Origin of the sequence: Saccharopolyspora halophila (assembly GCF_039531955.1) — a bacterium.
Taxonomy (GTDB): Bacteria; Actinomycetota; Actinomycetes; order Mycobacteriales; family Pseudonocardiaceae; genus Saccharopolyspora; species Saccharopolyspora halophila.
Genome location: NZ_BAAARA010000008.1, coordinates 113,904 through 170,948 on the forward strand (window position 1 = coordinate 113,904; position 57,045 = coordinate 170,948).

Consider the following 57,045-nt stretch of genomic DNA (forward strand, 5'->3'; position numbering starts at 1 on the left):
CGACCTCGGAGAAGGCGGCGGCGAAGTCCCGGGTGATCAGCGTCCGCACCTTCTGCGCCTGGCCGTAGTAGGCGTCGTAGTAGCCGGAGGAAAGCGCGTAGGTGCCGAGCATGATGCGGCGCTTGACCTCCGGGCCGAAACCGGCCTCGCGGGTCATCGACATGACCTCTTCGGCGCTGCGCTCGCCGTCGTCGCCGACGCGCAGGCCGTAGCGCATGGCGTCGAAGCGGGCCAGGTTCGAGGAGGCCTCGCTCGGCGCGATCAGGTAGTAGGCGGGCATCGCGTAGTCGAAGTTCGGGCAGGAGACCTCGACGACTTCCGCGCCCAGCTTGGACAGCTGCTCGACGGCCGCGTCGAAGGAGCGCTGCACGCCCGGCTGGTAGCCGTCACCGGAGAGCTCGCGGACCACGCCGACCTTCACACCGGTGAGGTCGCCGTTGGCGCCCTGCTTGGCGGCCTCGATGACCTGCGGGATCGGCTGGTCGATCGAGGTGGAGTCCATCGGGTCGTGGCCGGCGATGACCTCGTGCAGCATCGCCGCGTCCAGCACCGTGCGGGCGCACGGTCCCGGCTGGTCCAGCGACGAGGAGAACGCGACCAGGCCGTAGCGGGACACCCCGCCGTAGGTGGGCTTGACGCCGACCGTGCCGGTCACCGCACCGGGCTGACGGATCGAGCCGCCGGTGTCGGTGCCGATGGCCAGCGGCGCCTCGAACGCGGCCAGCGCGGCCGAGGAGCCACCGCCGGAGCCGCCCGGGATCCGCTCGATGTCCCACGGGTTGCGGGTCGGACCGTAGGCGGAGTTCTCGGTCGACGAGCCCATCGCGAACTCGTCCATGTTCGTCTTGCCCAGCACGACCACCCCGGCGTCGCGCAAGCGCTGCGTCACCGTGGAGTCGTACGGCGGGACCCAGCCCTCGAGCATCTTGGACCCGACGGTGGTGGGCATGTCGGAGGTTGCCAGCACGTCCTTGAGGGCCAGCGGCACACCGGCAAGCGGCGAGGCGGGCGTGCCCGCGGCCCGGTCGGCGTCGGCCTGGCGCGCCGCCTCCAGCGCGCCCTCGGCGTCGACGTGCAGGAACGCGTTGATCCGGGGGTCGACGTCGGCGATGCGGTCCAGGTGGGCCTGGGTCGCCTCGACCGACGTGACCTCGCCCGCCGCCAGCTTGGCGGCGAGTTCGGAGGCGGTCAGCCCGGTCAGGCCACCGCTGTTCTCGGTCGAGCTCATCAGGCCTCCTCGCTCAGGATCCGCGGCACGCGGAACCGGTCTTCTTCGGCCGCAGGCGCGCCAGCGAGCGCCTGCTCGCGCGTGAGGCCCTGGCGGACCTCGTCGTCACGGAAAACGTTGGTCACCGGAACGGCGTGCGATGTCGGGGGAATGTCGTCCGCAGCGACCTGCCCCACCTTCGCCACCGCATCGAGGATCTGGTCGAGCTGGCCTGCGAAGGTGTCGAGCTCGGCCTCGGTGACGGCCAGCCGCGCCAGGCCGGCGAGGTGTGCGACCTCGTCGCGGGAGATCTTGGACACTGCGAAGGCTCCCTGGTCATGTCCGGTTTCAGGTACGTCTCAGTCTATGGCGGCCGCCTGACCGGCCGGTCGGGGGGCAGGCCTGCGACCAGGACCGCAGTCGGGCGCGTCGCCGGTGAGCGACGCCACGATCGGTAACCCGGCGGATCCGCTGGTCGTTCCACTGCGCGGACGGCTGTAGCAGAGCGACTACGAAGCGTCTGACACAATTTCGACGGTTGGTTCCTCGCCCGAGCCGCCGCCTGGAGCGCGGCCGGTGCGCCTGGGAAACGCGTGGCCGGCAAGGTGTCGCGCACGAAACTGGAGGCGTTGAGTCCGGTGTCCTTCCTCGTCCGGGTGCAGATACCGGATCGACCCGGCAATCTCGGGTCGGTGGCGAGCGCGCTCGGTGAGATCGGCGCCGACATCCTCAGCGTGGTCGTGATCGAACGGGTCGGCAACATGGCCATCGACGACCTGGTCGTGGAGCTGCCTTCGGGACGCCCGCCGGATGTGCTGATCACCGCTGCCGAGTCGATCGACGGCGTCGAGGTCGACGCCGTGCGCCCGTACGCGGGCGTGCTGGACACCCACCGCGAGCTGGAGCTGGTCGAGGAGATCGCCGCCGAACCGGGTCGCGGGCAGCAGATCTTCGCCGAAGGCGTCCCGAAGATCATCCGATCGGGGTGGGCGATCGTGTTCGGACACCGCTCCGGCGGTGCCGAGCAGTTGGCCGCCAGCACCTCGGCCCCGCAGGAGGGCTACCTGGAGCTGCCGTGGCTGCCGCTGCCGCGCGCGGCGATCCTGGACGGCGACGAGGAGTGGGTGCCCGACACCTGGAAGGAACTGGGCACCGAACTGGCCGCCACCCCCATCGGCAAGCCCGACCGGGTACTGCTCGCCGGACGCCCCGGCGGCCCCAAGTTCCGCACCGCCGAGCTCGCCCGCCTCGCTCACCTCGCGGGCATCGTCGCGGTCGTCCTGGACGGCTGACGACCGCTCACAGCTCGAGGTAGTAGGCCAGCAACCGGATGTCGGCCTTCGGCGACCAGTCCCGCTCCGGAAGCCGCTGGAATCCCAGGCGGTGGTAGAGCTGCCGCGGCACCTCGGCGCTGTCCTGCACGCACAGCACGACCCGCCCGCGTTCTTCGGCGCGGGCGCGGTCGAACACGGCCTCGACGAGCCGCCGCCCGACACCTCCGCCCGCGGCCTGCGGAGCCACCGCGAGCATCCGGAACTCCAGCTCGCCCGGCCGGCAGATCTCCGCGTAGGGCTCGTCCGGGCGCACCACGGTCACGGTGCCGACCGGCTTGTCGCCGTCGAGGGCCACCAGAAGTTCGGCCTTGTCGGCGCGATCGGCGGCATCGCGCAGCACGGGGCCGTAGGAGCCGTCCGCGGGCAGGTTGCCCGCTTCCGCGTAGGCGTTGGCCGCGATCTCCCCGATGACCGGGTACTCAGCCGGGCGGGCCGGACGAATCGTTGTCATGACGGCGATCCTGCCAGCCCGCACCGACGGTACGAAGCGTCATTCCTCCGCGGGCAGCGCGTGCTCGACGGCCGTCTCCGGACCGTCGGACAGCAGCACCCGGAAACCGTCCTCGTCCAGCACCGGGACGTTCAGCTGCATCGCCTTGTCGTACTTGGATCCCGGAGCATCGCCGACGACCACGAACGAGGTCTTCTTCGACACCGAACCCGCGGCCCTGCCACCGCGGGCCATGATCGATTCCTTGGCCTCGTCCCGGGAGAACTGCTGCAGCGAACCGGTGACCACGATGGACATGCCCTCTAGGGTGCGCGGGATGGACTCGTCGCGTTCGTCGGCCATCCGCACCCCGGCCTCGCGCCACTTGCGCACGATCTCGCGGTGCCAGTCCACCGCGAACCACTCGCGCACCGCGGTGGCGATGGTCGGCCCCACCCCGTCGGCGGCGGCGATCTCCTCCTCGGAAGCCTCCTCGATGCGCTCCAGCGAGCCGAACTCGCGAGCCAGCGCCTGCGCGGCCGTCGGCCCGACGTGCCGGATGGACAACCCGACCAGCACCCGCCACAACGGCTTGTCCTTGGCGGCCTCCAAGTTGGTCAGCAGCTTGGAACCGTTGACCGAGAGGTTTCCCTCCTTGGTGGTGTAGAGGGAGGTCTGGAGCAGCTTCGCCTCGTCGAGGTCGAACAGGTCGCCCTCGTCGCCGACCACCCCGGCCTCGAGCAGCGCCGCCACGCCCTCGGCACCGAGCGCGTCGATGTCCAGCACCTTGCGGCTGGCCAGGTAGAACAGGCGCTCGCGCCGCTGGCCCGGGCAGCCCTGGGCGTTGGGGCAGCGCAGATCGACGTCGCCCTCCTTCTGCTGCGCCAGGACCGCCCCGCACTCCGGGCACGTGGCGGGCATGACGAACTCGCGCTCCTCACCGGTGCGCACGTCGACCACCGGGCCGAGGACCTCGGGAATGATCTCGCCCGCCTTGCGGATCACGACCCGATCGCCGATGAGCACGCCCTTGCGCCGAACCTCGTCGGCGTTGTGCAGGGTGGCCATCTCCACCGTGGTGCCGGCGACCTTGACCGGCTCCATCACGGCGTAGGGGGTGACCCGGCCGGTGCGGCCCACGTTGACCTCGATGCTGAGCAACCGCGTGGTGGCCTGCTCCGGCGGGTACTTGTAGGCGATGGCCCACCGCGGCGCGCGGGAGGTCGCGCCGAGGCGTCGCTGCATCGACACGTCGTCGACCTTGATCACGATGCCGTCGATCTCGTGCTCGGCGGACTCGCGGTTCTTGCCCCAGTACTCGATGTGCCCGACCAGCTCATCGACCGTGGACAACACCCGGGTGTGGCCGGAGACCGGCAGTCCCCAGGCCTTGAGCGCGGCGTAGGACTCCGACTGGCGCGCGGGCTCGAACCCCTCCCGGCGGCCCAGCCCGTGGCAGATCAGCCGCAGTGGCCGGGTCCGGCTGATGCGCGGGTCCTTCTGCCGCAGCGAACCGGCCGCGGCGTTGCGGGGGTTGGCGAACGGCTCCTTGCCCGCGTCGACCAGGCCCGCGTTGAGCTCGGCGAACTCGTCGACGCGGAAGAACACCTCGCCGCGGACCTCCACCAGTCCGGGAACCGGGTACTCGTCGGTGCCGGTGAGCCGTTCCGGCACGTCGCGCATCGTGCGCACGTTGAACGTGACGTCCTCACCCGTGCGGCCGTCGCCGCGGGTCAGCGCGCGCTCGAGGTGACCGTCCCGGTAGAGCAGGTTGATCGCCAGCCCGTCGATCTTGAGCTCGCACAGGTAGTCGGCACCGCCGCCGACCTCCTTCTCGACGCGATCGGCCCAGGCCTGCAGCTCCTCGGTGTCGAAAGCGTTGTCCAGGCTCAGCATCCGCTCGAGATGAGCCACCGGCTCGAACGCGGTGGAGAACGTGCCGCCGACCACCTGCGTCGGCGAGTCGGGCGCCCGCAGCGCGGGGTGTTCGTCCTCCATCCGCTGCAGGCTGGTGAACAGCTCGTCGAACTCGCCGTCGGAGATCGTCGGCGAGTCGAGCACGTAGTAGCGGAACTGGTGGCCGCGGACTTCCTCGGCCAGCTCCGCATAGCGCTCGCGCACCTCGGCGGGCACGTCCTCGATGCCCTCCGCGCTGCCGCCCGCAGCGGCATCGGCGGGCACGCCTTCGGTCTCGGAGTCGGCGGTGTTGAACTCGTCGGCGTCGCGGCCGGCTACGTCGCTGCTGGTCACACCCCGAGACTAGCGAGCGGGTCGGACAACGGCGCGCAGCGGCTCACCGCGCGTCGAGCTCGCGGACCAGCTCGCGCAGTTCCAGCAGGCCGATGGAGCTCTCGGGCTCCCGCTCGGCGGTCTCCACCCGGCCGATCCGATCGGCGGCGAGCCGCTCGCCGAGGGTGGCGTCCAGCGGCAGGAAGGTCAGCGCCCGGCGGGCGTTCTCGTCGAGCGCGGCGAAACCCGGGTGGTAGACGGCCACGTCGACCAGCCCCTCGTCCTCGGCCACCTGGGCGACGACCCGAACCTGTTCCAGCGGGTACTTCTCACCGCGGAGGTTCACGGTGACCTCGGTCGGATCCGGCACCGGCGGCACCGAGTCGTGGTACTCCCACAAAGTATCGGCCGGTGGCGCGGCAGCCATCCAGGCGTCGGTGTAGGGCCGCAGCTCTGGATCGGCCTGGCTGCTGATCACCAGCGCGTAGACGGCCTGCTCCCCGTGCTCGATGGCGAAGGTCAGGTCCGGGTGCACCTCGGCCAGCGCGTCGGCGACGAGGCTCTCGATGCGTTCCGGAGCGCTGTCGCCGAGCGCACCGGCGATCTCCGGCAGCAGGTCGTCCCAGCGCCGCCAGAACACCTCGGCACGGGCCTTCGCCTCGGCCTGCACATCGACGGGTTCGGCCGGGGCTTCCCGGCGGCGGAGGAACTTGAACATGCCGCCCATTGTGCCCGGTCCGCACCGCGCACGGGCCGATGTGCGGAATTCTCAGGCGAGCAGCTCGCCCCGGACGAGCTCGGTGATCTCCGGCGCTCGCACACCGCGCACGCGCGGCGCCTCGGCCAGGATCCCGGTCACGGCGACTCGGCTGTCGGCGTGCATCGCGTGGCGCAACACCTGGATCGCCCGCACCCGGTTGCGGTCGCTGCTGGCCGGTGCTTTCCAAATGCCGTGCCAGACGAGCTCGCGCACGGTCTGATCGACCTCGCCGCAGGCCGGTTTGACCCCGGTGACCAGGCGCTGGACGACGGGCAGGTCGAGGCAGTCCCCGGCCGCGGCCACGTGCCGGGCCAACATGCGCACCAGCGACCGCCGGTCGTGCTCGGCGCTGCTGTGCACCGCGCGCAGCAGCTCGGCCGGATAGCCCTCCACGTCGTCCAGGGCGACCGGCACCAGGTCGTCGGGCCACGGGGCGACCGGGAAGGTCACGAACTCGCCGGACAACCAGTCCGGGCCGGAGGCCAGGCCGGTGAGCCGCCCCGCCAGCGCGGTCATCACCGAGACCGGGTCGGCCTCGCACCAGGGCAGGCCCGCGCGCAGCCCTTCGAGCCCGTCGGGATCGGTGCCCTCCCGGAAGTCGGGCAGCGCCGCTGCGAACGTGGTCCGCACGACCCCGCCGGTGGTGTGCGCGAAGCGGGTCTGCGCGTACTCGTTCCAGTACAGCGTCACGGCCTCGGGATCCCCGGCGCGGCGCAGCACCTCCGGCCGGATGCCCTGATCGCCGGAGTCCTCGACGACCAGCACCCAGTCCCCGATCTGCCGCAACGCGATCATCGGGTGCTTCTCCTGGTAAGCGAAGGCCTCCTCGCAGAACTCGTCGATGTCCAGCGGACGACCGTGGGTGGTCACGGCCCCGAACGCCTCGGCGACGCCGCCGAGATCGGTTCCCCGAACGAGGCTCAGGCACGCCGCGTCGCGGAGGGTGCTTTCGCGGACCCACCCGGCGCGCTCGAGCTCAGCAATGCAGTAACTCCCCACAGCAGCCTTCCTACCAACGCGTTACGCCGGACACCGCCGTTTCGGCGAAATACACCCGAGTGATATCGCGAGGCACTCTAAATCCGCCGGGTCGCAGCGGATTCCACCACACCTCCGGCGAACGGGTCGATCACCGGAGGTGCGCGTCCGGCTACACCTCGGCCGCGTCGGCGAAGAGCTCCGCCAGGTCGTTGGACAGCGAGATGGCTCGGCGCGCCCAGCCGGGACTTGCCCCGGCGAGACCGCAGGTGGGAGTCGGAACCGCCTGCTGGGCGAGGGTCCGCTTGCCGAATCCCAGCCGGGAGGCGAGATCGAAGGCGGGCTGCGCCAGGCCCTTGAGCTCGGCTTCGGTCTTGGTGCTGGGCACGAGCCCGAGGAACAGCGACAGGCCTTCCTCCCAGGCTTCCCCGAGTTCGTCGGCGAACTGGCCGGTGATCTCGCCGAGCCCGGTGGCATCCAGCGAGAACGCACCGAAACCCGCCTTGCGCAGCAGCTCGACCGGCGGGCGGAGGTCGCAGCAGTGCGCGATGACCGGCGATCCGACGGCCCCGGAGAGCCGCTCGACGACCTCGCCGAGCAGCCGCTGCGCGTCGGGTTCCGGCACGGCCGGAACAGCGCCGTAACCGGACGGCGTGGGAAGCGACCCCCGCAGGACGGCGGGCAGGGTCGGCTCGTCGAGCTGCACCACGACCCGAGCTCCGGAGCGCTCGGCGACGTGCTCGGCGTGCGCGATGAGCCCTTCGGTCAGCGATTCCGTGAAATCGCGCAGCGCGCCGCTATCGGTGAGCACCCGGTGGCCGCGCGCGAGCTCGACGCCCGCGGCGAGCGTCCACGGCCCGGCCGCCTGGACCTTCACCACGTCGGGCGGACCCGCTTCGCTCGCGGCCTGCTCCAGCGCGTCGAGATCCCACCGCAGCAGGTCCACGGCTCGCCGGTGATCCATCCCGGGGTGCCCGGCCACCCGGTAGCCGGACGGCACGACCTCCACGGCGAGATCGACCAGCATCCCCGCCGTGCGACCCAGGATGTCGGCCCCCACCCCGCGCGCGGGCAGTTCCGGAACCGGCATCAATCTCGGCAGTTCGCCGACGACCGTGCGCGCTGCCTCCACCGGGTCGGTGCCCGGCATGGACCCGATGGCGGTGGCGATCCTGGGACCCCAAGGTGTGTCACTCATCGCGACCATTATCGATGGCCGCCACCACGCGCGCTCAGGTGGTGAGCTGATCGCGGAGGACTCGTTTGAGCAGCTTGCCGGAGCTGTTGCGCGGCAGGTCGTCGACGAAGTGGATCTCCTTGGGCGTCTTGAACCCGGCCAGGCCCGCGCGAGCGTGCTCGAGCAGCTCGGCCTCGGTAACCTCGTCCCTGGCGACCACGACCGCGGCGATGCGCTCGATCCACCTCTCGTCCGGCACCGCGATCACCGCGACCTCGGCGACGCCGGGGTGGGTGTAGAGGGCGTCCTCGACCTCGCGGGAGGCCACCAGCACCCCGCCGGTGTTGATGACGTCCTTGATCCGGTCGACGACGTGGACGTACCCGGCCTCGTCGCGGCGCACCAGATCGCCGGAGTGGAACCAGCCGTCCCGGAAGACCTCCTCGGTCTCCTCCGGCTTGTCCCAGTAGCCGGTGCACAACTGCGGTGAGCGGTAGACGATCTCGCCCAGCTCGCCGGGTTCGACGTCCGCACCGGTCTCATCGACGACCCTGGCCTCCACGAACAGCACCGGCCTGCCCGCCGACTCGGGCCGGTCGTCGTGCTCCTCCGGGCGCAGCACGGTGGCCAGCGGGGCGATCTCGGACTGGCCGAAGCAGTTGTAGAAGCCCAGTCGCGGCAGTCGCTCGCGCAGCCGTCGCAGCACAGGACCGGGCATGATCGAAGCGCCGTAGTAGGCCTTGCGCAACGCGTCGAGATCGCGGGTGGCGAAGTCGGCGTGGTTGGCCAGCGCGACCCAGACCGTCGGTGCGGCGAAGAAGGACGTGATCCGCTCGGTTTCGATGCGGCGCAGGACGTCGGCCGGCTCGGGCACTTCCACGAGCCGGTTGGACGCACCGATCATCAAGTGCGGCAGCAGAAAGACGTGCATCTGCGCCGAGTGGTAGAGCGGCATCACGTGCAGCGGCAGGTCGTGCTCGGTGAAGTCGAGGGCCTGCAGGCACGAGACGTACTCGTGCAGCAGCGCGCGGTGGGTCATCATCGCGCCCTTGGGCAACGACGTGGTGCCCGAGGTGTAGAGCAGCTGCACCAGATCGTCGTCGGCGACGGACACATCGAGATCGCCGACCTCGCCGTCGATGCTTCGTGACAGCAAGGAGTCCTTCTCGTCGCGCAGCGAGAGCACCTGCTGAAGGGAAGTTTCGACCCGCACCGCGTCGAGGTTTCCCATCAGCGCCGGATCGACCAGTGCGAGACGGCTTCCCGACTGCGACAGCAGATAGGAAAGTTCCCCTCCTGTCAGGTTGTAGTTGATCGGCACGTGCACCAAACCGGCCCGCGCGCACGCGAGGAACCCGATCAGATAGGCGTCGGAGTTCTTGCCGTAGGCCGCGACGCGGTCGCCCTTGACCGCACCCGCGGCCAGCAGCGCCGCCGCCGCACGAGTGACGGCGGCGTCGAGTTCGGCATAGCTCCAGGCGCGTTCCCGCCCGGCGGCATCGGTGAACCGCAGTGCCTCCCGCTCGGGCACGCGCGCGGCACTGCGCCGCACCACATCGGCGACCGTGCTCCCCCGCAGATCAGGCATCGGGACCTCCACTCCGCTGTGTGAGGCCAGACACTAACCCGGTGGATCCCGGCGCACTACCCGCACCGGAACCACGCCGCGCGCCGGGCGCACCCCACGCGTATCGATGCTTCGAAATCAGCTGTCGAGGGCGGCCCGGGCCGCGGCGAGGGCCGCTTCGCGGAACTCCTCCGCCGGAGATTCCGACATGGCGCAGTCCTGGAGCCCACCGATGGCGACCGTGGCGCGGGCGATCCGCGCGGGGTTCGCATCAGCTCCGACGAGCAGCGCGTAGACGCGCTGCCGCCAGGCCAGCAGCTGCTCGATGATGTTGAGCTGCACCAGGGCACCCGCATCGCGGATGATCAGCTCGAATACCCCGCGGTGGTTCAGCACGATGTCGAAGTAGTCAGCGAGGAACCGCGCGGGGTCTAGGGGCTCGGCTTCGCGTTCGGCCAGCAGCACCTCGATGTCGTCGATGAACGGTTGCACGATCCCGCGCATCAGGTCCGATTTCGACGGGAAGTGGTAGTACAGCGCGGCTTTCGTGATGCCTAGCTGCTCTGCCACCTCGCGCAGGCTGGTCTTCTCATATCCCTGGCGAGCGAACAGCTCCGCGGCGACCTGGCGGATCTCCGACCTGGTGTCGACCCGTGTCCTAGGCATCAGCCACCTCCTCAGCGCAGAGCCTAATGCTTACCGACCGGTAAGTTACTTGTCGACCGGTAAATTGTCGGATAGCGTCAAAGCATGACGAAGACGGTGTTGATCTCCGGCGCGAGCATCGCGGGGCCCGTGCTCGCGTTCTGGCTGCGCACCTACGGCTTCCGCCCGACCGTGGTCGAGCGGGCCCCGAGCATCCGCGAAGGCGGCTACGCCATCGATGTCCGCGGAGCGGCCGTCGAGGTGGCCGATCGGATGGGCATCCTCGACGAGCTCCACCGAGCCGTCACCGAGATGCGCGGGCTGTCCGCTGTCGACGCCGCAGGCCGCACGATCGCCGATGTCGACATGTCCGCGCTGGGCAGCGCCGAAGGCGACATCGAGGTCATGCGCGGCACCCTGACCAAGCTGATCTACGAACGAACCGCGGGCACGGAGTACCTGTTCGGCGACTCCATCACCGGCATCAACGAACAACCCTCCGGCGTGCGGGTGAGTTTCGAACACCACCCGCCGCGCGAGTTCGACCTGGTCGTGGGTGCCGACGGGCTGCATTCCAACGTCCGCCGACTGGCATTCGGCCCCGAAGAGGACTTCCGGCGGCACCTGGGCTTCCACCTGTCGATCTTCAGCACGCCGAATTTCTTGGACCTGGACCGCTGGACGGTCTTGCACAACACACCGGGCAGGCTCGCCGGGCAGTATCGAGCCCGCACCGACGACGGCGCGAAAGGGATCCTTTCGTTCAGTTCCCCGCCGCTGGAGATCCCACGGGAATCTTCCGCGCAGATCGCGTTGCTGGACGAGGCCTTCGCCGGAACCGGTTGGATCGTTCCCGAGCTGCTCGACGCCGCCCGGCGGGCACCGGACTTCTACTTCGACTCGGCATCGCAGATCCACATGCCGCACTGGTCGCGCGGGCGCGTCGTGCTGCTCGGCGACGCCGGGTACTGCCCATCACCGCTGTCCGGCCAGGGGTCGAGTCTCGCGATGGTCGGCGCCCACGTGCTGGCCGCCGAACTGCACGCAGCCGACGGCGACCATCGCACCGCCTTCGCCCGCTACGAGACGACCATGCGCGACTACGTGACGCGCAACCAGCGGATCGCACCCGACGGCGCGAAGATCCTGGTTCCGAAGACCCGCAGCGGACTCCGCGTCCGCAACAGCCTCCTGCGGCTGTTGCCCCACCTGCCGAAAGCCGCCACCTTCTCCAAGAAGGTCGCGACCGCGGCCAACGCGATCGAGCTGCCGAGAAAGTGACTCAGGCGGTCCCGGAGATGATGCCGCTGCCCAGCACCAGATCGCCGTCGGCTTCCGGGCGGTACATCACGACGGCCTGGCCCGGGGCCACGCCCTGGAGGGGCTGGCGGAGCTGGATCTTGATTCCCTCGCCCTCGCACTCGGCCACCGCGTCGGCGGTGCCGCCGTGGGCGCGGACCTGGACGACGCACTCGGTCGGGCCGTCGAGAGGCTGTTCGGAAGGCCAGATCGGGCGCTTGGCGTCGATCTCGGTCACCGACAGCCGATCCCTGGAGCCGACCTTGACGGTGCCCGAGACCGGTTCGAGGGACAGCACGTAGCGCGGGTTGCCGTCCGGGGCGGGCGCGTCGATACCCAGACCCTTGCGCTGCCCGACGGTGAACCCGTGCACGCCGGTGTGCTCGCCGAGCACCTCGCCGGTCTCGTCGTCGACCAGCTGACCCGGCGTCTGCCCGAGCTTGTTGTCCAGGAACTTCTTGGTGTCGCCGTCCGGGATGAAGCAGATGTCGTGGCTGTCGGGCTTCTGCGCCACGGCGAGGTCCTGCTGCTCGGCCTCGGCACGCACCTCGGACTTCAGCGAGCCACCCAGCGGGAAGTACGAGTGGCGCAGCTGCTCGGAGGTCAGCGAGGCCAGCACGTAGGACTGGTCCTTGCCCGCGTCGCGGCTGCGTCGCAGCTCCGGAACGCCGTCCACGACGGACAGCTGGGCGTAGTGGCCGGTGCAGACCGCGTCGAAGCCCAGCGCCATCGCCTTCTCCAGCAGGGCCTCGAACTTGATCTTCTCGTTGCAGGTCAGGCACGGGTTCGGGGTTCTGCCCGCGGCGTACTCACCGACGAAGTTCTCGATGACCTCCTCGGTGAACCGCTCGGCGAAGTCCCACACGTAGAACGGGATGCCCAGCAGGTCGGCGGCGCGGCGCGCGTCCCGGGAGTCCTCGATCGTGCAGCATCCCCGGGCGCCCGTGCGCAGCGTGCCGGGCTTGGCCGACAGCGCCAGGTGCACGCCCGTCACATCGTGTCCGGCCGCCACCGCTCGGGCAGCGGCCACCGCGGAGTCCACTCCCCCGCTCATGGCTGCCAGTACTCGCACGCCTCACACCTCCGTGGCGGACGTCGTCTCCGCCGAAGATCGGCGCAACCCGGCCAGACCGGCGCTACGCGCTCGTTGAACGACCGGGCCGATCGCCTCGGTCAATGCCTGTACATCACCCGCGGTCGAGGAATGCCCCAGCGAGAACCGCAGGGCTCCCCGCGCGGCCTTCGGATCCGCCCCCATCGCCAGCAGCACGTGGCTGGGTTCGGAGACCCCGGCCGTGCAGGCGGACCCGGTGGAGCATTCGATGCCCTTGGCATCCAGCAGCATCAGCAGGCTGTCGCCCTCGCAGCCGGGGAACGTGAAGTGCGCGTTTCCCGGCAGGCGCGAAGCACCCCCCGCGATGAGCGAGTCACCGGGATCACCGTTGAGCACCACGTCGGGCACCGCAGCGCGCACCCCGCTGATCAGCTCGTCGCGAAGCTCGGCCAGCTGCTTCGAGTGCGTGTCGCGCTCGTCGACAGCCTCCCGCACCGCCGCGGCCAACCCCAGCACGGCGGGCGTGTCCAGGGTTCCGGAGCGGACCTCGCGCTCCTGACCGCCGCCGTGCAGCACCGGGGTGCACTTGACGTCGCGGGACAGCAGCAGCACCCCGATCCCGTAGGGACCACCGACCTTGTGCCCGGTCATGGTCAGCGCGGACGCACCGCTGGCGCCGAAGTCCACCGGGACCGTCTCGATCGCCTGCACCGCGTCGGTGTGCAGCGGAATGCCGCGCTCCTCGGCGATCGCGGCGAGCTCGGCGATCGGGTTGACGGTGCCGATCTCGTTGTTGGCCCACATCACCGTGGCCAGCGCGACGTCGTCGGCGTCACCCGCCAAGGCCGCTTCGAGCGCCTCCGGCCGGACCCGCCCCTGCGAATCCGCCTCCAGCCAGGTGATGTCGGCGCCCTCGTGCTCGACCAGCCACTCGACGGCGTCGAGCACGGCGTGGTGCTCGACCGTGGAGGCCAGGATGCGACGGCGGGCCGGATCCGCGGCGCGGCGTGCCCAGAAGATGCCCTTGACCGCGAGGTTGTCGCTCTCGGTGCCGCCCGCGGTGAACAGCACCTCGGAGGGCCGGGCGCCCAGCGCGTCGGCGATGTCCTCACGGGCCTCCTCGACCAGCCTGCGCGCCCGACGACCCGAGGTGTGCAGGGACGAGGCGTTGCCCACGCGGGTCAACGCCTCGCTCATCGCGGTCACCGCTGCGGGCCGCATCGGGGTCGTGGCGGCGTGGTCGAGGTAAGTCATCGCGCATCCAGGGTACTGGAAGCCGCCCGGCGCCCACCCCGCGCCTCCGCGGGAACCCGCAGGTCAGCGCGGCTGCGCGCGACCGCTCCGAAGAACCAGCGCAGCCGCCGCAGGGGCCGCGATCAGCAGCACCAGATCCAGCACCAGAACACCGGCCGCCGGATCGGTGCTGGTCGCCAGGGTCGCGACCAGCACACCGCCGGCACCGACGAGCACCGCCTGGCCGAGCATGTCCGAGATCTGCAGCGCGGCCGAGTTGAACCCGCGATCGGCTTCCGGGGAGCGATCCAGCACCGAGACCGCCGTGCTGGAGATCCCGATGCCCATGCCCGTCCCGGCGACGAACCAGCAGACGAACACCAGCCAGGCCACACCCCACCCCGGCAAAGCGACCACCAGACCGGCACACCCCAGCCCGACCAGGGCGAACCCACCCGCGACGAGTTGCTCGCGGCGCCATCGACGCTGCCTGCCCTGCCACAGCGCGCCCACCGTCCAGCCCAGCGACCCCACGGTCAGCGGCACGCCCGCGGTCGCCGCGCTGTAGTGGTGGGCGACGGTCAGGCTCAGCGGCACGAACGCCTGCGCGGTGAAGAACAGGCCGGCCAGCAGACCGCGCGCCAGCACCATGCCCGGCAGCCCGGGACGTGCGCGCAAGGTTCCCTTCGGGAACAACCGCAGCAACGAAGGGATCAGCACGACCAATCCGGCGGCCCCCAGCAGCCACGCCGGAACGGTCTCGCGCTGCGCCGCCCAGTTCACCGCCACCACCCCGGCACTGGCTCCGAGCGCGGCGAGCACCGTCCCGCGACGCGGACTCGAGATCGTTTCGGGCGCCCCGCCGTAGCGACGCACCGCGGGCACCAGCAGCACCGCGCCCAGCAGCACGAGCGGAGCGAGGCCACCGAAGACCCACCGCCAGCTGGCGTGCTCGGTGAGCAGCCCGGCGACGAGCGGACCCAACAGCGCGGGCACCACCCACGCCGACGACAACGCGCCGAACGCGGCGGGCCGGTGACGTTCGGGATAGACCTGCGCGATCAGCACGTAGAGCGAGACGATCAAGATGCCGCCGCTGATGCCCTGCACCACCCGACCCAGCAACAGCACCGTCATGTCCGGCGCCAACGCCGCGATGACCAGCCCGACGGCGAACGTCGGCAGCGCGATCAGCAGCGGCAGCGCGGCACCGCGGGTGTCCGCCTGCCTGCCACCGAGGACGGTGCCCAGCGCGCTGGCGGCCAGGAAGATGGTCAGCGGCCAGGAGTACCACCGCTGCGCGTCCAACTCGGCGACGATCGTGGGCAGCGCGGTGCCCAGCCCCATCGCCTCGAACGCCACGAGCGTGATGACCAGGACCAGTCCCGCGGTGAAAGCGCGCCTGCTCGGGTGCCACAGCGCGCTGTCGGGGTTCGAGGAATCCGCCACAGCAGCCACCCCACCACCCTGCAACCTCCACCGCGGTCGGAGTCCAGGGAATGTACGAGAACCCACCCGTTAGGCGGCGACCGCCGTGCTGAACTCGTCGTGCCCGATGGAGGCTCCGGTCGCCGAGGTGACCGCCTCCTGCGCCTTCCTGGCGAGCTGCTTGCGGTCGGTGCCCTCGAGTTCCGGCAGGATGACGACCTCGACGGCCAGATCGCGCATCCGGGCCACCGACAGCACCGACGCGGCCAGCGAGTCCTCGCCGAGAAAGGCCGCGGCCGTGGTCAACCTGCCGGAGCCGTCGCGGAAGCGCACCGCGATCGGCTGCATCCGCGCACCCGCGTCGAGCGCGGCCTGAAACACCGCGGGACGGAACCGGCCCGCAGCCGAGCCGCACCAAGTGGTGCCCTCCGGGAAAGCACCGATCACCGCACCCGCGCGCAGCTCGTCGGCGATGGTGCGCACCGCCGACGGCAACGCCGACAGCCGGTCGCGGTCGATGTAGACCGTGCCGATGCGACCGGCCAGCACGCCCAGCAGCGGCCAGGACCGCACCTCGACCTTGGCCAGCAACCGCATCGGGGCCAGCACCTGCATCGCCACGACGTCCAGCCAGGACACGTGGTTGCACACCACCAGCGCGCCACCGGAAGCAATCCGCCCCTCAACGATCAGGCGAACACCCAAGGCCCACAACAACATCCGGAACCACTGCGGCACGGCCTGCCGCCGCCACGACACGGGCAGCGCAGGCACCAGCAGGCACCCGATCACCAGCAACCCGACCGTGGAGCCCAGGCGCAGCACCAACCGCAGCCGTCCCACCTCGGAGCCGGAATCGCGCGGCGGCAGACATCCCGGCCCGCACGGTGATTCCGGCATCCAGGCGTGGTTCATTGATTTTCGCCGAGGAAGTACCGCAGGTACCGCTTGTCGGCCCGATCGAGGTCGAGCAGGACGAAGAAGTCCGCCACCCCGAAGTCCGGGTCGTGCGCGGGACGGCCGCACACCTGCGCGCCCAGGCGCAGGTAACCGCGCAGCAGCGGCGGAATGGTGGCCTTGCCGGTGATCTCGCCCGGTTCCCACGGCTGACGCGGGTGCACCCGCAACTCGTCCGGGGCGTAGTTCTTGGCCGACACGGTCCGCCACACGTGAGCGGCCTGCACCCCGCCATCGGCCAGCGGCACCGACGCGCACCCTGCGAGCATGGTGTGACCGTGCAGCAGCATGTAGCGGGCGATACCGGTCCACACCAGACTCACCACGGCACCGTTGCGGTGATCCGGGTGCACGCAGGAACGGCCGGTCTCCACCAGCTGCGGCCGCAGCGGGTTCAGCGCGGTGAGATCGAACTCGGTTTCCGAGTAGAGCATTCCGGCGGTCTCGGCGTGCGAGGGCGGCAACATCCGGTAGGTGCCGACCACCTCACCGCTGTGCTCGTCCCGGACGATCAGGTGGTCGCAGTACCCGTCGAAAGCATCCTGGTCGAGGCCGAGCTCACCGCCCTTGACCGCGGCTCCCATCTCCTCGGCGAAAACCCGGTGCCGCAGGCGCTGCGCGGCCTGCACTTCGTCGGAGTCTCGGGCAACCAGCAGCGAGTAGTGTGCATCGGCCGCCGCGTTCGGCGCGGCGCTGGCCAGCAGCTGCGTCTCGGACATGTTCAAGGTGTATCGCCGCGCGTCGAACACCCAACACACCAGCGGATGACACGGAGCCGGAACTTTCGGTGAATGCCGGGTGCGACCTGCTGCAAATGGCCCCGCGACACCGCCCGTTGCAGCACAGCGCGGGGATGCGAGGCGAGGAAGGGAACCTCTCCACCACTTCTACCGTAGCCGCGAGGATGGGAACCTTCCTGTCACTTTCCCGGGCGGGTGAGCGAGGGAACCTTTCTCGCACGCCGCTGCCCGGCCCGGCGCGGTCCACCCGCTAGATTCACCACCATGCAGACCGAGCGCGTAGACCTGTTCACCGATGGCGCATGCAGCGGAAACCCCGGCCCGGGCGGTTGGGGCGTGGTGCTGCGCTACGGCGAGCACGAACGGGAGCTCTACGGCAAGGACTCCAGCACCACGAACAACAAGATGGAGCTCATGGCCGTCATCGAGGGCCTGGCCGCGCTGACCCGCCCGATGCCCCAGGTGCGCGTCTACACCGACAGCACCTACGTGCTCAAGGGCATCACCGAGTGGATGCGGGGCTGGAAGCGCAACGGCTGGATGACCTCGGCGAAGAAGCCGGTGAAGAACGCCGAGCTGTGGCAGCGGCTGGACGCCGAGTGCGACCGGCACGACGAGGTGCTCTGGGAGTGGGTCAAGGGCCACGCGGGCCATCCCGAGAACGAGCGGGCCGACAAGCTCGCCTGCCGCGGCCGCGACGAAGCCCGGTAGTCGGGAACGCGAAAGAGGGGCGGGCCGCCGACCGGCGACCCGCCCCTCTTCACGTGCTGCGGCAATCAGCCCTTGCGCTTGCTGACTTCCTCGGTGAGCTGCGGAGCGACCTGGAACAGGTCACCCACGACGCCGTAGTCGGCGATCTCGAAGATCGGCGCCTCGGCGTCCTTGTTCACCGCGACGATCGTCTTGGAGGTCTGCATGCCCGCCCGGTGCTGGATCGCGCCGGAGATACCCAGCGCGATGTACAGCTGCGGCGAGACCGTCTTACCGGTCTGGCCGACCTGGAACTGGTGCGGGTAGAAACCGGAGTCCACCGCCGCGCGCGAGGCACCGACGGCCGCACCCAGGGTGTCGGCCAGCTTCTCCACGACCTCGAACGACTCGGCGGAGCCGACGCCGCGGCCACCGGAGACGACCACCGAGGCCTCGGTGAGCTCCGGGCGGTCACCGGCCTCGGTCGGCTGCTTGCCGGTGATCTTGGCACCGGAAGCGGCCGGGACCTCGACCGACTCGACCGCGGCGGCACCGGAGGACTGCTCGGCCTCGACCGAACCCGGCAGCACGGTGACCACCGGGGTGCCCTTGGCGTTCTTCGCCTTGGCGTCGTAGGTGCCGCCGAACAGCGAGTGCGACGCGACGCCCTCGGCGTCGATGTCGACGACCTCGGACAGCAGACCGGAGCCCAGGCGGATCGCCAGGCGACCGGCGATCTCCTTGCCATCGACCGACGCGGGTACCAGCACCGCGGCAGGGCTCGCCGAGCCCGCCAGGTTGGCCAGCACGTCGACCTGCGGGGTCACCAGGTACTCGGTGGCCTCAGCGGACTCCGCGGCGTAGACCTTCGCCGCGCCGTAGGCGGACAGCTGCTCGGTGAGCTTGCCCGCGGTGCCCGGCTCGCCGACGACGACCGCGGACGGCTCGCCGAGCCGAGCGGCTGCCGTGAGCAGCTCGTAGGTGACCTTTTTGACCTCGCCGTCCACGTGATCGACGAGGACCAGAACCTCAGCCATGAATCAATTCCTCCTCGAAAACCGCGAACGACTCAGAGCAGCTTCTCGCCGACAAGGAACTCGGCGACCTGCGAACCGCCCTCGCCCTCGTCGGTGACCTTCACACCACCGGACTTCGGCGGCTTCGGAGCCGACTCGACGACCTGCGAAGCGGCGTTGGCCAGGCCGACCTCGGAAGCGTCGATACCGGCGTCGGCCAGCGTCAGGGCGCTCACCGGCTTCTTCTTGGCGGCCATGATGCCCTTGAACGACGGGTACCGCGGCTCGTTGATCTTCTCGGTCACGCTCACCACGGCGGGCAGCGCGGACTCGACGTTGAAGATGCCCGCGTCGGTCTCCCGCTCGATCTGCACGTTCGAGCCATCGGTGGTGACCTTGCGCGCGTAGGTCAGCTGCGACCAACCCAGCACCTCGGCGACCATGGCCGGCACGGCACCGCTGCGACCATCGGTCGCCTCGTTGCCGGCGATGACCAGGTCCACGCCCTCGACGGTGCCGATGACCTTGGCCAGCGCCTTGGCGGTGGCCGGGGCATCCGTACCGTGCAGCGCCTCATCGGACAGGTGCACGGCCTTGTCGGCACCCATCGACAGCGCCTTGCGGATGGCATCGGTGGCGCGGTCCGGGCCCATGCAGACGACGGTGACTTCGCCGCCCTGGGCCTCCTTGATCAACAGCGCCTCTTCGACGGCGCGCTCATTGATCTCATCCAACACGGCGTCCGCCGCCTCGCGGTCCAACGTGTGATCCGCAGCAGACAGCTTCCGTTCGGAATACGTGTCGGGCACCTGCTTAACCAGGACGACGATGTTCATGGGCCCTCTTCGACCTCCTGCGGACTCAACCGACGCTCGCTGGTCCTCCAGCGGCTTTGCTTGCGGACCCGGCGCTAGTAAGTAGTCCGGGCGGGCCGACTGCGCCACGTCCTCGCCGGGCGAGGCCGGGCGCGTCAACCACCAAGAATGTTACTTGTCAGTAGCCGGGGTGCAACCGGGTCCTACCCGTGACAGTACTCACCCCGCCCACCGGAGCGCGCACCCACCTGAGCCGAGGTCGTGCGCACGCCCAGGCCACGAAGGCCATCGAGCGCGAGATCCGCTATCGAGAACGGCTCCGAGAATAAGTGGAAGCGTTGCCGCCACACGTGTATGAGGATTCCTCACGTATTAGTAGCCTCCTCGGCATGAGGAAACGCGTCGCGATCGTGACCGATTCGACGGCATCCGTACCGCTCGAGGTCGCCGACCAGCTGGGCATCAACATCATTCAGCTGGAACTCCGAGTCGGCGACCACTACAACGACGAGCGGCGGGTACCGCACGCCACGTTGGCTGAGGCCATGCGCAACGGCGTCTCGGTCGAGACCGGTGAGCCGCCGCCCCCGGCGTTCTACTGGAATTACTCCGACGCGGCCGCTTCCGGAGTGGAAGCGATCATTTCGGTGCACATTTCCGAGGGGATGTCCAAGACCTGCCAGTCGGCCCGCACCGCGGCGGCCGAAATCGGGGTGCCCGTTTATGTCGTGGATTCCCGATTAGTCGGTCTCTCGATGGGGTACGCGGTCATCGCGGCCGCCGAAGCGGCCGCATCCGGGGCCAGCCCGCACAACGTGATGAGCGTGCTCGACCGCAGGCTGCGCAGCACGAACCAGATGGTCTACGTCGACACCCTGGAGTACCTGGCGCGCAGCGGCCGCATCGGGCGCGCGCAGGCGATGCTCGGGCAGGCGCTGTCGATCAAGCCGGTGCTGACGCTGCAGGGCGGAACACTGGACCAGCTGGCCAAGGGCATGGGCCCGGACCGCGCGCTGAAGAAGGCGGTCGCCGCCGCGGTCAAGCAGGCGGGCAACGGCCCCGTCGACGTCGGCGTGGAGCACTTCCAGTTCGAAGACCGCGCCAAGCAGACCCTCGAGGAGATCTGCTCGAAGCTACCGCAGGTGCGGCAGGCGACCGTGCAGGAGACCAGCGCCATCATCGGCGCGCACACCGGACCGGGTGCACTGGGGATTGCGATCTCGCCCGCTTCGTGAGCGCTCCGGGCGCCCGCGGATCGCGGGCGCCCGGACTGATGAGAGATGTTCAGTGCGCAGCACGAGCTGAGTCCCACACCGCACGCGGCGACCGCCGCACGCGGAAAGGACGCGCGAGGCCCTAATCGGTCAGCTTGTCCAGCGCCTTGTGGATGCGCTTGAGCGAGATGGGACGCGCGGTGCCGAGCGTCTGCGCGAACAGGCTCACCCGCAGCTCCTCGATCATCCAGCCGACCTCCAGCAGCTCCTCGCTGGGAGACCGGCCACTGGGGACCTGATCGAGCTGACCGAGGTAGCGGTCCCGGACCTCGTCGACCTGGTCCATCCACTCCCGGTCGCGCTGCGGGTGGTGCTGCGCCTTGTCGAGACGCTGCTCGATGCCCCGCAGGTAGCGGACCACGTCGCGAAGGCGGTCGAACCCGGTCTCGGTGATGAAACCCGGGTGCAGCAGCCCGTTCAGCTGCGCGCGGATATCGGCGAGGGAATCGGCGGCCATGCCCTTGGGCCTGTCGGCCAGCACGGAGTCCACGTGCTGCGCCGCCTCGAGGATGCGTTCCACGGCCTCGACCACGGCGGCGGTGTACTGGCCGATCCCGGCCCGCACCTTCTCCTGCAGCCGGTCGAAACCGGTCGCGTCCCAGACCGGCCCCCCGCTGTCGGCGATGAGCTTGTCGACCGCGCAGCTCACGCAGTCGTCCATGATCTCGTTGAGATCGCCGTACTGGCTGCCGCCGAGCACCAGCCTGCTGCGCGCCGTCAGGCCACGCTGGATGGACTTGGCGGGCGAAGGCACGTTGAGCAACAACAACCTGCGGGTGCCCGTCCACAGCGCGCGCCGCTGCTCCCGCTCGGAGTCGAACACGCGAACCGCGACCGTTTCGCCCTCGTCGACCAGCGCCGGGTAGGCCTTGACGACGTTGCCGCCGCGTTGCTGGCTGAAGGTCCGGGGAAGTTCGCCGAAGCTCCAGGAGCGCAGCCCGCCCTGCTCGACGTCGTCGGCCGCCGCGGAGATCTCCTCGCGGACCTCGGGCTTGAGCTCGCGCTGCAGCTCGTCGAGGTCCTTGGACTCGGCGAGCTTGCGCTTCTTCTTCCCGAGCACGCGGAAGGTCATCTTCAGGTGGTCCGGGACCTTGTCCAGGTCCCAGTCGCCCGAGCGCACGTCGACTCCGGTCATCTGCCGCAACGTCCGCTGCAGGGTCTCCAGCAGCGGCCCGTCCTCCGGGCCGACCCGCGAGAGCACCGCCTTGGCGAAGTCCGGCGCGGGAACGAAGTTGCGCCGCAGCGACTTCGGCAACGACTTGAGCAGGGCGGTGACCAGCTCCTCGCGCAGACCCGGGATCTGCCAGTCGAAACCGGTGTCCTCGATCTGGTTGAGCACCTGCAGCGGGATGTGCACCGTGACGCCGTCGGCGTCGGCACCGGGCTCGAACTGGTAGGTGAGCTCGAGTCGGTGCTCGCCGTGGGTCCAGTGGTCCGGGTAGTCGCTGTCGCTGACCTCCTCGGAAGAGGCGTTGATCAGCATCGACTTCTCGAAGTTGAGCAGATCGGGCTGCTCGCGGCGGACCTTCTTCCACCAGGTGTCGAAATGCCTGCCGGAGACGACCTCCTCGCCGATGCGCTGATCGTAGAAGTCGAACAGGGTCTCGTCGTCGACCAGGATGTCGCGCCGCCGGGCTCGTTCCTCCAGGTCCTCGACCTCGGCGAGCAGGGCGCGGTTCTGGTGGAAGAACTCGTGCCGGGTCTCCCAATCGCCCTCGACCAGAGCGTGCCGGATGAAGAGTTCTCTGCTGGTCTCCGGGTCGATGCGCCCGTAGTTGACCTTGCGGTCGACCACCAGCGGCACGCCGTAGAGGGTCACGCGCTCGGTCGCCACGACCGCGGCCCGGTCCTTGGACCAGCGCGGTTCGCTGTAGTTGCGCTTGACCAGGTGCTCGGCCAGTCGCTCGATCCACTCCGGTTCGACGCGCGCGTTGATGCGCGCCCACAGCTTCGAGGTCTCCACCAGCTCGGCGGCCATCAGCCACTGCGGCGTCTTCTTGAACAACGACGAGCCCGGGAACACCGAGAACCGCGTGTTGCGCGCGCCCTGGAACTCGACAGGGCCGCGGCGCTGCTGACCGGGCTTCTTGTCGACGTCCTTGAGACCGATGTGCGAGAGCAGCCCCGCCAGCAGCGACTGGTGGATGCGATCGGCGTCGGCCTCCTGCTCGCCGATGGTGATGCCCATCTGCTTGACCATGGTGCGCAGCTGGCCGTAGAGGTCCTGCCACTCGCGCACGCGCAGGTAGTTGAGGTAGTCGTTGCGGCACAGCTTGCGGAACTGGTTGGACGACAGTTCCTTCTGCTGGGTGCGCAGGAACTTCCACAGGCTCAGGTACGACAGGAAGTCCGACTGGGCATCGGCGTCGACGAACCGCGCGTGCTTCTGGTCGGCGGCCTGCTGGTCTTCGGCCGGACGCTCCCGCGGGTCCTGGATGGACAGCGCGGAGACGATCACCAGCACCTCGCGCACGCAGCCGTTGCGCTCGGCTTCCAGGATCATTCGCGCCAGCCGCGGGTCGAGCGGCAGCTGCGCCAGGTTGCGGCCGATCTTGGTCAGCCTGCGGTCGGTGCGCGACTTCTGGTTCTCCAGCGCGCCGAGCTCGTGCAGCAGGCTCACACCGTCGGTGATCTGCCTGCGATCCGGCGGCTCCAGGAACGGGAATCCCTCGATGTCACCGAGCCCCAGCGAGGTCATCTGCAGGATGACCGAGGCGAGGTGGGTGCGCAGGATCTCCGGGTCGGTGAACTCCGGCCGGGACAGGAAGTCGTCCTCGGAGTACAGCCGGACGCAGATGCCCTCGGAAACGCGCCCGCAGCGCCCCTTGCGCTGATTGGCCGAGGCCTGCGAGATCGGCTCGATCGGCAGTCGCTGCACCTTGGTGCGGAAGCTGTAGCGGGAGATGCGCGCGGTACCGGGATCGATGACGTACTTGATGCCCGGCACCGTCAACGAGGTCTCGGCGACGTTGGTGGCCAGCACGACCCGCCTGCCGGAGTGCGGCTGGAACACCCGGTGCTGCTCGGCCGCGCTCAACCTCGCGTACAGCGGCAGGACCTCGGTGCCGCGCAGGTTCATCTGCCCGAGCGCGTCAGCGGTGTCGCGGATCTCCCGCTCGCCGGAGAGGAACACCAGAATGTCGCCGGGACCTTCAGCGGACAGTTCGCGGACCGCGTCGCAGATCGCCTGCGGCTGATCGCGCACCACGTCCTCGAGCTCGTCGGAATCGTCGACGAGCGGCCGGTAGCGCACCTCCACCGGGTAGGTGCGACCGGAGACCTCCACGATCGGCGCGTTCTCGAAGTGCCGGGAGAAGCGCTCCGGGTCGATCGTCGCCGAAGTGATGATGATCTTCAGGTCGGGGCGCTTGGGCAGCAGCTGCTTGAGGTAGCCGAGGATGAAATCGATGTTGAGGCTGCGCTCGTGCGCCTCGTCGATGATCAGCGTGTCGTAGCGGCGCAGCAGCCGATCGTGCTGGATCTCGGCGAGCAGGATCCCATCGGTCATCAGCTTGACCAGGGTGTCCTCGCCGGTGCGCTCGGTGAAGCGCACCTGGTAGCCGATCGCGCCGCCGAGGTCGGTGTCCAGCTCCTCGGCGACCCGCTCGGCGACCGTGCGCGCGGCGAGCCTGCGCGGCTGCGTGTGGCCGATGACGCCCTGGATGCCGCGGCCCAGCTCCATGCACATCTTGGGCAGCTGGGTGGTCTTACCGGACCCGGTCTCACCGGCGACGATGACGACCTGGTTGTCCCGGATCACCTCCAGGAGGTCATCGCGCCGCTGGCTGACCGGCAAAGCCTCCGGGTAGCCGATGGTGGGGACGTTGTCGCGACGCCGTCGCACCCGCTGCTCGGCCTGGTCCACATCGCAGGCGATCTCGTCGGCGACCGACTGCAGCGCCTGCGGATCGCGGATCTTGCGCGCCCCCTCGATGCGACGCCGCAGCCGACGCTGGTCGGACAGCATCAGCTCGGGCAAACGTTCCCGCAGATCAGCGAGCGGAGATTTCACAGACGACGTACCCATACGTCGGTCAAGCATAGAGGGCGGACCCGGCCGGCTGCCGCCCCTTTTCGCCCTGCTCACAGTTGCCCGGGCGGCGCAGCGCCCGCTGCGCGCCGCGATCCGGCCCCCGCTCAGGTCCGCTCAGCGCGGCACAGGAAGGCTCTTGCCTGGTCACCGACCCGGGTGATGACCACCGTGGCGTCCTGATCCCCCTTGAGCTTCAGACGGCGGCGCAACGCGTCCGGGTCGACATCGACACCGCGCACCAGGATCTCCAGGCGGCCCACCTGATGTTGCCGAAGCAGCGTGCGCAACGACTTCTCGTTGAAGCGCCCGTGCTCGACGACGCGGAAGGCCCGCACGCCCGGAGGCGGGACATCGCCGGTGAGATAGGCGATGCGCGGGTCGAGCTGCGCCAAGCCGTGGCGGGCCGCGTAGTGGCGCACCAGACCGGCCCGCACGACCGCCCCGTCCGGATCGACGATCCACTCCCGGACCTCCTCGGCCGGGCAGTCATCGGACTCGGCATCGGTGATGGTCGTCCGGATCGCACCGCCGGCGTCCAGCACGCTGGCCTTGCGGCGCACACCCGGTTGTGCCAGCGCGCCGAACCACAAGGCCGCCTCGCGGACCTGCCCCTGCAGGGAGACGACCTCGGCTTCGGCCTCGTCCGGAACGGCGTCGAAGTCCAGGCCGGGCGCGCACTTGACCACCAGGTCACGGCCCGCGTAGACGTCCAGGAGCTCGTCCAGCGGTGGCACGAGATCCGCCGGGTTCCAGCGACGCCTGCCCGCGCCATCGCGCCGCGCGGGGTCGGCGATGACCGTGGTGCCCAGGGTGACCGGACGCAACGCGTCGGCCGCGACGAGAGCTGCCGGACATCCGGCTTGGTCGAGGTTGTGCCGGGCCATCAGCAACCGGACGCGGTCGAGGTCGGAGCCCACGCAGCGGTTCGCGACCGCGGCCACCGCGACCAGGTCGGCGCCGATGGAGCAGGTCACGTCGTGCACGTCACGCCCGGCCAGGCGCTGCGCGCGATGCCGCGCCACGACGCTCGCGGTGGCCTGCTGCAGCGCATCGTCGGTGAACAGCCACTGCTGGCCGTCGTCCAGTTTGGACTGAGCCTTGCGGCGCAGCATCGCAGTCTCCAGCGCGGCCGCCGCGTGACGCTCGCCCGCGAGCTTGCGCGCGGCCGCGACGTCAGCCATCCGCGAGGAGCTGCTCAGCGAACGCTTCGCGAGCTCGGTGACGGCCTCGAAACCGGCCGCCGAACGCAGGAAAGCGACATCCTCGATGTCGAACGAGTACCCCACCGTTCCCCCTAGCGCTGCCCGCGCGTGCTGCTCGGGCGGGAAAGCCGGGCACGGTGGGGGCCACTCGTCACTACCACTTCCGCAGCCGATCAGTTCCCGGTGAACTCGGCCTTGCCGGGGCCGTTCTCGATGAACGACCGCATGCCGATCTTCTGGTCCTCGGTGGCGAAGGTGCCCGCGAACAGGTGGGACTCCAGCTTCAGCCCGTTGGCCAAGTCCTGCTCCAGGCCACCGTCGATGGCGGACTTGGCCGCGGCCAGGGCGCGCGCTGCCGCGCCGCTGAACTGCTCCGCCCAGCGCTTGGCAGCGGCATACACGTCGTCAGCGGGCACGAGCTCGTCGACCATGCCGATCTGCAGGGCCTCGTCGGCCTTCACGAAACGGCCGGAGTAGATGATGTCCTTCGCCTTGCTCGGGCCCACCAGGCGAGCCAGCCGCTGCGTACCGCCCGCACCCGGAATGGTGCCGAGCAGGATCTCCGGCTGACCGACCTTGATGTTGTCCGAGGCGATGCGCCGATCGCAGGCCAGTGCCAGCTCGAAACCGCCACCGAGGGCGTAGCCGGTCAAAGCGGCCACCGTGGGCTTCGGGATGGCCGCGACCCGGCTCATCGCGTCGGAAAGCCCGCGCTGCTCCTTGGCGGCCATGTCGGTGTAGGACAGCTCGGCCATTTCCTTGATGTCCGCGCCCGCGGCGAAGACCTTCTCGCCGCCGTAGACGATCACCGCGCGGACGTCGTCGCGCTCGGACGCCTCGATCGCGACCTCGCGCAGCTCGTTCTCGATCTGCCGGTTCAGCGCGTTCATCGGCGGCCGATCCAACCGGATCGTGCCGATCGCACCGTCCACCTCGAGCCTGACGAACTCACCCACGCGACAACCTCCTCGTCGAACCGCAATGCCGCGGCAGAGGCTATCGCGCTGCACAACGGCAATGCTGTGTCACCGCTCTCAGCCGCGGCGCTGCGCGAAGTAGCGCTCCCCGTTCTTGCGCAGCTCGAGATCCTGATCGAACGTCTTCGACAGGTTGTCCTCGGTGAGCACGTCATCGAGCAACCCCTGGGCGACGATCTTGCCCTCGCGCAGCAGCATGCCGTGGGTAAAGCCCGGCGGGATCTCCTCGACGTGATGGGTGACCAGCACCGATGCCGGCGCATCGGGGTCCACGGCCAGGGTGGACAGCCGGGCCACGAGGTCTTCGCGCCCGCCCAGGTCGAGCCCGGCCGCGGGCTCGTCGAACAACAGCAGCTCCGGATCGGTCATCAGCGCACGCGAGATCATGGTGCGCTTGCGCTCCCCCTCGGACAGGGTGCCGAACTCGCGGTCGGCCAAGTGCGCCACACCGAGCAGGTCGAGGAGTTCGTGCGCGCGGTCGGTGTCCATCCGGTCGTATTCCTCGCGCCAGCGGCCGAACACCGAATAACCGGCGCTGACCACCACGTCGCGCACCAACTCGCCGCCGGGAATCCGGTTGAGCAGCGCACCCGAGCACAGCCCGATGCGCGGGCGGATGTCGAACACGTTGGCCTTGCCGAGCCGTTCGCCCAGCACGTCGACGGTGCCTTCGGTCGGGTGCATCTCGGTGCTGGCCATCTTCAACAGGGTCGTCTTGCCGGCCCCGTTTGGGCCCAGCACGACCCAGCGCTCGTCGAGCTCGACCGACCAGTTCACGTCCGCCAACAGCGACGTCTCGCCCCTACGGACTCCGACGCCATCCAGTCGGATGACCAGGTCGTCCACGTCTACCTCCCAGCCGTCTGACCGGCATCACGCACCCGGTTGACCTCCAGGACCGCCCCAGCCTCCGGCCGGTCCCCTCTCCCGTCCATTCTTCCCGCCCCGGCGGCACCACTCGCGCCCGGGAGGGCAACGACATCGCTGCACGAGCAAAACGCTCGATCGGTTCCCGCACCGGCGATGTCGATCCGACGCTGCCAGGTGAACCGCACCGCCGCGGGCTCACGTGCTCCGAGGAAGGGAATCTTGCTGTCACCCACCGCGCCGAGATATGGCAGCAAGATTCCCTTCCACAGACCAGGCGTGGAAGTGGCAGCAAGGTTCCCCTGCTCACAGTCGCCAGGGGCTTTCGCCGAACAGGGCTCCCACGCGGCCCGGCTGACGTAAGGTCCATGCCTTGTGAGTGCGCAGAGGCTCTTGTTCCGTCCCTGGGTGTTGATCACCGCCGCGAGTGCGGCGGTGATTGCCGTGGTGGAGCTGGTCGTGGGCGGCGATCCCACCGGGATCGTCATGGCCTGGACCGGTGCTCTGGCCGGGGCGGTGCTGCTGCCAGTGGTCACTCAACTCGGCCTTCTGGCCGGTTCGGTGCTGTTCGGGTTGCAGGTTCGGCACGTGGTGCTCGGCGCGATGCGGGAGATCGGCTCGATCAAGCTCGGCGAGGTGACGTTCACCTTCCGCGCGTTGCCGGTGACCCTGCGATCCCAGATCGGCCCGTGGCGGTCACCGGTGATCCTGCGTTGCTGGCTGGCGGGCCTGCTCTCGGCCTTGGCCGGGTTCTCGCTGGTGACGGGTTCGTGGCTGCTGGTCTCCGATGGTTTCAGCCGCGGGTTCGCGCTGGCCGTCAGCGGGTTCATGCTCTACAAGCTCCGGCCGCAGCGAGTCCCGCTGGCCACGTCAACGGGCTGGCTCCTGTTCTCGCTGCCGCGCATGCCCGAACCGGAGCGCTCCGACTTTCGGGCAGCACCGCTGGCCGCCCGCGCCTACGCGGCGCTTCGTCGTGGCGACATCGACGACGCGGCCGGATACGCCGATGAGATGAGCGAGCGCTACCCGGGACTCAACGCCACGATGTCCTGCCAGGTCGCGGTCCAGGAAGCACGGGGCCAGTACGCACCGGGCGTGCTGACACTGCTCAAACACCTGTCCGAGAACGATGTCCCGCCACGGAAGATGCCCTATCTGCTGGTCGGCATCGCCGGGCTCGGCTTCAAGGCCATCGAAGCCGGCCAGCTACCCGCCGACACCCTGCTGCCCACGGCGAGGAAGGCCCTGCAGGACGCCGTCAGCCTGGGATACCCGGAGTTCGAGCTCAACGGGACCAACGGCCTGCTGGCGCTGATCGAGGGCGACACCGAAGCTGCGGTTCGATTGGCCGAGGCCGGCGCGGAATACAACCACTCGCCGCTGTCCCGGGCCGATGACTTCGTCACGCTTGCCCGAGCGCACATGGCCCGCCGCGACAACCCCACCGCGCGGACCGCGCTCGCCCGAGCCGAAGAACTGGCACCTTGGTCGCCTCGGGTCACCGAGACCCGCCAGCGCCTCTCGGTGCACTGACAGCAGGTGGGAACCTTCCTGTCATTCATGTGACAGGAAGGTTCCCATCCTCACCTCAGTCGACGGTCAGGACGAGCTTGCCCTTGGTCCGGCCGGTCTCGCCCATCTCGTGGGCCTTGGCGGCCTCCGCCAGCGGGAACGTCGCGGCGATCTCGGCGCGCAGCTTGCCCGCCTCCACCAGCTCGCGAACGGCCTGCATACCGGCCTGGTCGTCCTCGACCAGCATCGTCTCGGCGCGCACACCCAGCTCTTCGGCCTCGGCGACCAGCGGTTTCCGGTCGTACGGCAGGATCGTCACCAGGATTCCGCCCTTGCGCAGGACCTGCAGGGAGCGGCTGCGGTAATCGGCGGCGATCGTGTCCAGCACCACGTCGACGTCGCTCAAGACCTTGTCGAAGTCGGCCTCGGTGTAGTCGATGAGCTCGTCCGCGCCGAGTCCGCGCAGGAACTCGTGCTTGCCCTTGGTGGCGGTGCCGATGACGTAGGCGCCCTTGGCCTTGGCGATCTGCACGGCCAGGTGCCCGACACCACCGGCGGCAGCGTGGATGAGCACCCGCTGGCCCGACTGCAGGTCGGCGGTGTCGTTCAACGCCTGCCACGCGGTCAGCGCCGCGAGCGGGATCGCACCGGCCTGCACGTGGTCCACATTGGACGGCTTCGGCGCGAATCCGCGAGCCGGGCCGACGGTGTACTCGGCGTGGGAACCGACACCGAACGGATAAGGCAGCATGCCGAAGACCTCGTCACCCGGCTTGTGCAGGGTGACGCCGACGCCGATCTCCTCGACCACGCCGGAAACGTCCCAGCCGAGGACGTACGGCGGCTGACCGAGAAATCCTTGACCGCCGCGGTGCTTCCAATCGGTGGGGTTGACGCCGGCGGCGCGCACCCGGACCAGCACCTCGCCGGGGCCGGGCTCAGGCCGCTCCAACGTGACTTCGCGCAAAACTCCGGGGTCACCGTGAACGTCCTGACGGATGGCACGCATCGATTCACTCATGCCCCCACCTTGCCTTATGCCCACAGCTCTCGAAATGGCAGGATTGCCAGCATTCGATAGGATCCTGCCATGCATCGGGTCGCAGTACTGGCTCTCGACGGGGTTTACCCCTTCGAGCTCGGCATTCCACAACGCGTGTTCGGCAGCGCCGAGAGCCGTTACGAGATCACGACCTGCACCGCGGACGGCAAGCCGGTGCGCAGCGATGCCGATTTCATGATCTCGGCCGACCACGGCCCCGAGCTGCTGAGCAGCGCCGACACCGTGGTGATCCCGCCGTTCGACCTGTCGCTGATCTCCAGCGAGCTGCCCACGGAGCTGGCGGGCGCGCTGCGTCAAATCCGCCCCGGCACGCGCATCGTGTCGATCTGCACCGGCGCGTTCGCACTGGCGGCGGCAGGCATGCTCGACGGTCGCCCCGCCACCACGCACTGGCGCCTGGCCGAGAAGTTCCGGGACATGTTCCCGGCCGTGCAACTCGACCCCGACGTGCTGTTCGTCGAAGACGGCGACCTTCTGACCTCGGCGGGCGCGGCTTCCGGACTCGACGTGTGCCTGCACTTGATCCGCTCCGACCACGGCAGCGACCTGGCCAACCGGGTGGCGCGCACCTGCGTGGTGCCACCGTTCCGCGACGGCGGGCAAGCCCAGCCATCGAGCAGCCGATTCCCGAACTCACAGGCCAGGGCACCGCAGCAACCCGAGCCTGGGCGTACGAGAACCTGAACCTGCCACTGACCATGACCGAGCTGGCCGAGCACGCGCGGATGAGCACGCGCACCTTCGCGCGCCGGTTTCGCGAAGAGGTCGGCGTCAGCCCGGGCAAGTGGCTGACCCAGCAACGGCTGGCCCGCGCGAGACAGCTGCTGGAGACCACCAATCTTTCGATCGAGCGGATCGCAACCGAAGTCGGTTTCGCCACTGCGGCGTCACTGCGCCAGCACCTGCACGCCGCGATCGGCGTTTCACCGATCACCTATCGCCGCACCTTCGGCACCGAGACGGCCGCTGGTTAAGCACGAGGGGAACCTTGCTGTCAGGTGAAGCGACAGAAAGGTTCCCCTGCTCACTCGGGCTCGGTCAGGCGGCGCGTGGCTTCTCGTGCGGCCACCTGCAGGTCCTCGACCGAGGTCTCGCCGAGCAGCATCCGGCGCAGTTGCGGTACCGCCAGCGGCCAGCTGATCATGCCGAGCGTCAGCAGCGCGAGCATGCCCGGCTCGATGGCATCGGTGACCGCGCCGCTGCGCTGGGCGCGCCGCACGCTGTCGGTCTTGTCCCGGTAGTGCTCGGCGCGTTCGGACTCGGCGGCCACGCCGGAGTCGCCGCGCTCGAGGGACTCCCACATCAGCAACCGCAGCACGTGCGGGTTGGCCGTGTGGTAGGCGGTCAGGCGGTCGACGTAGCCGGGAAGATCCGCGCCATCGATGGGAACCTCGGCGGCGAGCTCGGCCATCGCACGTTCCAGCACCGCGCCGAACAAGGCGTCCTTGCTACCGAAGTAGGCGTAGATCAGCTGCTTGTTCGCCTCGGCCTGCTTCGCGATGCGGTCGACACGAGCGCCTGCGATGCCGTGCTCGGCGAACTCAGCGGTGGCCGCCTGGAAGATCCGGGCCTTCGTCGCTTCGGCGTTGCGGGTCACAACCGCACTGTACCGCCGCCAACCAACCATCTGGTTGACACGATTCGCGGCCAGTGCAATTATGCAACCAACTAGTTGGTTAGTTCCTTCGGAGTGCTGATGACCACGGTTTCCCCCGCCAGCCGTCTTACCGGCGGGTTGTTGTTCGCCGCCGCGTTGTGCGCCGGAATCACCGTCGCCAACATCTACCTGGCGCAGCCGATCATCGGTCCGATCGCCGCGGTCTTCGGTACCTCACCGCAGGCCGCGAGCATCGTGGTCACCGCAGGAATGCTCGGATACTCGGCCGGACTCCTCCTGGTCATCCCGCTCGGCGACAGCGTGGACCGCCGCAAGATGGTCGGTGGGTTGAGCGCGCTGACCGCACTCCTGCTCCTCGGCGGCGCGGCGGCACCGTCGCTGCCGGCGCTGGCCCTGTTCGTCGGACTGGCAGCAGCGACCACAGTGGTCCCGCAGATCCTGATCCCGCTGGTCGCGCAGCTGGCCGAACCCGCCCAGCGCGGCACCGCGATGTCCTGGGTGCAAGCCGGCCTGCTCACCGGAATCATGGTTTCCCGCGTCATTTCCGGCCAGCTCGCCGGGCTGCTGGGCTGGCGCTGGGTGTTCGTCGTGGCCGCTGCGCTGACCTTGATCGTCGGCTTGTGGACCATGCGCGCCATACCCGCCGACGGCGCGCGCGGCGCGGTGAACTACGGCGCCCTGCTGCGCTCGCTGCCCGGCTACCTGCGCAGCGAGCCGGTGCTGCGCCGCGCCTGCCTGCGGCACGCGGGAATCTTCGCCGCGTTCAACGCGGTGTGGACGACCCTCGCGTTGGTCCTGACCGCGGCGCCGCACGGCCTCACCGTCGGCGAAGCCGGCCTTGTCGGCCTGCTCGGACTCCTCAGCGCAGCACTGGCACCGATGACCGGAAAGCTGGTCGACCGGCGCGGCCCCCGCGTTGTCGCCGGACTCGGCCTGCTGGTGCTGACGGTGGCGATCGTTCTGCTCGCCACCGGCGCGAACTCGCTCGTTCTGCTGCTCATCGGCATCGCCGCGGTCCCCATCGGGATGCAGACATCCCAGGCGGCCAACCAGAACGCGGCGCTGACGGTGAACCCGGCGGCCGGCGGGCGCCTGAACACCATCTACATGCTCGCCACGTTCCTCGCCGGTGCCCTCGGCTCGACCGTCGGCAGCTTCGCCTACGGCATCTACGGCTGGCTCGGCGTCTGCGCGGCGGCCTTGATCTTCCTGGCCCTGAGCGCCCTCGGCCTGCGCCGAGTGGCCCGCTGAGCGCTCCGAACTCGCCGAATCAGCCCGCCAGAACGACCTTGCCCAGTTCGGCCGCGCCGGACAGCAGCCGATGGCGAGGCAGAACCCGGACCGTGTACCCGGCGGGGCCTGCGTGCGGGAGCGTGACGGCCACCGAATAGCGCCCCTCACCCATCGGCTCCATCGAGGCCGCGACGAAGTCGTGGAGGGTGTCGGCGTCGTCGACCCGGCCCACCACGACCTCGACGTCCACATCAGACGGGTCCAGGCCCGCCAGGTCCACCCTCGCCCGCACGGTCACCTGTCCACCGAGCAACGGGGTCGCGTCGTCCACCGACATCTCGGTGTCACCGACCCGCACCCGGTTCCAGGCGGCCTGCAGCCGATCCCGGTAGTCGGCGATCTCCCGAGCGCCCCGGAAATCCTCGTCCGCCATCGCGCGCATCGAACGGGCCGCGGGCCCGTAGTGGCCGTCGACGTACTCGCGAATCATCCGCGAAGCCTGCACCTGCGGCCCCAGCGAGGCCAGCGTGTGCCGCACCATCGACATCCACTTGCCGGGCACACCATCGCTGTTGCGCTCGTAGTACATCGGAACGACGTGCTCGGAGATCAGCTCGTACAGCGCGGCCGCCTCCAGATCGTCCCGCCTGCTCGGATCGGTGACGCCTTCGGCGGTGGGGATCGCCCACCCGTTGTGGCCGTCGTACATCTCGTCCCACCAGCCGTCGCGCACCGACAGGTTCAGCACGCCGTTCAAGGCCGCCTTCATCCCGGACGTGCCGCAGGCTTCCAACTGCCGCACGGGGGTGTTCAGCCACACGTCGCAGCCCGACACCAGGTAGCGCGACAGCGCCATGTCGTAGTCGGGCAGGAACACGATGCGGTGCCGCACGTCGGCCTGATCCGCGAAGCGAACGACGCGCTGGATCATCGCCTTGCCCGCCTCGTCAGCCGGATGGGACTTGCCCGCCACCACGATCTGCACCGGACGCTCGGAATCGAGCAGCAGTTCGCGCAGGCGGTCGGTGTCCCGCAGCATCAACGTGGCGCGCTTGTAGGTGGGAACGCGGCGGGCGAAACCGATGGTGAGCACTTCGGGATCGAAAACCGAGTCGCACCAGCCGAGTTCCAGATCCGAGGCGCCGCGCTGCTGCCACGCGACGCGCAGCCTGCGGCGGACCTCGTCGACCAGGCGTTGCCGCAGCGAGCACCGCAGCTCCCAGAGCAGGGAATCGCTGACCGGTTCCATCCCGCGCAGCCCCGCCCCGCTGTCCATTTCGGACTCGCCGAGCAGCTTGCCGAGTTCCCGCGCGGACCAGGTCGGGCCGTGCACACCGTTGGTGACCGAACGGATCGGGATCTCCTCGACACCGAAGCCCGGCCACAAATTGCGGAACATCTTGCGGATGACTTCGCCGTGCAGCTCGGAAACCCCGTTGGCACGCTGCGCGAGCCGAAGCCCCATGTGGGCCATGTTGAACATGTTGGGGTTGTCTTCGGCCCCCAGCGCCACCACGCGATCGGCCGAAACGCCCGGCAGCAGCGGCTGCTCCGAGGCATCGTCGAAGTAGTGCCGCACCAGGTCGACCGGGAACCGGTCGATACCGGCCGGAACCGGGGTGTGCGTGGTGAACACCGTTCCCGCGCGCACTGCCACCATCGCCTGATCGAACTCCAGGCCCGGCTTGTCCTGCAGCTCCCGGATCCGTTCCAAGCCGAGGAAACCGGCGTGGCCTTCGTTGGTGTGGAAGACCTCGGGTTGCGGGTGGCCGGTGAGTTCGCAGTAGGCGCGCACCGCCCGCATCCCACCGATGCCGGCGAGGATGTGCTGGCGGATCTTGTGCTCGGCGTCGCCACCGTAGAGCCGATCGGTGGTGCCGCGCAGATCGTCATCGTTGTCCGGAACGTCGGTGTCCAGCAGCAACAGCGGGACCCGCCCGACCTGCGCCTTCCACACCCGGGCGTGCAGCGTGCGTCCCGCGGGCATGGCCACGCGGATCTGCACCGGACGCCCGGCGGCGTCGGCCAGCACCTCCAGCGGCAGACCGCTGGGATCCAGCACCGGATAGTGCTCGACCTGCCAGCCCTCCTCAGACAGCGCCTGCCGGAAGTAGCCGGACCGGTAGAGCAGACCGACCCCGATCAGCGGCACCCCCAGGTCGGAGGCCGACTTGAGGTGATCCCCGGCGAGCACGCCGAGCCCGCCGGAGTAGTTCGGCAATGCCTCGGTGAGCCCGAACTCCATCGAGAAGTAGGCGATGGAGGCAGGCAACCCCGCCCCTTCGTCCCGGCGCTGCTGGTACCAGCGCGGCATCGTCAGGTAACGACGCAGGTCGTCGTCGACGGCTCGGGTGCGCGCCAGGAAGTCCTGGTCCTCGGCCAGCCGCCGCAGCCGTTCCGCGGGCACCTCCGCCAGCAACCGCAGCGGGTCACCACCCACCGATGCCCAGACCTGCGGGTCGACGGCCGCGAACAGGTCCTGGGTCGGTGGGTGCCAGGCCCAGCGCAGGTTGGTCGCCAAGGTGCCCAGCGCGCTGAGCGGCTCGGGCAGGTGGGCCCGGACGGTGAAGCGGTGGACGGCTCTCACGGGAGCGGACCATATCTCGCCACGCGGGAACACGTGAGTCGGTACCGAGGCCCCGAAACCGCCGAACCAATGCGAAGCTGAGCAGCGTGCGCGCATTCGTACTAGTCGTGACGGTCATCGGACTGCTTGCCGGCGCCTGCGCGGCCCCGCCGCCGGAGCGAACAGGTGTGGCAGAGCACACCGTCGACCCCTCGTTCGTGCACGGCACCGACCACGGCGATACCGACCGGCTGGCGGCCACGGTCGTCAGCGACGCACAGGACTACTGGTCCAAGGCCTACCCCGCCACCTTCGACCGGCCGTGGAAGGACCTCGATGGCGGGTTCTTCTCGGTCGACACCGGCGATACCAGCAGCTCACCGCCCTGCGCGTCGACGGTCAGCGAAGTGGAAGGCAACGCCTACTACTGCCGAAGCGTCGACGCCATCGCCTGGGACCGCACCGCGCTGCTGCCCGTGTTGCGCGAGCACTACGGCGATGCTGCGGTCGCGGTGGTGCTCTCCCACGAAATCGGACACGCGGTGCAGCAGCGCGCAGACCTCGCCCAAGGCCAACCGCTGCGGCTGGAAGCGATGGCCGACTGCTTCGCCGGTTCGTTCCTGCGCTGGGTCTCCGATGGCCGCGCACCGCACCTGCGAGTGAGCCCGGACCAGCTCGACGAAGCACTGCGCGCGATCATGGTCTTCCGCGATCCGGTCGGCTCCACCGGCGCGCACGGCACCGCGTTCGATCGGATCTCGGCATTCCAGACCGGGTTCGCCGGTGGGCCCGGAGGGTGCCCCGACGTCCCCACGGCTGACGTGGCCGAGCCGGTGGAGCAGGACCCCAACGTCCCCCTGGACGAGGCGATCGACACCACCGCCGCCGAGCGGTATTTCGGCGAACTGGTGACCGAACGCGGTGGAAGATGGACCCCGCCGCGGCTCGGTAACTGTCCGAACGCACGTGGGCCGGTGGACTATTGCGGCGCGCCACCTCGAGTGAGCATCGACCGCGCGGCTTTGGGCACGATCCGCGACGAAACCGGCGACCAAGCCGTGACGACGTTGGTGGCGTCCCGGTACGCGACGGCAGCATTGGCACAGCTCGAAGAACCGGTCACCGGCAAAGCGATCAGCTGCTTGACCGGTGCCTATACCGCTGCGCGGCCAGCGCTCTCGCCCGGCGACCTCGACGAAGCGGTGCAGATCGTCCTGACTTCGGAGGCGCTCGCACGCGATGCACGCGGACGCGGTTCGATCAACGGGTCCGACCGAATCGCGGCCTTCCGATCCGGCGCACTCGACGGTGCCGGAGCCTGCGGCTAAACCGCGCTCAGCCGCGAGCGGGGGAACCTTCCTGTCACGAAGCTCGTCACCGAGCTGCGCAGGAATTTCCCGTCGTGCGCGCGTGGCGGGCAAGGGAACTTTCCTGCCACTGCCCCACTGCTGCCACTTCGCATGGGAACCTTTCTGTCACTGCGAGTCGAGACTGCCCATAGCCGACATCGGTCACCCGTTAGGCTGCTTCCTGCATCCGGTCGGCTGTGATGTCGACGCGTGGACATACGACTTCAGGCACCGGCAGCGAGATGGGGCGCGTCAGTGGGAGCGATAGGAAACCGACTGCGAAAGCGGAAGCTGGGCGCCGTGGTCTCGGCAGTCGCGTGCGTCGCCCTGGTCAGCGGATGCGCGCAGACCGTCAGCGGTATCCCGACGACCCTTGGCGGCTACTCGACGACCAAGGTGGCGGGACTGCCCGCCGCGAACGGCCCCAGCGGCCCGAAGACGGACGCACCGGAGCCTCGGCTCAAGGTCGACGGCACCGACAACGGGGAGATGGACGAGCTCGCCCGCAACGCGGTCGCCGACGTCGACGACTACTGGGCCGAGACCTTCCCCGAGGTCTTCTCCGGGAAGGAGTTCAAGCCCGTCAAACGTCTGATCTCGTACGACTCCAACGCACCCGGACGCCCGTTGTGCGGTAAGAACAGCTCGCACCTGGTCAACGCGTTCTACTGCCCGCCGGAAGACCTCATCGCCTGGGACCGCGGCACACTGCTGCCGGAGTTGAAGAACAACTTCGGCCCGATGGCGGTCGTGACGGTGCTCGCGCACGAGATGGGCCACGCGGTGCAGAACCGCGCGGGCACGGCCAAGCCGGACGACCCGGCGATCGTGCTCGAACAACAGGCGGACTGCTTCACCGGTTCGTACTTCCGGCACGTGGCGGAGGGCGACTCGAAGTACTTCCGGGTATCCACCGGTACCGGGCTCAACGAAGTCATGAGCGTGCTCAACTACATCCGCGATTCCCCGAGCGTCTCGAACTTCACCGGTGGCAACGCGCACGGCACCGCCTTCGACCGGGTCTCGGCGTTCCAATACGGGTTCGACCAGGGCCCGGATCGCTGCGCCGGAATGGACTTCGATGACGTCACCAAGCGCACCACGCTGTTCCAGAACTGGAAGCCGGCGCAGAACGAAACCGAACTGCCCATCAACGACAAGAGCATCGAGGCGGTGAACGAGAGCCTCCACGAGGTCTTCCGCGACACCGGTGCTCCCGAGCCGAAGGTCACCACCGATCCCACGTCGTGCGGCGACCGGCAGAAGACCTCCCCTGCCGACTACTGCGCTGCGACGAACACGATCTCGCTGGACGTCTCCGAGCTGCGCGAGATCGCTCAGCCGCCGTCGAAGGACAGCGACGCCACCGGCTACGGCGACTTCGCCGCCTACGCGCAGATCGCCTCCCGGTACGCGCTGGCTGTGCAGAAGTCAGCGGGATTCACGCTCGACGATGAAGCCGCCGGACTGCGCACGGCGTGCCTGGTAGGCGCGTGGAGCGGCTTGTTGGTGGAGGATCCGATCGGGCAGCGCAACCCGGTGGGCAAACTCCGCGTGCTTCCCGACGACATCGACGAGGGCGTGTCCGCCCTGCTCGGTGACGAGAGCTTGATCGCGGCGAACGTCAAGGGCGAACAGGTTCCGGTCGGTTTCGCTCGGGTCGAAGCCTTCCGCGTCGGCGTGCAGCGAGGCATCTCCCCCTGCACCACCAAGTACGTCGGCTGAACCGTGCGCGAAGCGGTGTCGTCGGACTCCGGCGGCACCGCTTCGTCGTTTCGCGGGCCCGCCCGGGGTGCGAGCGAGGTTCCCTTCAGCGCTGGCTTGATGCCGTGACAGAAAGGTTCCCTTCCTCGCCCCGTGCCGCCTTCCGGCGAGGCAACCGAACACGGCGCCGCGCGTCCAAAGAGGTGTGCGAACGCGACGAGTGGACTGGGACGGCACGCTCAACGCGCGGGATCTGGGCGGCTTGCAGGCCAACGGCGGGCGGATCCGCTGCGGCGCCGTGGTGCGGGCCGACCACCCCGCCAACATGCCCGCCACGGGCTGGGAACAGCTCCGCGCGCACGGCGTGCGCACCATCATCGATCTGACCGGGCTTGAAGAGAGTCAAACCGACCTGGCGGCGAGGCTGCCGAGCTGACGACCGTGCGAATGGTGCTCGACGACCCGACCGACACCGAGTTCTGGCAGCGCTGGGGCGGCGTCCATTCGTGCACGCCGCTCTACTACCCGGCGTTCCTCGACCGGTTCCCGAACGCGGTCTGCGCGGTGCTGGCAGCGATCACCAACGCCGAGCCAGGCGGCGTGTTGGTGCACTGCGCCAGCGGTCGAGACCGCACGGGGTTGATCGTGCTCGCGCTGCTGGCGGCTTTGGGCGTCAGTGCCGAGGACATCGCCGATGACTACGCGCTCAGCCACGACCGCCGTGCCGAGCAGTGCGCGGCTCTCGGCCTCGACGACGACACGCCGAAGATCAGGGCATTCCTCGCAGCGCGGGGAACTACCGAGCGGGCGCTAATCACGGAGCTGGTCAACGGCCCGGACTTCGCGGATCGTCTCCGCGCGGGCGGCCTCGATGATGCGGGACTGGCAGCGCTGCGCGCTCGCGTGCTGCACGCGGATCGAAGCGCTGCCCGGCCCCTCAGAACAGTGCGCTGGCCAGGTCGCGACGGGCCTTGATGACGCGCTCGTCGCCCTCCGGGAACACCTCGAACATCTCGATCAAGTGCTCGCGCACTCGATTGCGATCGTCACCGGAGGTGCGCTTGATCGTCTGGATCAGGCGGTTGAAGCCCTCGTCGACCTTGCCGATCGCGACCTCGGCGTCGGCGGCGGCCAGCTGCGCGTCGAGGTCATCGCTGTTGGCGTCGGCGCGCTCGATCGCCGAGGGATCGGCCTGCTCGGCACGGGCGGTGAAACGCACCTGCATGAGCGCGGCCTTGGCCTGCTCGTTGTTCGGCTCGCTGGCCAGGATCTCCTGGTAAGCGGCTTCGGCCTCGGCGAAGTCGCCGCGCTCGAGAGCATCCTCGGCCCGGGTGAACCGCGGGTCCTCGGGCTCCTCCTCCGGCTCGGTCGAGCCAGCCGCCTGCTCAGCGGCCTTGATGCCCGGGAGCTGGTCGCGCAGCTGGTCGAGCAGGGAGTCGATCCACTGGCGCAGCTGCGGCTCGGCTTGCGCCCCCGCGAAGCCGTCCACCGGCTGCCCGCCACCGATGGCGATCACCATCGGAACGGACTGCACCTGGAACAGCTGCGCGATCCGCGGGTTGGCGTCCACGTCGACCTTGGCCAGCAGGAACGCGCCGTTGTACTCGCGGGCGAGCTTCTCAAGCGCCGGCGAGAGCTGCTTGCAGGGCTCGCACCAGGTCGCCCACAGGTCGACCACGACGGGCACCTGGAGCGACTGCTCCACGACTTCCTGGAAGTTGGCCTCGGTGGCCTCGACGATCGCCGCGTGGCCCTCGGCCGCCTGACCGTTGCCACTGTCTTCACCGGGCGGCTGGTTGGCGCCCTTGGCAGCGGCATCCGCCCTGCTCTTGAGCGCCGAGAGGTCGACTGCGCCCGCCATCGAAGCGGACGGCGCTGCTGCGTTCTGGCGTGGATCCGGCCTCGTCACAGTCCCATCCTGACACGTTCCACCAGCCGGTCGACGGCTGGGCGGCCGATGCCGCTCGGTCGGTTTCCGGGCTGACGCGTCGCCTTCCACCGAGGTCGTTCGACCTCGATATCCAGCCGACACGCCGCTACCAAACTAGAACAATTCGAATCAGCGATGAATTTCCACTCGAACAGGTGGCAATTGGCATCAACCCCTCAGGTCCAGCCGTGATGATCGCCGAAAACGACCAAGAGCCCGCGAGGGACGGTTGCCTTGTCTTCTCCGGGCGGTGGGGTTCCCTAAAGGGAGCCTCGGCCAGTAGTTCAACGAGAGGTTCGAAACAGTGCGTATTGCAACCCGAGTTGCCGGTGTCGCCGGTGCCGCCGCCCTCAGCGCCATGGCCCTGGGTGGCACCGCTTTCGCGGACAGCGCCGACAACGACGGCGTCAACCTGCTGGACGACAACAACGTGAGTGCCGTCCCGGTGCAGGCCTGCGGCAACAACGTCGGTGCGGCCATCGGCGTCGTCGTCCCGGTGCTGTCCCCGCAGAGCAGCGACTGCACCAACGCCCCGGTGGTCGACCACCCGCAGGGCTGAAGTCGCTGATAGCAGCACCAGAACTGCAAGCGGGGGCGGTGTCATTGCCGACACCGCCCCCGCTTTTCGGTTCTACTGCTCGTCCAAGTGCTCTTCGACCCGCTGCACCTTGGACTGCAACTGGCCCGTGTGACCAGGGCGGATATCAGCCTTGAGCACCAGGCTGGTGCGCGGCGCCCTGGAGGACACCGCCTCGGTGGCCCGCTTGACCACCTCCATGACCTCGTCCCACTCCCCTTCGATCGTGGTGAACATCGAAGTGGTCTCGTGCGGCAGACCGGAATCCCGGACCACCTTTACGGCGGCAGCAACCGCCTCACTGACGCTGTCGCTGCCGTCCGCCCCGCTCGGGGCCACGCTGAATGCCACCAGCACGAAAAACTCCCTCCATTCGGCCCGCGACCGGGCTCGCACACCCGATCATGCGCCTACACCACCACTTCTTGCCGAATGCGCGTGTCGGTAACGCAACAGTCATCAGCGCCTATCGCATTCGCTGCTAGCGTCAAACACCATGAGCGCCCGTGGCCCACTCCCCTTCGACCCCATCGCCCGCGCGGCCGAGACCTGGGCCGAGCGGGTCGGCCCGTCCACGACAATGGCCGCGGTAACCAGCATCATGCGCGTGCAACAGATCCTTCAGTCGGCTGTCGATAGCGCGCTGCGCCCGCACAACCTCACCTTCGCCCGCTACGAGGCACTGGTACTGCTGAGCTTCTCGCGGCGCGGCAGCCTGCCGATGCGCGTCATGGGCGATCGGCTGCAGCTGCACCCGACCAGCGTGACCAACATCGTCGACCGCCTCGAACAGGACAGCTTGGTGCAGCGCATGCCGCACCCCACCGACCGGCGCACGACGCTCGTGGAGATCACCGACGATGGCTGGGACCTGATGAAACGAGCGACCGAGTCCGTCAACGAGATCGATTTCGGCCTGCAGGGCATCACCGAGCGCCAGACCCAGCAGCTCACCGATCTGCTGGGAAAGGTCCGGCACGCCGCGGGCGACTTCTAGTTCAACTCGCGCAACACGAAGCGAACGCGACCCCAGAAGGTCGGCTCGTCGGAGTCGGCGAGCTCCAAGAGGCCGCGCTTGTTCGCCCAGCGCTCGAACCACACCGTGGCCAGCGGCGGCACCGAGGCCACCAGGGCGAGGACCAACGTCCAGAACCGCCAGCGCAACGGGCTGAACACCACCAGCGTCACCAGCACGTAGGCGGTGAACACCAGCCCGTGAATCCAACCCATCACGGTCACGCCCAAGGGCATGCCCAGGCCATACTTGAACGCCATGGCCACCAGCAGGCCCGCCCAGGACATCGCCTCGGCGACCGCAACCAACCGGAACCAGCCCACAAAGCTACGCGGCACGTCGACCCCTACTTGTCGTTCCAGACCTACGGCGAGTGTGCCGGGTGTCTCCGGTCACCCCGAGGCCGGTCCGGTTTCCTCGTCCACCCACGACAGGTAATCCGGATTCCCGCCGATGATCGGCGTCACGATGATCTCCGGGACGTCGTAGTCGTGGTGAGTCTGGATATGGGAGACGAGCGCCTCGACCCGCCCGTCGGCGGTCTTGATCTGGAGCTGCCACTCCGGATCATCCTGGGCCGCGCCCTCCCACACGTAGAAACTGCGGATCGGTACCACCTGCACGCACGCGCCGAGGCGCGCCTCGACGATGCCGCGGGCGAGCTCGGCAGCGGACTCCTCCGAGTCGGTGGTGGTCACCACCTGCACGTGATCAGCCATACGGACAGCGTATCGGGGACGGCGACGCGAGGAGGGGAACCTTCCTGCCACTCCGGGTGCCGGAAGAGTTCCCCTCTCGCTTGATCAGCGCTTCGCGCCGCGCAGCAGGTTGGCCTCGGTGGTGAGGTAGTTGTCCCGGTAGTCGAAACGCGGCGAATCGGAGAACAGCAGCCAGTAGTACTTCATCTGCTCCGACCACCAGTAGCCCGGACAGGAATCCTGCTGCGTCGGCGGGTCCGCGGTCACGTCGGACAGCGAGGCGAACCCGTAGTTGGTCTTCGAAGTGGCGACCATGTTCTCGAAATGGGTACGGGCGCGCTCGCGGAACACCTCATCGCCGGTGACCAACCACAGCGACAGCGCCGAATCGGCGAACTCCGGACGCAAAGCGTTGTTCGGATAGGTAGCCGCCATGGTTTCGTAGTCGACGAAGGTCGGGATCACGCCGAAACGGTTCTGCACCGTGTTGAACGAGTCGTGATAGGCGCGCCCCGCTTCGACGTTCCCGGATTCAGCGAGCAGCCCGGCGTAGAAACCGGCCAGGACGCTCTGCTCACGGCTGAGGATTTCCCCGGTGTAGGCGTCCACCTGCGGGAACCAGAGGTTCGACGCATATCGCTCGGCCTGGGTGCTCAGGATCGCGTCGGTGAGCGTGTCGTACCACTGCTTGAGCTCGTCATCGCCGAAGAGCCGGTAACCGTCCCAGAGGTATTCGTAGTAGGAGTCACCGGGCGGGCCCACCGTGGCCTGGCGGTTGCGCCACTCCCCCGTCTCGGCATTGATGTCGTGCGGCAGCAGCCCGAGATCGGTGCGCCCGTCGAAGACGCGACGCATCGCTCGTTTCGCCAGATCGTAATAGCGGCCATCACCAGTCCACTCGGACAACTGACCGAACTCGGCGATGTAGGTGCCGCACTCGACGATGTTGGTCTCCGGATCGCTGACTTGACCCGTCGCCAGGTTCACGTACCGGTAGGGCAGACCCGTCGGTGATTCGGCGAAGGCGGGCAGCAAGCGGTCAGCGCAGTCGACCGCCAGCTCGAGCAATCTCCGCTCGCCCGTGCAGTGATACGCCGCGGCCAGCCCACCGACCATTCGAATGTTGGTCTCGAAGACCTGGAACGGAGCGTCGACGTCGAAACTCAAGTTCTCGGTGATCCACCGCAGAGCCCTGTCGACCTCATCGTCGGCTTCCATGAGCCACAACGTGTCGACCGCCTCGATCACGCTCAGCCCGACCGAATGCCCGTCGACGAAGAAGTCCTCGCGGCCACCCGAGATCGGCTTGATGTGATCGGCCCCCAGGGCGCGCTCGACATAATTGCGCCACGCCCAGAGGAATTCACGCCGCACGTGCGCCGCGAGCTTCTTCCACTCCCCGGGTGTTGAGCCCGGGGACGCGTTTGCGATCTCCGGGCTCGGCCGAGCCGCAGCCGCCGGCGTCGACATGACCGAGAGTCCACCGACAGCGGCGACCCCACCCAGCATTCGCAACGCGGAACGTCTGGACATGCCTGGAAGCATCCTCGTCTCCCTCGACTCGACAACCTTGTCAAGCAGCGCGAACTCACCGTCGCGGCGGCGGGGGCGCGGGTCAATGCGGATCGCCGTTCCTGTCCAATCCCGACATTCGGCACAACCCGATCAGCCGTACGCGATACCGCGATCCGCTGGCTTGACCGAATCTCCAGCACATCTGAGACCAAGGGAAACTTGCGCTCGCCGAGAGTCGGGGTGGAACACGGGAACCTTTCTCCCACTTCTGCGGCCACTCGGGTGAGCGAGGGAACCTTCCTGCCAACTCGCACCCGCCGCGACCAGCCGCTTCGCCTGTTGCGCGCCGGCTGTCGAGCGGACGCGGGCATTGACAACACCTCGCGGGTGCGATCCAATCCGCTTCGCCATGACAACGTTGTCTGAGTCGAATCCTCGCCGCGCCACGATGACCGATGTCGCGCGGTTGGCCGGCGTGAGCATCAAGACGGTCTCGCGCGTGGTCAACTCCGAAAGCGGCGTGCACGCAGCCACCGCGGAACGCGTCCTGGACGCGATCGACCAGCTGGGGTTCCGCCGCAACGTCAGTGCCCAGAACCTGCGGCGCGGCACCGGAACCGGAACCATCGGAGTCGTCCTCGAGGACCTGGCCAACCCCTTCTACTCGACCTTGACCCGTGCGGTCGAAGAGGTCGCACGGGTGCAGGGCAAGCACGTGCTCACCGGCTCTTCCGACGAGGACCCGACCCGCGAGCGCGAGCTGGTCCTGGAGTTCTGCGCACGACGCGTCGACGGGCTCATCGTGATTCCCGCAGGGCACCAGCACGGCTACATCGAGCACGAACGCAACGCCGGAACTCCCGTGGTGTTCGTCGACCGCCCACCGGGCGAGATCGACGCCGATTTCGTGCTGCTGGACAACGCCGGTGGCACGGCGAAAGCCGCCCGCCACTTGGCCGAGCAAGGTCATCGCAAGATCGGTTTCCTCGGCGATGCTCCCGAGATCCACACCGCCGCCGAGCGCTTGCGCGGCTTCCGGGAGGGCTGCGCGCAGGCCGATGTGCCGTTCGATTCGGGCCTGGTCGCCATGGGACCGCACACCGACGAGTCGGTGTCCGCCGCGCTCGACGGCCCGCTGCGCGACGCGACCGCGGTGATCACCGGCAACAACCGGATCACCGTGCACACCCTTCGGGCGCTGGCCGGCCGAACGTCGAGACCGGCGCTGGTCGGCTTCGACGACTTCGAACTCGCCGACCTGCTGGACCCGCCGATCACCGTGATCACCCACGACACCTGGGCGCTGGGCAAATCAGCGGCCGAATTGCTGTTCGCGCGGCTGGACGGCGACACGTCGCCGCCGGGCCGCGTTGTCGTCCCGACCAGGCTGCTGGTCCGAGGATCTGGAGAGGTTGTTCGTTGAGTTCTGTCCACAATGCTCAGGCTGTGCGGCCTACCGCGCTACCTGCCAACCAGCCCCGGCAGTTCTACCGGGGCGGCGCGTCGATCGCCGCGCTGCGCGGGGGCGGTGACGACCAGGAGTTCGGCCCCGAAGACTGGGTAGCCTCCACCACGCACCGCTTCGGCAAGCCCGATTCCGGGCTCTCGCACCTGCCCGACGGGCGGCTGCTGCGCGAGGCCGTCAGCGCCGACCCGCAGTCGTGGCTGGGCCCCGAGCACGTGTCCGCCTACGGCGACAGCACGGCACTACTGGTGAAGCTCCTGGACGCCGGCCAGCGCCTGCCGGTGCACTGCCACCCGTCCGACACCTTCGCCAAGCAACACCTGGGATCGCGGTTCGGCAAGACCGAGGCGTGGATCGTGGTGGGAACCAGCGGTGCCGATCCGGTTGTCTACCTGGGATTCCGCGAGGACGCGGCGCCGGAGAGGATCGCCGAGTGGGTGCGAACCCAGGACTCCTCGGCAATGCTGGGCGCGCTCAACGAGATCCCGGTCAAGCCCGGTGACACCGTCCACGTCCCGGCGGGAACCCCGCACGCCATCGGCGCCGGGGTGTTCATCGTGGAGCTGCAGCAGCCCACCGACTTCTCGGTCACCCTGGAATGGCAGGGATTCCTGGCCAGCGCGGAGGACGCGTTCCTCGGTCTCAACGAGAGCGCCGCGCTGGAGACCGTCAACCACTCGGGTTTCGACGACGCCGTGCTGGGCTCGTTGATCAAGCGCACCGGCGGGCTGGACTCCGCGCGCGTACCGCTGCTGGCCTCCGACGCGGAACCGTTCTTCCGAGCCGATCGCCTGCACGGCACCGTCGAACTCGACCCCTCGTTCGGGGTTCTGATCGTGCTCGACGGTGCTGGAAAGCTGCACTGCGAGGACGGTTCCGAACTGGCGCTGCAACGCGGGACCACGGCGGTCGTTCCCCACTCGGCCGGCCCATCACGACTCGACGGTGACCTCACCGCCGTGCACTGCAGACCGCCAGCCACCGGGAGACGTTGATGACCGAGCCACTGCTGCAAGCCCGCGATCTGGTTAAGCGCTACGGCAGTGTCGAGGCGCTGCGCGGAGCGTCGTTCACCGTCAACCCCGGTGAGGTCGTCGCGCTCATCGGGGACAACGGCGCGGGCAAGTCCACGCTGGTGAAGTGCTTGTCCGGAGTCGAACAGCCCGATTCGGGCCAGATCCTGGTCGAGGGCGAACCGGTCTCCCTGGACTCGCCCACCGCTGCCCGCCGCCACGGCATCGAGACCGCCTACCAGGACCTCGCGGTGGCGCCCGAACTGGACCCGGCGGCGAACCTGTTCCTGGGCAGGGAAATTCACCGCCCCGGCATCCTCGGCAAGCTCGGCATGCTGGACAAGGCCAGGATGCGCGCAGAAGCCACCGAGCAGTTCGCAAAGTTCGGGGTGCACCTGCCCGACCTGTCGGTGCCGATCGGTTCGCTGTCCGGGGGACAGCGTCAAAGCGTCGCGGTGGCTCGGTCGGTGGCCTGGGCCAGCCGCCTGGTGTTCCTCGACGAGCCCACCGCCGCGCTCGGCGTGGTCCAGCGCGAACGCGTGCTCGAGGTGGTTCGCCGGGTGCGTGACACCGGCATCGCGGTGGTGCTCATCAGCCACAACATGCCCGAGGTGTTGTCGGTGGCCGACCGGGTCGAGGTGCTGCGGCTGGGTAGCCGGGTCGCCCGGTTGAACGCGGCCGAATCCAAGCTCGAGGACCTCGTCGGGGCGATGACCGGGGCGCTGTCGCAGGAAGGCGAGAACTGATGTCGACCCAGCAGGAAACTCCCGAGAAAAGACCGGTGGAAACGCCCGGTGAGCCCACCAAGAGCCTCGGCGCACGGCTGTCGGGGTCCAACACCCTCTGGACCGGGTTGGTGCTGATCGGGCTGTGCGTGCTGTTCAGCGCCATCCGTCCGGACGCGTTCCCCACCCTGTTCAACGCCCAGAACCTGATGGTGCAGGCCGCGCCGCTGCTGATGCTCGCGCTCGGGATGACCTTCGTGATCATCACCGCGGGCATCGACTTGTCGGTCGGGTCGGTGCTGGTGTTCGCCGGCGTGTGCTCGGCGATGACCATGGAAGCGCTCAGCGGTGGCGACTCCACCGGCGCGGGTTGGGGCGTCATCGGCGTGGGGCTGGTCGTGGCGCTGCTCGCCGGCTCGGCCTGGGGGCTGCTCAACGGGCTGCTCGTGGCGGTCGCGCGGGTTCCCGCGCTGATCGTCACGCTCGGATCCTTCGGTGCGGCCCTGGGCGCGGCGCAGCTGCTGACCAACGGTGTCGACGTGCGCACCGTGCCCGCGGCGCTACGCACCACGCTGGGCACCGGCACCTCGTTCGGGATCGTGCCGAACCTGGTGATCGTCGCCGCGATCGTCACGCTGCTGGCGTGGTGGCTGCTGCACACCACCCGCTTCGGCCGCTACACCTACGCGATCGGTTCGAATGCCGAAGCCGCGCGTCGTAGCGGCATCAAGGTCACCCGCCACCTGCTCATCGTCTACACGATGACCGGTGTGCTGGCCGGGCTGGCCGGGTTCATGTCGCTGGCCTACTTCGGCACCACCACGATCAGCGGGCACAGCAACGACAACCTCAACTCGATCGCCGCGGTCGTGCTGGGCGGCACCAGCCTGTTCGGCGGCGTGGGAACGATCCTCGGCAGCGTGATCGGCATCTTCATCCCGCAGGTGCTCGACGCCGGGTTCGTGATGGCCGGAGTCAAACCGTTCTGGCAGCCGATCGCCGTCGGAGCCGTTCTGGTCGGCGCGGTCTACCTGGATCAGCGGCGGCGGCGAGCGCGCAGCAACCGCTGACACCCGTTTCGGCAAGCGCAACTAAGCACAACGTCGTGTGGAGGTTTCGATGAGACGAGCTACTGGCCTGCTGGCGCTGGGAGCGGCCGCGTTATTGCTGGCCGGGTGCGGCACCGGGCAGATCGGCGAGAGCGGCGGCGGCACCGACCCGAACAACAAGAACCTCGCGATGATCACCGGGATGCGCGGGGAACCCTTCTACGTCTCGATGGAATGCGCGGCCAAGGAAGCCGCAGCCGCCCAGGGATACCAGATCAACGTGCAGGCTCCGGAGAAGTTCGAGCAGGCCGAGCAGTCGCAGATCCTCGGCGGTGTCATCAGCAGCAAGCCGGGCGCGGTGATCATCGCGCCGACCGACGACAAAGCCCTCGCCGCTCCGCTGAAGCAGGCCAAGAGCAACGGCATCAAGGTCGTCGAGGTGGACACCGCGCTGCAGGACCGGTCCATCGCCGTGTCCTCGTTGTCCTCGGACAACTACGAGGGCGGCAAGCTCGCCGCGCAGACCCTGGTGAGGCTGCTCGACGGAAAGACCGGGTCGGTGCTGGCGCTGAACACCAAGGCGGGGACCTCCACCACCGACGCCCGCGCGAAGGGCTTCGAGGACGAGATCAAGAAGCATCCCGGCCTGACGCTGCTGCCCACCCAATACACGAAGAACGAACCCGCTACGGCCGCGCAGATCGTGTCCTCGACGCTGGCGGCCACCCCCGACCTGGTCGGGGTGTTCGGCACCAATCTCAACACCGGGGAGGGCGCCGGAACGGCGCTGGCCAACGCGGGCAAGTCCGGAGAAGTTCAGCTGGTCGGTTTCGACGCCAGCCCCAAGCAGGTCGACGACCTGCGCAACGGACGCGTGCAGGCGTTGATCGCCCAGGACCCGGCCCAGATCGGCCAGAAGGGCGTCGATCGCGCAATCGCAGCGATCAAGGGCGAGCAGGTCGAGCGGGAGACCAAGACCAAGATGATCTCGATCACCAAGGACGACATGGAGCAGAAGAAGCAGTTCTTCTACAAGTCCCAGTGCTGAGCCGACTCCCGTAGTCGGCACGCCACACCGGTCCCCCGGAGGCCCGCCTCCGGGGGACCTCGGCTTGGACGGACCCGGGCAGCGCCGGGGCGCTCCAGCCGCGGCGCGCCTGGCTGGCATCTCCTCGTCGTGGTTACCGTGAACTATGGCCGCACTAGGTGAGATGTTCCCCGGCAGCAAGCTCAAGCACGAAGGCGATGAGGAAGGGGCGGGACGCGGGCACGATCCCGGTGGTCCGCTGGACCTGGAGCAGGGCGTGGTCTATCTCGCTCCGCCACAGCAGGAGACAGGCGACGAATCGGACGAGAAGCCCGAGGAGTGACGGCGTTCGCCGACCGTGTCGCCGACGAGGCGATCACAGGTCGATAGCGGACCCACCCGATCACACGTGACGACGAAGCGTGTCCGCTAATGTGCCACGGGCAGGTGAAACAGCCCTCTTAGGAGTGCGCGTTCTTCACTGCCCGTTGCCCGTGTCGGAATGCGCTCCACCCGCGCGCGTGATTGGAAGGGGAAGCCGTGCGGCCGAACAACATGTCCGAGAGCGCCGCTCTCGAACAGACCGAAGCGGTCGAGGACGGCACCGCCCTCATCGGCAACATCGCGCCCGCCGGCGCCAGCCCGGAGCACAAGCAGGCGATCGCGCGCCGGATCGGCCAGGACTGGAACCGCATCAGTTCCGGCATCGCCGAACTCTTCGTCACCGGGATTCCCAGCAACGACCCGCGGACCCAGCAGATCGTTCACGAGCACTGCTGCTGGATCGGCAACTTCTGGAACCCCGACCGCGCCTCCTACCTGCGGCTGGCCGAGATGTACGTCAACCAGCCGAAGTTCCGCCACCGCATCGAGCGGCGCAAGCCCAAGGGCATGGCCGCTTACCTGCGCGACGCCATGACCACCTACGCCTGGGCCCGGCTGCGCTAACGGCGTGGAGTGACAGAAAGGTTCCCTTCCGCACAACTCGGCTCCGCCTGCACCACCACCGTCGGACCGGTCGAGTTAAATGGAACCCATGCGGAGGTGGGTGCTGCACATGGACATGGACGCGTTCTTCGCGTCCGTGGAGCAGCTGACCCGACCCACCGTGCGCGGACGGCCGGTGCTGGTGGGCGGGCTCGGCCCGCGCGGCACCGTCGCCGGTGCCAGCTACGAAGCCCGCGAGTACGGAGCACGCTCGGCGATGCCGATGGCCGAGGCGCGGCGCCGCTGCCCGATCGCGGTAGTCCTGCCACCGCGCTTCCGCGTCTACTCCGCCGTCAGCCACCGAGTGCTCGACATCGTTCGCGACGTGGCCGACGTCTTGCAGCAGGTGTCGGTCGACGAAGCCTTCCTGGAACCCACCGAACTCGCCGGCGCACCGGTGGAACGGGTCGAGGAGTTCTGCGCCGAGCTGCGGGAGCGGGTGCAGCGCGAAATCGGGGTGCCAGCGTCGATCGGCGCCGGTTCCGGCAAGCAGCTAGCCAAGATCGCCTCCGGGCTGGCCAAACCGGACGGGATGCTGGTGGTGCCGCCTGAGGAGCAGCTGGAGCTGCTCTGGGGCCTACCGGTGCGCAAGATGTGGGGTGTCGGCCCGGTCTCCGAATCGAAGCTGCACCGCATCGGCATCTACACCATCGGCGAGCTCGCGGCGATGCATTCGCAGGACGTCACCTCGCTGCTGGGCCAGGCGATCGGTGGCGAACTGCACCGGCTCGCGCACGGCATCGATGACCACCCGGTCGCCGAACGGGCCGAGGCCAAGCAGGTCAGCGCGGAAACGACGTTCGACACCGATATCGCCGACCACGAGACGTTGCTGAACCAGGTCCTGAACGTGGCCGAGTCCGCGCACCGGCGGTTGCTGGCCTCGGGCCGCGCGGCGCGCACCGTCACCCTCAAGGTCCGCGACTCGGATTTCACCACGATCAGCCGCGCCGAGACCTTCTCCTCGGCTACCAGCGACCTGTCCGCGCTGTCGGCAGCGACGCGCAGACTCCTGCCCGTGGCGGTGCCACCGGGAACCCCGGTGCGGCTGGTCGGCGTGTCCTTTTCCGGGCTCGCCCATTCCGAGCAGGAATCGCTGTTCGAGCACCCGAGCGATCCCTCCGATGGCTCGGCACCGGCACCGGCACCGGAGGGATCGGAGCCACCGGACTCCGATCCCGCTCCGCCCCGGCAATGGCGGGCGGGAGACGACGTGCGGCACCCCGAGCACGGGCACGGCTGGGTGCAGGGCGCCGGGCACGGCCGCGTGACGATCCGATTCGAAACCGCCGAGACCGGACGCGGCATCGTCCGGACCTTCGACGTGGAGGACCCGCTGCTCAGCGCGGCCGACCCGGTGGAAAGCCTCGGCTGGTCCGATCAGCCCTGCGGGGGACGCGGCAGCCTGCGCCGGTAGCTGCCCACCCACTTCTGCGGTGCGATCTCGCGGGTGGCGTTCTCCAGCGACTTGGGCAGCCGGGAGAACGGCGGCAGGTGGAAGCGGTAGCGGTCCGGCGGCAGCCCCGACACGGTCGGCGGCTCCTCGATCCACCAGCGCTCCAGCTCCGGGTGGCGCTCGGCGAAACCCGGGTCGGCCGGGTAGATCTCCAGCGCACGACGCCGCTCCGGGTTCGTCGGCCGCCGGTCTTGGATCCACGGCAAGGTACCGATCCCGACCGCTTTGACCTCGCTCCAGTCGACGCCGTAAACCTCACCCATGGTGCGGATGTAGAACCCGCTTCGGTCGAACAGGAAGCCGCGACCGTTGAGCATGCCGCGCGAGCCCAGCACGAACCAGATGAAGGCCATGCCGAAGAGCAGCTGCCAGATCCACATGCCTACCGAGCTGCCGTTGTTGGCCAGCGAAGCCGCGATCAGCACCGTACCGAGGCCGCTGACCCCACCACCGATGAGCAACGAGCGGAAGCTCGCAGCACTCACGTCGATGTCCCGGGCATCCGCCCCGAGCAGCGTCGGCTGCGGCCCGGGCGGCTGCGCAGCGGGAGCTCCTGCGGCCCGTCCGCGCCCCTGGCCGGTGTAGCGGGCTGTCCCGCGCGGAATCGTGCGGGTCGTTTCCGACCAGTCGGCACGCTGCCATCCCCCTGGAAGCCATCTCATGTCATCCAGGGTAGCCACCAGGCGATCCGCCGATCAGCAACGCGGGCGAATCCCCGGGTACCTCTCAGGGGTTTCCCGGGGACGGCTCGCTCACGCGGAAGGCGAGCTGATCAGCAGCGCGTCACCTTGACCGCCACCACCGCAGAGCGCGGCCGCACCCGTGCCACCGCCACGACGCTTGAGCTCCAGCGCCAGGTGCAGCGCCAACCGCGCACCGGACATACCGATCGGGTGTCCCAGGGCGATCGCGCCGCCGTTGACGTTGACCCGGTCCTCGGACACGCCCAGCTGGCTCGCCGAGACGATGCCCACGGCCGCGAAGGCCTCGTTGATCTCGACCAGGTCCAGGCTCGCCGGGTCGATACCGGCCTTGGCGCCAGCCTTGATGATCGCGTTGGAGGGCTGCTCGTGCAGGCTGGCGTCCGGACCGGCCACCACGCCATGAGCGTCGATCTCGGCCAGCCAGGTCAGGCCCAGCTCCTGCGCCTTGGTCTTGCTCATCACCACGACGGCAGCGGCGCCGTCGGAGATCTGCGAGGCGGAACCGGCCGTGATCGTGCCGTCGGCGGTGAATGCCGGGCGCAGCTTGGCGAGACCGTCGGCGGTGGTGTCCGCTCGCACGCCCTCGTCGGAATCGACGACGATCGGGTCGCCCTTGCGACGCGGCACCTCGACCGGTGCGATCTCCTCGGCGAACACGCCGTTGCTCGCGGCCGCGGCGGCGCGCTGGTGCGAGCGCGCGGCGAAGGCGTCCTGCCCCTCGCGGGTCAGGCCGTAGCGCGCGTTGTACTTCTCGGTGGCAAGACCCATCGCCACCTGGTCGAACGCGCAGAACAGACCGTCGTGGGCCATGTGGTCGAGCATCTCGACGTCGCCGTACTTGAAGCCCTCGCGAGATCCGGTGAGCAGGTGCGGCGCCTGGGTCATCGACTCCTGACCGCCGGCTACCACGACGTCGAACTCCCCGGCCCGGATCTGCTGATCGGCGAGCGCGATCGCGTCCAGGCCGGACAGGCACACCTTGTTGATCGTCAGCGCGGGCACGTCCATCGGAATGCCGGCTTCGACCGCGGCCTGCCGGGCCGGAATCTGACCCGCGCCCGCCGTCAGCACCTGCCCCATGATCGTGTATTCGACCTGGTCCGGCTCGACGCCCGCGCGTTCCAGAGCAGCCTTGATCGCGACACCGCCGAGCTGCGCGCCGGAGAAGTCTTTGAGCGAACCGAGCAGCCGCCCCATCGGGGTCCGCGCACCCGCCACGATCACAGAACTACCCACGACTGCCTCCCGGTCCAGCTTCATCGACACACCGATTCCCGCGTTCGACGAGACCATCATCTCCCGCGTTCGTCTCCGGGACCATACCCATGAACAACGCGCGTTTTGACTGTGAGTACCGCCATAGAGCGCCGTCGGAAATGAAAGGAAAGGTTCCCACGCGCAGAGCCCGGCCGAGACCGAGCGAAGTGACAGGAAGGTTCCCCTCCTCAGGATCGGCAGTCGCCCCGCCCCGCGGTCAAGTCGCACAGCGCTGACTCCGCCGACCACGACAACCGCTCCCGGGCGTCGGTGCCGAGCTCGCGGGAGGCGGACACGTCGCTGACCGAGCCCGAATCGGCCCTGTCCCAGTAGCGCACCTCGTAGTGACGGCCGCCTTCGGTGTAGGTGAAGACGTAGAACGGGGCCGGGACGGGGGCCGGCCCGTAGTGCTCGACGGTCCAGGCGTTCTCGCCCTGGGCTTTGCTCGGGTCGACGTGCAGGCAGTCGTACCTGACGCCCTCGAAGGAGCACACGCGCCGTTCGGCGCCGCCGTAGCGGCCCACCCCGCCGACCTCGACGAGGCCATCGCTGCGCAGCCGCTGGAAGACGTCCTCGCACGCGCCCGAGCTGCAGGCATGCCAAGCGCCCCAGGCGTTGGCCCGCGCGTCGGCTGCGTTGGCACCGGCGTTGATCGCCGAGCAGTACCTGTCCACCACGTACGGCGCCACCCGGTCAGCCGCGGCGGAGACATCGATGGCGTCGGCGGCGGTGACATCGGCGCCGAGCCCGGCCGAGTCGAGCTGCCACATGCCGACGCCGGGGTTGAAGAACAAGGCCTCCGATCGCTGCTTCGGGTCGGCCAAGGACACCTGCTCGTCGTAGCGGGACAGCGTCATCGGCGACGGCGCTTCACCCGACGGCGCGACTTCCGGCCAGGTCGGCGAGAGGGTCAGCTTGGTGACCTCGCCCGCGCTGATCCCGCACGCCGCGTTCTCAGCCGCTGCGGTGGCCGCCGAGCGCACCTCCGAGTACGGCGCGGAACCGAAGTGCAGCGGGCCCGCCGCGACCCAGCTGCGCATCTGCGTCGTCCGCTCGGCTCGGGGATTGGGCCCGCCCCCACCACTGATCACGCCATCACCACCCGCCGCGGACGCCGTCGGCGCACCCGCTGCGACGGTGATGACCAGGACGCCGAGAACGGTGGTCGAGCGATGTGGCGCCTTGACCATGAATTTCCCCTCCGAGTGAACGAGTCACGGGCTGATGCCGTGCCAGATCACCCGACTCGACTCGACGGGGCAATTCGATCTCGAAATCGCGACGCTTTTCCCGGCCTTGCTCCACAGCTACGCTGCGACCATGCAAGCGGAACTGAAAGACCTGGTCACGGCTGTGGACCACGTGGGAATCGCAGTCGCCGACCTCGACGAGGCCATCACCTTCCAGAGCGAGACCTTCGGACTGGAGGTCGCGCACGCGGAGACCAACGAGGATCAGGGCGTCCGCGAGGCGATGCTGCGCGCTCCCGGAGACTCCACCGGAGCCACTCAGATCCAGCTGCTCGCCCCGCTGCGCGAGGACTCGGCCATCGCCAAGTTCCTCGACCGCAACGGCCCCGGACTGCAGCAGCTCGCCTACCGGGTCACCGACGTGGAGGCCACCATGGCGGCCCTCCGCGCCAAGGGCATGCGCTTGCTCTACGACGAACCGCGCCGCGGCACCGCCGACAGCCGCATCAACTTCGTCCACCCCAAGGACACCGGCGGAGTGCTCGTCGAACTGGTCGAACCCGCCCAGGACCACTGAGCTCGATGTCCAGGCCATGAGCGCGTGGCCTGGACATCGGTTCCCGCGATCGACACCGCGCGGTGCGGCCCCGACTACGCCGGCTTGATCGTGCGCGGCTTGCCGACGCCCATTTCCAGAGCGCGGGCTATGAAGCTGATCTCCCGGTCCAGCGCGTCGTCCTCGGTGCGGTGACGGGCCACCGAGTGGCGGTGGTTGACCACCCTGGCGAGCAGGAGCGCGGCGGCGTCGACATCGCAGCCGGACGGTCCTGGTGGCAGCGCGAGTTCGATGACCCGGCGGATCTGCTCGACCACCGTGCCGAAGCGGCGCTGCATGGCCTCGCGGACGGCGTCGTGAGTGTCGGCTTCCCGCCACAGCAAGTGGCTGAGCAGCATCGATGACTCCAGGCGCGCGTCCAGCTCGTGCACCAAGCTGCGCAGGCTGCCTGCGATGTCGCCGCGCACCACGATCCGGTCGGATTCGAGCCGCTCCTCCGGCAGCCGGTCCACCAGCGCTTCGAGAAGATCCTGCTTGCGCTTGAAGTAGTAGTGAATGAGCCCCTTCGGCACCCCGGCACGATCGGCGATCTTGGAAGTCGGCGTGGCGTCGTAGCCGTGCTCGGCGAACAGCTCGCCGGCCGCGGTGAGGATGCGTTCGCGGGCAGAGCCGCTCTGGTCCTCGTCCGGCAGGTCCTCAGTAGACGGGCGGCCGCGAGCACGCTTGCCCGGGACCTGCGACATGTGCCCGACCTCCCTCGTGCGGCGAACAGAGAACGCGGTCCGGAATCTACCTCCGGACCGCGCGGCTATCGCAATTTTCAACGTTGCAGGAGTGCGCGTCCTCAGTGCGACCCGGCCACACCTCGGTGTGCAGCGTTGGCCTCCGGTAGTGCGGCGAGACCCGCGACGACGGCCAGAACAC

The 57,045-nt window shown here is 69.0% G+C and carries 54 protein-coding genes and 1 pseudogene (2 of these 55 running past the window's edge); 22 read left to right on the top strand and 33 right to left on the bottom strand.

Annotated features, from left to right (window positions below):
• Both gatA and gatC read right to left on the bottom strand, forming a co-directional pair.
• A protein-coding gene (gene gatA / locus ABD289_RS13065; protein WP_344130897.1) for an Asp-tRNA(Asn)/Glu-tRNA(Gln) amidotransferase subunit GatA crosses the window boundary here: on the bottom strand, positions 1–1,228 show its 5' portion. The gene continues 311 nt to the left of window position 1, outside the view; the window shows 1,228 of its 1,539 coding nt (coding positions 1–1,228); the start codon lies at positions 1,226–1,228; the stop codon falls past the left edge of the window.
• A complete protein-coding gene (gene gatC, locus ABD289_RS13070) occupies positions 1,228–1,527 on the bottom strand; it encodes an Asp-tRNA(Asn)/Glu-tRNA(Gln) amidotransferase subunit GatC (RefSeq protein WP_344130900.1) in 300 nt (99 codons plus the stop codon). Before gatC ends, gatA begins: the two co-directional genes overlap by 1 nt.
• Before the next feature lie 318 nt (positions 1,528–1,845).
• Here gatC and ABD289_RS13075 point away from each other — a divergent pair, with 318 nt between their 5' ends.
• Positions 1,846–2,499 carry an ACT domain-containing protein gene (locus ABD289_RS13075; RefSeq protein WP_344132028.1) on the top strand — a complete coding sequence of 218 codons (654 nt, stop codon included), beginning with the start codon at positions 1,846–1,848 and terminating at the stop codon, positions 2,497–2,499.
• Positions 2,500–2,506: 7 nt separating this feature from the next.
• On the opposite strand, the gene ABD289_RS13080 is transcribed toward ABD289_RS13075, so the two are convergent.
• The 7 genes from ABD289_RS13080 to ABD289_RS13110 form a co-directional block, all read right to left on the bottom strand.
• On the bottom strand, positions 2,507–2,992 hold the full coding sequence (locus ABD289_RS13080; protein ID WP_344130903.1) for a GNAT family N-acetyltransferase: 486 nt from the start codon (positions 2,990–2,992) through the stop codon (positions 2,507–2,509).
• A gap of 39 nt (positions 2,993–3,031) precedes the next feature.
• Positions 3,032–5,221, bottom strand: coding sequence for an NAD-dependent DNA ligase LigA (gene ligA / locus ABD289_RS13085; protein ID WP_425564670.1), 2,190 nt, complete (start codon positions 5,219–5,221; stop codon positions 3,032–3,034).
• Positions 5,222–5,264: 43 nt separating this feature from the next.
• Positions 5,265–5,918: a hypothetical protein gene (locus ABD289_RS13090; RefSeq protein WP_344130906.1), complete on the bottom strand. Its 654-nt coding sequence runs from the start codon at positions 5,916–5,918 to the stop codon at positions 5,265–5,267.
• 51 nt (positions 5,919–5,969) lie between these two features.
• Positions 5,970–6,959: a DUF6461 domain-containing protein gene (locus ABD289_RS13095; protein ID WP_344130909.1), complete on the bottom strand. Its 990-nt coding sequence runs from the start codon at positions 6,957–6,959 to the stop codon at positions 5,970–5,972.
• 151 nt (positions 6,960–7,110) lie between these two features.
• Entirely contained in the window at positions 7,111–8,136 is a 1,026-nt protein-coding gene (locus ABD289_RS13100; protein WP_344130912.1) for a uroporphyrinogen decarboxylase/cobalamine-independent methonine synthase family protein, read from the bottom strand.
• A gap of 34 nt (positions 8,137–8,170) precedes the next feature.
• The gene (locus ABD289_RS13105) at positions 8,171–9,703 is read right to left on the bottom strand and encodes a fatty acyl-CoA synthetase (RefSeq protein ID WP_344130915.1); all 1,533 of its coding nucleotides are present in this window, start codon (positions 9,701–9,703) and stop codon (positions 8,171–8,173) included.
• Positions 9,704–9,820: 117 nt separating this feature from the next.
• Complete coding sequence (locus tag ABD289_RS13110; protein WP_344130918.1) at positions 9,821–10,348, bottom strand: TetR/AcrR family transcriptional regulator; 528 nt, start codon at positions 10,346–10,348, stop codon at positions 9,821–9,823.
• Between the two features lie 84 nt (positions 10,349–10,432).
• Here ABD289_RS13110 and ABD289_RS13115 point away from each other — a divergent pair, with 84 nt between their 5' ends.
• Positions 10,433–11,608 (top strand): FAD-dependent monooxygenase, encoded by a 1,176-nt coding sequence (locus ABD289_RS13115; RefSeq protein ID WP_344130921.1) that lies wholly within the window; start codon positions 10,433–10,435, stop codon positions 11,606–11,608.
• Position 11,609: 1 nt separating this feature from the next.
• Here ABD289_RS13115 and mnmA read toward each other — a convergent pair whose 3' ends face one another.
• The 5 genes from mnmA to ABD289_RS13140 all read right to left on the bottom strand — a co-directional run bounded on the left by mnmA (position 11,610) and on the right by ABD289_RS13140 (position 17,017).
• On the bottom strand, positions 11,610–12,698 hold the full coding sequence (mnmA, locus tag ABD289_RS13120) for a tRNA 2-thiouridine(34) synthase MnmA (protein ID WP_344130924.1): 1,089 nt from the start codon (positions 12,696–12,698) through the stop codon (positions 11,610–11,612).
• A gap of 3 nt (positions 12,699–12,701) precedes the next feature.
• A complete protein-coding gene (locus tag ABD289_RS13125) occupies positions 12,702–13,934 on the bottom strand; it encodes a cysteine desulfurase family protein (RefSeq protein ID WP_344130927.1) in 1,233 nt (410 codons plus the stop codon).
• A gap of 63 nt (positions 13,935–13,997) precedes the next feature.
• A complete protein-coding gene (locus ABD289_RS13130; protein WP_344130929.1) occupies positions 13,998–15,371 on the bottom strand; it encodes an MFS transporter in 1,374 nt (457 codons plus the stop codon).
• Positions 15,372–15,431: 60 nt separating this feature from the next.
• On the bottom strand, positions 15,432–16,241 hold the full coding sequence (locus tag ABD289_RS13135) for a lysophospholipid acyltransferase family protein (RefSeq protein ID WP_344130931.1): 810 nt from the start codon (positions 16,239–16,241) through the stop codon (positions 15,432–15,434).
• Between the two features lie 11 nt (positions 16,242–16,252).
• On the bottom strand, positions 16,253–17,017 hold the full coding sequence (locus ABD289_RS13140; RefSeq protein ID WP_344130934.1) for a GNAT family N-acetyltransferase: 765 nt from the start codon (positions 17,015–17,017) through the stop codon (positions 16,253–16,255).
• 285 nt (positions 17,018–17,302) lie between these two features.
• Between ABD289_RS13140 and rnhA the strand changes: the two genes are divergently transcribed.
• Positions 17,303–17,749, top strand: coding sequence for a ribonuclease HI (gene rnhA / locus ABD289_RS13145; RefSeq protein ID WP_344130937.1), 447 nt, complete (start codon positions 17,303–17,305; stop codon positions 17,747–17,749).
• A gap of 65 nt (positions 17,750–17,814) precedes the next feature.
• Here rnhA and ABD289_RS13150 read toward each other — a convergent pair whose 3' ends face one another.
• The gene (locus ABD289_RS13150) at positions 17,815–18,765 is read right to left on the bottom strand and encodes an electron transfer flavoprotein subunit alpha/FixB family protein (RefSeq protein ID WP_344130940.1); all 951 of its coding nucleotides are present in this window, start codon (positions 18,763–18,765) and stop codon (positions 17,815–17,817) included.
• A gap of 32 nt (positions 18,766–18,797) precedes the next feature.
• Positions 18,798–19,580, bottom strand: a complete 783-nt coding sequence (locus tag ABD289_RS13155) for an electron transfer flavoprotein subunit beta/FixA family protein (RefSeq protein ID WP_344130943.1) — start codon at positions 19,578–19,580, stop codon at positions 18,798–18,800.
• Between the two features lie 368 nt (positions 19,581–19,948).
• On the opposite strand from ABD289_RS13155, the gene ABD289_RS13160 reads away from it, so the two are divergent.
• Positions 19,949–20,794 carry a DegV family protein gene (locus ABD289_RS13160; protein WP_344130946.1) on the top strand — a complete coding sequence of 282 codons (846 nt, stop codon included), beginning with the start codon at positions 19,949–19,951 and terminating at the stop codon, positions 20,792–20,794.
• Between the two features lie 121 nt (positions 20,795–20,915).
• Here ABD289_RS13160 and hrpA read toward each other — a convergent pair whose 3' ends face one another.
• The 4 genes from hrpA to ABD289_RS13180 form a co-directional block, all read right to left on the bottom strand.
• On the bottom strand, positions 20,916–24,860 hold the full coding sequence (gene hrpA / locus ABD289_RS13165) for an ATP-dependent RNA helicase HrpA (RefSeq protein WP_344130949.1): 3,945 nt from the start codon (positions 24,858–24,860) through the stop codon (positions 20,916–20,918).
• 110 nt (positions 24,861–24,970) lie between these two features.
• Entirely contained in the window at positions 24,971–26,152 is a 1,182-nt protein-coding gene (locus tag ABD289_RS13170) for a THUMP-like domain-containing protein (protein ID WP_344130952.1), read from the bottom strand.
• 89 nt (positions 26,153–26,241) lie between these two features.
• Complete coding sequence (locus tag ABD289_RS13175) at positions 26,242–27,024, bottom strand: enoyl-CoA hydratase/isomerase family protein (RefSeq protein WP_344130954.1); 783 nt, start codon at positions 27,022–27,024, stop codon at positions 26,242–26,244.
• Between the two features lie 78 nt (positions 27,025–27,102).
• Entirely contained in the window at positions 27,103–27,891 is a 789-nt protein-coding gene (locus tag ABD289_RS13180) for an ABC transporter ATP-binding protein (RefSeq protein ID WP_344130957.1), read from the bottom strand.
• A 429-nt stretch (positions 27,892–28,320) separates the two neighbouring features.
• Between ABD289_RS13180 and ABD289_RS13185 the strand changes: the two genes are divergently transcribed.
• Positions 28,321–29,445, top strand: coding sequence for a hypothetical protein (locus ABD289_RS13185; protein ID WP_344130960.1), 1,125 nt, complete (start codon positions 28,321–28,323; stop codon positions 29,443–29,445).
• Positions 29,446–29,500: 55 nt separating this feature from the next.
• Here ABD289_RS13185 and ABD289_RS13190 read toward each other — a convergent pair whose 3' ends face one another.
• Positions 29,501–30,445 carry an NADP-dependent oxidoreductase gene (locus tag ABD289_RS13190; RefSeq protein WP_344130963.1) on the bottom strand — a complete coding sequence of 315 codons (945 nt, stop codon included), beginning with the start codon at positions 30,443–30,445 and terminating at the stop codon, positions 29,501–29,503.
• A 69-nt stretch (positions 30,446–30,514) separates the two neighbouring features.
• Here ABD289_RS13190 and ABD289_RS13195 point away from each other — a divergent pair.
• Positions 30,515–31,461 (top strand): annotated as a pseudogene (locus tag ABD289_RS13195) (GlxA family transcriptional regulator).
• Between the two features lie 50 nt (positions 31,462–31,511).
• On the opposite strand, the gene ABD289_RS13200 reads toward ABD289_RS13195, so the two are convergent.
• Positions 31,512–32,084, bottom strand: a complete 573-nt coding sequence (locus ABD289_RS13200; protein ID WP_344130966.1) for a TetR/AcrR family transcriptional regulator — start codon at positions 32,082–32,084, stop codon at positions 31,512–31,514.
• Between the two features lie 99 nt (positions 32,085–32,183).
• Here ABD289_RS13200 and ABD289_RS13205 point away from each other — a divergent pair, with 99 nt between their 5' ends.
• Positions 32,184–33,356, top strand: coding sequence for an MFS transporter (locus ABD289_RS13205; RefSeq protein ID WP_344130969.1), 1,173 nt, complete (start codon positions 32,184–32,186; stop codon positions 33,354–33,356).
• A gap of 19 nt (positions 33,357–33,375) precedes the next feature.
• On the opposite strand, the gene glgP is transcribed toward ABD289_RS13205, so the two are convergent.
• Positions 33,376–35,925: an alpha-glucan family phosphorylase gene (gene glgP, locus ABD289_RS13210; protein ID WP_344130972.1), complete on the bottom strand. Its 2,550-nt coding sequence runs from the start codon at positions 35,923–35,925 to the stop codon at positions 33,376–33,378.
• A gap of 167 nt (positions 35,926–36,092) precedes the next feature.
• Between glgP and ABD289_RS13215 the strand changes: the two genes are divergently transcribed.
• From ABD289_RS13215 to ABD289_RS13230, 4 genes are all read left to right on the top strand, one after another.
• On the top strand, positions 36,093–37,232 hold the full coding sequence (locus ABD289_RS13215) for a neutral zinc metallopeptidase (protein WP_344130975.1): 1,140 nt from the start codon (positions 36,093–36,095) through the stop codon (positions 37,230–37,232).
• 321 nt (positions 37,233–37,553) lie between these two features.
• A complete protein-coding gene (locus ABD289_RS13220) occupies positions 37,554–38,978 on the top strand; it encodes a neutral zinc metallopeptidase (protein WP_344130978.1) in 1,425 nt (474 codons plus the stop codon).
• A gap of 199 nt (positions 38,979–39,177) precedes the next feature.
• On the top strand, positions 39,178–39,393 hold the full coding sequence (locus ABD289_RS13225) for a tyrosine-protein phosphatase (protein WP_344130981.1): 216 nt from the start codon (positions 39,178–39,180) through the stop codon (positions 39,391–39,393).
• Positions 39,394–39,404: 11 nt separating this feature from the next.
• Positions 39,405–39,932 (top strand): tyrosine-protein phosphatase, encoded by a 528-nt coding sequence (locus ABD289_RS13230; RefSeq protein WP_344132034.1) that lies wholly within the window; start codon positions 39,405–39,407, stop codon positions 39,930–39,932.
• Here the strand turns inward: ABD289_RS13230 and ABD289_RS13235 are convergent.
• Positions 39,895–40,818, bottom strand: coding sequence for a tetratricopeptide repeat protein (locus tag ABD289_RS13235; protein ID WP_344130984.1), 924 nt, complete (start codon positions 40,816–40,818; stop codon positions 39,895–39,897). The two genes, ABD289_RS13230 and ABD289_RS13235, sit on opposite strands and share 38 nt — an antisense overlap.
• Positions 40,819–41,191: 373 nt before the next feature.
• Here ABD289_RS13235 and ABD289_RS13240 point away from each other — a divergent pair, with 373 nt between their 5' ends.
• Entirely contained in the window at positions 41,192–41,446 is a 255-nt protein-coding gene (locus ABD289_RS13240) for a hypothetical protein (protein ID WP_344130987.1), read from the top strand.
• Positions 41,447–41,518: 72 nt separating this feature from the next.
• Here the strand turns inward: ABD289_RS13240 and ABD289_RS13245 are convergent, their stop codons facing one another.
• On the bottom strand, positions 41,519–41,821 hold the full coding sequence (locus ABD289_RS13245) for an MTH1187 family thiamine-binding protein (protein WP_344130990.1): 303 nt from the start codon (positions 41,819–41,821) through the stop codon (positions 41,519–41,521).
• 139 nt (positions 41,822–41,960) lie between these two features.
• On the opposite strand from ABD289_RS13245, the gene ABD289_RS13250 reads away from it, so the two are divergent.
• Positions 41,961–42,461 carry a MarR family winged helix-turn-helix transcriptional regulator gene (locus tag ABD289_RS13250; RefSeq protein ID WP_344130993.1) on the top strand — a complete coding sequence of 167 codons (501 nt, stop codon included), beginning with the start codon at positions 41,961–41,963 and terminating at the stop codon, positions 42,459–42,461.
• On the opposite strand, the gene ABD289_RS13255 is transcribed toward ABD289_RS13250, so the two are convergent.
• From ABD289_RS13255 to ABD289_RS13265, 3 genes are all read right to left on the bottom strand, one after another.
• Positions 42,458–42,817, bottom strand: a complete 360-nt coding sequence (locus ABD289_RS13255) for a DUF3817 domain-containing protein (protein WP_344130996.1) — start codon at positions 42,815–42,817, stop codon at positions 42,458–42,460. The two genes, ABD289_RS13250 and ABD289_RS13255, sit on opposite strands and share 4 nt — an antisense overlap.
• A 54-nt stretch (positions 42,818–42,871) precedes the next feature.
• Positions 42,872–43,198 (bottom strand): divalent-cation tolerance protein CutA, encoded by a 327-nt coding sequence (gene cutA, locus ABD289_RS13260; protein ID WP_344130999.1) that lies wholly within the window; start codon positions 43,196–43,198, stop codon positions 42,872–42,874.
• An 84-nt stretch (positions 43,199–43,282) separates the two neighbouring features.
• Positions 43,283–44,710: a glycoside hydrolase family 47 protein gene (locus tag ABD289_RS13265; protein WP_344131001.1), complete on the bottom strand. Its 1,428-nt coding sequence runs from the start codon at positions 44,708–44,710 to the stop codon at positions 43,283–43,285.
• Positions 44,711–45,140: 430 nt separating this feature from the next.
• Between ABD289_RS13265 and ABD289_RS13270 the strand changes: the two genes are divergently transcribed.
• The 8 genes from ABD289_RS13270 to ABD289_RS13305 all read left to right on the top strand — a co-directional run bounded on the left by ABD289_RS13270 (position 45,141) and on the right by ABD289_RS13305 (position 52,375).
• The gene (locus ABD289_RS13270) at positions 45,141–46,115 is read left to right on the top strand and encodes a LacI family DNA-binding transcriptional regulator (RefSeq protein ID WP_344132037.1); all 975 of its coding nucleotides are present in this window, start codon (positions 45,141–45,143) and stop codon (positions 46,113–46,115) included.
• A gap of 23 nt (positions 46,116–46,138) precedes the next feature.
• Positions 46,139–47,152: a class I mannose-6-phosphate isomerase gene (locus tag ABD289_RS13275; RefSeq protein ID WP_344131003.1), complete on the top strand. Its 1,014-nt coding sequence runs from the start codon at positions 46,139–46,141 to the stop codon at positions 47,150–47,152.
• Positions 47,152–47,916, top strand: a complete 765-nt coding sequence (locus ABD289_RS13280) for an ATP-binding cassette domain-containing protein (RefSeq protein ID WP_344131005.1) — start codon at positions 47,152–47,154, stop codon at positions 47,914–47,916. The genes ABD289_RS13275 and ABD289_RS13280 overlap by 1 nt, the downstream gene beginning before the upstream one ends.
• Entirely contained in the window at positions 47,916–48,965 is a 1,050-nt protein-coding gene (locus ABD289_RS13285; RefSeq protein ID WP_344131008.1) for an ABC transporter permease, read from the top strand. The genes ABD289_RS13280 and ABD289_RS13285 overlap by 1 nt, the downstream gene beginning before the upstream one ends.
• 49 nt (positions 48,966–49,014) lie before the next feature.
• Positions 49,015–49,992 carry an ABC transporter substrate-binding protein gene (locus tag ABD289_RS13290; protein WP_344131011.1) on the top strand — a complete coding sequence of 326 codons (978 nt, stop codon included), beginning with the start codon at positions 49,015–49,017 and terminating at the stop codon, positions 49,990–49,992.
• 145 nt (positions 49,993–50,137) lie between these two features.
• On the top strand, positions 50,138–50,314 hold the full coding sequence (locus tag ABD289_RS13295; RefSeq protein ID WP_344131014.1) for a hypothetical protein: 177 nt from the start codon (positions 50,138–50,140) through the stop codon (positions 50,312–50,314).
• A gap of 197 nt (positions 50,315–50,511) precedes the next feature.
• The gene (locus ABD289_RS13300) at positions 50,512–50,919 is read left to right on the top strand and encodes a TipAS antibiotic-recognition domain-containing protein (RefSeq protein WP_344131017.1); all 408 of its coding nucleotides are present in this window, start codon (positions 50,512–50,514) and stop codon (positions 50,917–50,919) included.
• Between the two features lie 88 nt (positions 50,920–51,007).
• Positions 51,008–52,375, top strand: coding sequence for a DNA polymerase IV (locus ABD289_RS13305; protein ID WP_344131020.1), 1,368 nt, complete (start codon positions 51,008–51,010; stop codon positions 52,373–52,375).
• On the opposite strand, the gene ABD289_RS13310 is transcribed toward ABD289_RS13305, so the two are convergent.
• The 3 genes from ABD289_RS13310 to ABD289_RS13320 form a co-directional block, all read right to left on the bottom strand.
• Complete coding sequence (locus ABD289_RS13310; protein WP_344131023.1) at positions 52,339–53,076, bottom strand: hypothetical protein; 738 nt, start codon at positions 53,074–53,076, stop codon at positions 52,339–52,341. The two genes, ABD289_RS13305 and ABD289_RS13310, sit on opposite strands and share 37 nt — an antisense overlap.
• Positions 53,077–53,166: 90 nt before the next feature.
• Complete coding sequence (locus ABD289_RS13315; protein ID WP_344131026.1) at positions 53,167–54,354, bottom strand: acetyl-CoA C-acetyltransferase; 1,188 nt, start codon at positions 54,352–54,354, stop codon at positions 53,167–53,169.
• A 209-nt stretch (positions 54,355–54,563) separates the two neighbouring features.
• On the bottom strand, positions 54,564–55,565 hold the full coding sequence (locus ABD289_RS13320) for a hypothetical protein (RefSeq protein WP_344131029.1): 1,002 nt from the start codon (positions 55,563–55,565) through the stop codon (positions 54,564–54,566).
• A gap of 130 nt (positions 55,566–55,695) precedes the next feature.
• Between ABD289_RS13320 and mce the strand changes: the two genes are divergently transcribed.
• Entirely contained in the window at positions 55,696–56,142 is a 447-nt protein-coding gene (mce, locus tag ABD289_RS13325) for a methylmalonyl-CoA epimerase (RefSeq protein ID WP_344131032.1), read from the top strand.
• Positions 56,143–56,216: 74 nt separating this feature from the next.
• On the opposite strand, the gene ABD289_RS13330 is transcribed toward mce, so the two are convergent.
• Together ABD289_RS13330 and ABD289_RS13335 are read right to left on the bottom strand one after the other, a co-directional pair.
• The gene (locus tag ABD289_RS13330; RefSeq protein ID WP_344131035.1) at positions 56,217–56,864 is read right to left on the bottom strand and encodes a TetR/AcrR family transcriptional regulator; all 648 of its coding nucleotides are present in this window, start codon (positions 56,862–56,864) and stop codon (positions 56,217–56,219) included.
• Between the two features lie 101 nt (positions 56,865–56,965).
• Positions 56,966–57,045, bottom strand: the final stretch of a protein-coding gene (locus tag ABD289_RS13335) for an SPW repeat protein (protein WP_344131039.1). It continues 310 nt past the right edge of the window; only the last 80 of its 390 coding nucleotides appear in the window; its start codon lies beyond the right edge, outside the window; it ends in the stop codon at positions 56,966–56,968.

Bases quoted from the DNA above. Each gene is read 5' to 3' on its own strand.
- ABD289_RS13080 (WP_344130903.1), bottom strand. From the start codon at position 2,992: ATGACAACGATTCGTCCGGCCCGCCCGGCTGAGTACCCGGTCATCGGG.
- ABD289_RS13090 (WP_344130906.1), bottom strand. From the start codon at position 5,918: ATGTTCAAGTTCCTCCGCCGCCGGGAAGCCCCGGCCGAACCCGTCGAT.
- ABD289_RS13100 (WP_344130912.1), bottom strand. From the start codon at position 8,136: ATGAGTGACACACCTTGGGGTCCCAGGATCGCCACCGCCATCGGGTCC.
- ABD289_RS13105 (WP_344130915.1), bottom strand. From the start codon at position 9,703: ATGCCTGATCTGCGGGGGAGCACGGTCGCCGATGTGGTGCGGCGCAGT.
- ABD289_RS13110 (WP_344130918.1), bottom strand. From the start codon at position 10,348: ATGCCTAGGACACGGGTCGACACCAGGTCGGAGATCCGCCAGGTCGCC.
- ABD289_RS13115 (WP_344130921.1), top strand. From the start codon at position 10,433: ATGACGAAGACGGTGTTGATCTCCGGCGCGAGCATCGCGGGGCCCGTG.
- ABD289_RS13125 (WP_344130927.1), bottom strand. From the start codon at position 13,934: ATGACTTACCTCGACCACGCCGCCACGACCCCGATGCGGCCCGCAGCG.
- ABD289_RS13135 (WP_344130931.1), bottom strand. From the start codon at position 16,241: ATGCCGGAATCACCGTGCGGGCCGGGATGTCTGCCGCCGCGCGATTCC.
- ABD289_RS13140 (WP_344130934.1), bottom strand. From the start codon at position 17,017: ATGTCCGAGACGCAGCTGCTGGCCAGCGCCGCGCCGAACGCGGCGGCC.
- rnhA (WP_344130937.1), top strand. From the start codon at position 17,303: ATGCAGACCGAGCGCGTAGACCTGTTCACCGATGGCGCATGCAGCGGA.
- ABD289_RS13150 (WP_344130940.1), bottom strand. From the start codon at position 18,765: ATGGCTGAGGTTCTGGTCCTCGTCGATCACGTGGACGGCGAGGTCAAA.
- ABD289_RS13155 (WP_344130943.1), bottom strand. From the start codon at position 19,580: ATGAACATCGTCGTCCTGGTTAAGCAGGTGCCCGACACGTATTCCGAA.
- ABD289_RS13160 (WP_344130946.1), top strand. From the start codon at position 19,949: ATGAGGAAACGCGTCGCGATCGTGACCGATTCGACGGCATCCGTACCG.
- hrpA (WP_344130949.1), bottom strand. From the start codon at position 24,860: ATGGGTACGTCGTCTGTGAAATCTCCGCTCGCTGATCTGCGGGAACGT.
- ABD289_RS13190 (WP_344130963.1), bottom strand. From the start codon at position 30,445: ATGAGTGAATCGATGCGTGCCATCCGTCAGGACGTTCACGGTGACCCC.
- ABD289_RS13205 (WP_344130969.1), top strand. From the start codon at position 32,184: ATGACCACGGTTTCCCCCGCCAGCCGTCTTACCGGCGGGTTGTTGTTC.
- ABD289_RS13230 (WP_344132034.1), top strand. From the start codon at position 39,405: ATGGTGCTCGACGACCCGACCGACACCGAGTTCTGGCAGCGCTGGGGC.
- ABD289_RS13235 (WP_344130984.1), bottom strand. From the start codon at position 40,818: ATGGCGGGCGCAGTCGACCTCTCGGCGCTCAAGAGCAGGGCGGATGCC.
- ABD289_RS13250 (WP_344130993.1), top strand. From the start codon at position 41,961: ATGAGCGCCCGTGGCCCACTCCCCTTCGACCCCATCGCCCGCGCGGCC.
- cutA (WP_344130999.1), bottom strand. From the start codon at position 43,198: ATGGCTGATCACGTGCAGGTGGTGACCACCACCGACTCGGAGGAGTCC.
- ABD289_RS13265 (WP_344131001.1), bottom strand. From the start codon at position 44,710: ATGTCCAGACGTTCCGCGTTGCGAATGCTGGGTGGGGTCGCCGCTGTC.
- ABD289_RS13270 (WP_344132037.1), top strand. From the start codon at position 45,141: ATGACCGATGTCGCGCGGTTGGCCGGCGTGAGCATCAAGACGGTCTCG.
- ABD289_RS13280 (WP_344131005.1), top strand. From the start codon at position 47,152: ATGACCGAGCCACTGCTGCAAGCCCGCGATCTGGTTAAGCGCTACGGC.
- ABD289_RS13285 (WP_344131008.1), top strand. From the start codon at position 47,916: ATGTCGACCCAGCAGGAAACTCCCGAGAAAAGACCGGTGGAAACGCCC.
- ABD289_RS13290 (WP_344131011.1), top strand. From the start codon at position 49,015: ATGAGACGAGCTACTGGCCTGCTGGCGCTGGGAGCGGCCGCGTTATTG.
- ABD289_RS13295 (WP_344131014.1), top strand. From the start codon at position 50,138: ATGGCCGCACTAGGTGAGATGTTCCCCGGCAGCAAGCTCAAGCACGAA.
- ABD289_RS13305 (WP_344131020.1), top strand. From the start codon at position 51,008: ATGCGGAGGTGGGTGCTGCACATGGACATGGACGCGTTCTTCGCGTCC.
- ABD289_RS13310 (WP_344131023.1), bottom strand. From the start codon at position 53,076: ATGAGATGGCTTCCAGGGGGATGGCAGCGTGCCGACTGGTCGGAAACG.
- ABD289_RS13320 (WP_344131029.1), bottom strand. From the start codon at position 55,565: ATGGTCAAGGCGCCACATCGCTCGACCACCGTTCTCGGCGTCCTGGTC.
- mce (WP_344131032.1), top strand. From the start codon at position 55,696: ATGCAAGCGGAACTGAAAGACCTGGTCACGGCTGTGGACCACGTGGGA.
- ABD289_RS13330 (WP_344131035.1), bottom strand. From the start codon at position 56,864: ATGTCGCAGGTCCCGGGCAAGCGTGCTCGCGGCCGCCCGTCTACTGAG.